Source organism: Bradyrhizobium sp. 33ap4, from assembly GCF_032654765.1.
In the GTDB taxonomy this organism is placed as follows: Bacteria; Pseudomonadota; Alphaproteobacteria; order Rhizobiales; family Xanthobacteraceae; genus Bradyrhizobium; species Bradyrhizobium australafricanum.
Genome location: NZ_JAUMTJ010000006.1, coordinates 165,587 through 211,841, shown reverse-complemented (window position 1 = coordinate 211,841; position 46,255 = coordinate 165,587). Strand labels below are relative to the sequence as shown.

Here is a 46,255-nt window from a genome sequence, read left to right as displayed (position 1 = left end):
GACGGGCTCCCTGGCAATCCGCACAATCTGGTGTCGGGCTGGGTGCCGGGCGATCCGGTTTGGCAGGGCACCATCGACGGCAACTTCGTCGCCGTGCAGGTGCGGGCGATCAACAACGGCTTCCGCCTCGCGCATCAGGGTTTTGAGATCCCGGTCTATGTTTTCACCGAGACCGAGGCGACCTCGGCGCGGTTGATGCCGGTGGTCTCGGCCGCCGACACCGGCAAGAAGTTGCTGTGCCCGATGCCTGGTCTCGTGGTGTCGATCGCGGTGACCGAGGGGCAGGAGATCAAGGCCGGCGAGACCCTGGCGGTGGTCGAAGCCATGAAGATGCAGAACGTGCTGCGCGCCGAGCGTGACGGCACGGTCAAGAAGATCCACGCCGCCGCCGGCGCCACGCTCGCGGTCGACGCGCTGATCCTGGAGTTCGCTTAGCACCGTCATTGCGAGCGCCAGCGAAGCAATCCATCTAGCCTCATATGATGAGAGATGGATTGCTTCGTCGCTTTGCTCCTCGCAATGACGTGGATGGAGACACATCATGGCCTTCCGCAAACGCCGCGAAGCCCTGCGATCGATACTCACCGGATCGATCTGCATCCGCCCGGGCTCGGTCTATGACGCGACCTCGATCCGGATTGCGGAGGATCTCGGCTTCGAGCTCGGCATGTTCGGCGGCTCGGTGGCGTCGCTCGCCGTGCTCGGCGATCCCGATATTGCGCTGATCACGCTGACCGAATTCGCCGAGCAGATACGCCGCATGTCGCGTGCGTCGACGCTGCCGGTGCTGGTCGATGCCGACCACGGTTACGGCAACGCGCTCAATGTCCGCCGCACGGTTCAGGAGGTGGAGGCCGCCGGCGCGGCCGGCCTCACCATCGAGGACACGCTGCTGCCGCAGGTGTTCGGCCAGGCCAAGACCCAGCTGATCTCGCTGGAGGAAGGCGTCGGCAAGATGAAGGCGGCGCTTGACGGCCGCAGCGATCCGTCGCTCGTCATCCTGGGCCGGACCGGTGCCGTTTCGATCACTGGTCTCGACGATGCGATCGCACGCGCCAGGGCCTATGAGGCGGTCGGCGTCGATGGCTTGTTCTTCACCGGCATCAAATCGCGTGGCGAGTTGGAGGCGCTCTCGGCCGCGACGACGCTGCCGATCGTGCTCGGCGGCGCGCCGGAGGAGATGACCGCGCTCGACTATCTGGCAAGCCGGCGCGTCAGGATCGCGCTGCAAGGCCACGCGCCATTCGCGGCCGCAACCCAGGCCGTCTACGAGACGCTGAAGGCGCTGCGCGAAGGCACCTCGCCGAAGAACCTCAAGGGTATCGCCTCGTCCGAACTGACCGGCCGCGTCATGCGCGAGGCGGAGACCAAGGCGCGCAGCGGCGAGTTCCTCGGTCTGAAGAAATGAGCGGCGTGATCCGCCACGTCACCATCAGCGGCCGCGTCCAGGGTGTCGGCTATCGCGGCTGGGTCGACGAGCAGGCAAACGCACGCGGCCTCGAAGGCTGGGTCCGCAACCGCCGCGACGGCAGCGTCGAGGCGGTATTCGCCGGTCCCGACGACGTCGTCACTGAAATGATCACGGCATGTGGCCGCGGTCCGTTCTCGGCGCGCGTCGCTGCCGTGCACGCCGCATCTGGCAATTCCGATCTTTTGAACCAGCGCCGGGCAGGGGAGCGGTTCTCGGTCCTGCCCACGATCTGAAGCGCGTCGTTACGCGGCCGCTGAGATCACCAGCGCCTGAATCCGGCCTTCGATCGCGCCGCTGCCGAAGCGGCGCGCAACGGCCGATGCGGCGTGCTCGGTCGCCGCATCAAGGCCGATACCGCCGCGCGCCTCGATCTCGCCGCGCAACGGTGATCCCTGGCAAAAGCCGATCGCAGGATCATGAGGCGCATTGGCCCGGCTTTGCAGCCGAACGTCGTCGATTTCGATCTTGCCGAAGCCCGCGACTGCAAGATCGGCCCGGATCGGGTCGGCCGCGCAGTGGCCATAAGGCGTGCGCGCCAGGAAGCGCGGCGGATCGGCCGGAAAGACCTCCGCCAATGCCCGGGTCACCACGTCAGCAAACTCGTTGTCTTCGATGCGACCCCACATGCTGAACAGGAAACGGCCGCCCGGCTTCAGCACGCGGCGCGCCTCCGAATAACCCTTGGGCTTATCGGGGAAGAACATCGCGCCGAATTGGCAGGCGACGACGTCGAAGCTCGCATTGTCGAACGGCAGGTTCAGTGCATCGGCCTGCCGCCAGGTGATTGCGGTCCCGCTCGGCATCTGTGACTTCGCTCGTTCGAGCATCGGCTCATTCAGGTCGGTCGCCACGATCCTGGTGTCGCTGCCGAGCGCGGACGACAGCGCGCGGGTGACGGCGCCGGTGCCGGCTGCCGTCTCAAGCAGGTCGCGCGGGCCAAGAGCCTTGGCGCGTTGCGCCAGATCGCGTGCGTAGGGTTCGAAAATCATCGGCACGAGGAGCCGGTCGTAAAGCTCTGGAATGGATCCAACGAACTCCTTGTCGGACGCTGGCATGCGCAATCTCCCTTGCGGCCGCGACGCCGGGCAACCCGGCGCACGGCCCATCATCCACGCGGATCAGCTTGGACGAAGAGCTCGGGGGCCACAAAGGAAAACTCCTCACCTCCGATGCACGGCATTCGCCGAGGCGCCGGATAGGTCAGGAGACCTGCCATGTCTCGTGCGCCGTCGTGGACAGCACGGCCAGCCTTGACTTCTGCTCCGAACCGTCTGATATTTCTGTCATGACAGAAATAACCGCCAAGAAAAAACTTCCCGCCGTCGTCGAGCGCTTCATCCTGCATTGGGGCGACATGGGCGACGAATGGGGCGTCAACCGTTCGGTCAGCCAGATCCACGGGTTGCTCTACCTTGCCGAAGCGCCGATGACGGCGGAAGACATCGCCGACACCCTCGGCATGGCGCGCTCCAACGTTTCCAACTCGATCAAGGAGCTGTTGTCCTGGGGATTGATCCGGCGGGTGCCGATCCTTGGCGACCGCCGCGACCACTTCGAGGCCGAGACCGACATCTGGGAGGTCGCGGCCAGGATCGCGGCGGGGCGCAAGGAGCGCGAGATCGATCCCGCGCTTGTAGCGCTGCGCGCCTGCGTCTCCGACGCGGCCGACGATCCCGCGATCAGCCCGCTCGCCAGCAAGCGGCTGAAGGAGATGCTGACATTCACCGAGCTGGTCGACCGTTGGTACACGCAGATGCTGAACGTGCCGCGGCCGCGCCTGGTCGCGTTGATCAAGCTCGGCGAGAAGATCGTGAGTTTCCTGCCCACGGGCAGGGCCAAATAAAGGCGGCGGCGTAACGGGAGCGTGCGATGGCGTCAGCAAGGATATCCGCCTTAAAGACAGCGCCGGCTTCCGATATAAAGCTGCTCGACGACCACCGCTTCCGCGCATTGCTGTCGGACGAGGATTGGGGCCGCCTGCCGGTTGCGATCTGGCGGCGTTTCTCGAAACGGTTCGAGGACGGCAACACCGTCGTCTATGTCGGCGAGGTCGAGGAAGCCGCGTGCAGCCGCATCGGCTGGTGGCTGGCGCAGGCCGCGCGGCTGATCGGCGGACCGTTCCCGACCGGCACCGAAACGCGCGTGCCGATGATCGTCACCGTCACCGAGGACGCGGCAAGCGGCGGCCAGGTCTGGACCCGCATCTGCGCGCGCCGCGACGGCTTCCCGCAGGTGATTCATTCCGCCAAGCGCTTTGCCGGTTCGACCGGGCTCGAGGAATATGTCGGCTTCGGCGTCAGCATGGCGCTGCGGATCGCGGTCGAGCACGAGGCGCTGGTGTTTCGCAGCGTCGGCTATTCGCTGCAACTCGGCCCGTTTCGCCTGCCGCTGCCCGAATGGCTCACGCCGGGCGATCTCACCGTGACCCATTCCGATCTCGGCTGCGGTGACTTCCGCTTCACGCTGGAGATCATCCACCCGCGTTTCGGCAGGCTGATCCGTCAGTCCGCTGTGTTCAGGGAGGCCACGCCATGACGCCGCTGCTTTGGACACTTGTCGCCATCCAGATTGCGATGGGCGCATTCGATACGTTCTATCACCACGAATTCACCGAGCGGCTGGCCTGGCGTCCCTCGCAGCGCCACGAGCTGCAGCTGCACAGCGTGCGCAACATGCTCTATGCGCTGCTGTTCCTCGTGCTCGGCTGGCTGCAAGTGCACGGCATCCTTGCGATCGCGATCATGGCCGTCCTCGTCGTCGAGGTCGTCATCACCTTGATGGATTTCGTCGAGGAGGATCTGAGCCGAAAGCTGCCGCCGAGCGAGCGGATCAATCACACGCTGCTGGCGATCAATTACGGCGCCATCCTCGTGCTGCTGGTGCCGGTCCTGATCGGCTGGGCGATGCTGCCGACCGCCGTCGCGCCGGCCTATGCGGGTCCGTTAAGTCTGTTCGCGACGGCTGCGGCCTTCGGCGTCGCGCTGTTCGGCGCGCGCGACTTTGCCGCGACGAGGCGCCTCGGACGGTTGGCCAGCGTGCCGGCCGCGACGCTGGTCGAGAAATTGCCGGCGCGGCAGACCGTGCTGGTCACCGGCGCTACCGGCTTCATCGGCAGCCGCCTGGTCGCGAGCCTCACCGCATCCGGCCATCAGGTGATTGCGTTGATCCGAAATCCGGCAAAGGCCGACATGCTGCCGCCGCCGGTGACGCTGGTCACGAGCCTCGACCAATTGCCCGCCGACTACGGGATCGACGCCATCGTCAATCTCGCGGGCGAGCCGATCGGCAACGGCCTCTGGACCGAGGCCAAGCGCCGCAAGATCATCGCCTCACGTATCGACATGACGTCTGACGTGATCAAGCTGATCGCGCGCCTCGAACGCAAGCCGTCGGTACTCGTGAGCGGCTCCGCGATCGGCTGGTACGGGCTCTGGCAGGACCAGGTGCTGACGGAGTCGGCGAAATCCCACGCCTGCTTCAGTCACGAATTGTGCGAGGCCTGGGAGAATGCGGCGAAGCCGGCCGCGGATCACGGCGTGCGCGTGGCATATTTGCGCATCGGTCTCGTGGTCGGCATCGATGGCGGCTTCATCACGCGGATGCTGACGCCGTTCGAGTTCGGCCTCGGCGGCCCGCTCGGCTCGGGCAAGCAGTGGATGTCGTGGATCGAACGCGACGACCTCGTGCGCCTGATCGCGCATGTGATTGCGAGACCTGAACTGTCCGGTCCTGTCAACGCGACCGCGCCGATCCCGGTGACCAACATGAAATTCACCGAGGAGCTCGGACGCCGTCTGCACCGGCCGGCGATCTTCCGCGTGCCGGCGGCGCTGCTCCGCGCCGTTGGCGGCGATTTCGCCGACGAGCTCTTGCTCGGCGGCCAGCGCGTGCTGCCGAACAAGGCGCTGAGCAACGGCTTTGTGTTCCGACACGAAACCTTGCGCAGCGCGTTCGATGCGATCCTGTGAGGAGGCCTCGATGTGCAGCACCTGTTCCCGTGCATTCGGAGGTTGGCTTGCGGGCTGTGGCGCGGCGACTGCGGTGATTTCCGCCGTCGGTCAGACCATTGTGATGATGACGTCGCACGGCGATGTCGCGCGGCTGCTCTACGGCATCGTCGTGATGCTGCTTCCGTCGGCCGCGATCTTCGTCATCACTTGTCTGCTCACAGCAATTCCCACGGCGATCGTCGTCTGGTTCACCGAGGAGTTCCATATCCGAGCCGCGGGATTTTTCGCCTGCGCAGGCGCGGCGATCGGTGCGTTGAGCATCACTGTCCTTCTACGATCCCCGGCTGTCTGGACATCCGGACTGGTTTGCCTGTTCGTCGTGGCCGGGTTTGTCGCCGGCCTGACCTACTGGTTCGTCATGTGCGAACTGGCGGCAGGCGAAGACTCGATGTGAACCGCTACGATGTTCAACCTATGCCGCAGACGCCACGCTCCGAAACGTCGCGGCCAGCGTCCTGAGTGCCGCGAGCTTGGCGGGATCGCTGACTTTCGAATGCAGCATCACCTTCGACGTGCCGAGCCGCGGCAGCTTGTGGGCAGGGCCGATATCGACCAGGCCCGGCGGCGCGATGCGGCGGACGAGGGGCGCGACGGCAAGCCCTGCAAGCGCGGCCGCCACCACCGCGGTGACGCCGCCGCCGACGAAGCTTTCGGTCCAGGCGATGCCGGCCTTGTCAAGCGCGCGCACGGCGAGGGCGCGCACGCCGCAGGGCGGCGCCAGGGTCGCGAGCGGCAGCGCATCGCCGCGCGGCCAGACGAAGCGTTTGGCGGCGAACCAGCCGAATTCGTCCTCGGTCAGCTTCTCGCCGCCGCGCCGGCTGCCTTCCTGGCGCACGATCACGGCGTCGAGCTCGCCGCCATCATAAGCGTCGAGCATTTCGCGCGAGAAGCCGATGGTCACGGAGAGGGCAAGCTGGGAGGCCATCGCGTGCAGCCGCTCCAGCAGCGGTACCAGCTCCGGGCCCGCGGCGTGATCGCTGATCCCGAGCGTGAGTTGCTGCCGCGCCGGTTTCTCGCCGGCCAGCGCGCGATCATGCACCTCGATCAGCGCGCGGGCGTGCTGCAGGAAGGCCGCGCCGTCGGCGGTCAGCCGCACCGCGCGCGGCGAGCGCTCGACCAGCCGCTTGCCCAGCACCGTTTCGAGCCGCTGCAACTTCATGCTGATCGCCGCCTGCGTGGTGCCAAGCGCCTCGGCGGCGCGGGTGAAGCCTTGCAGCTCGGCGACGAGGAGGAAGGCCTGCACGGTGTCGATATCGAGCGTGGCGGTCATGATCAAAGATTGTTATCATTGTTATTAATCTAGATAAGATACCAAGATGATGCGCGAAGGTTTAGCTAGAGGAGGCGCAATTGACCCGCGCCAACCGGATTCAAGGAGACCGATCATGCCGCTCATCACCGTCACCTACGCGACCTCGCGCGAGAGGCCGTCGCTGAAGTCCGACATCGCCGCCGCCGTGTCGGACCTGACCGCACGGATTCTGCACAAGGATCCGAAGGTCACCGCTGTTATCGTGAGGTCGGCTGATGCCGGCGACTGGTTCGCAGGCGGCAAGTCGCTCGCCGAGCAGGGGCTTGCGAGCTACTGGCTCGACATCCACGTCACCGAGGGCACCAACACCAAGGACGAGAAGGCGGCCTATCTCGCGGCGCTGTTCAAGCGGATGGGCGAATTGCTCGGGCCGCTGCATACCGAGAGCTACGCCCATGTCGATGAGGTGAAGGGCGACGCCTACGGCTTCGGCGGCCTTACCCAGGAGCGCCGCTACATCGCCGGGAAGCTCGAGGTCGCGCCGCAGAAGGCGGCGTGAAGCCTATGACGTCGCTTCCGGCAGGCGCGCTGCGGTGTCGCCGAACACCTCGGCAAATGCCTGCCGGAGCGCGATGTCGACATCGGCCATCGTGACCGGCAGTCCGAGATCGAGCAGCGAGGTGACGCCATAGCGCGGATCGACCACGCCGCAGGGCACGATGGCCTGGAAGTGCGCAAGATCAGGCTCGACATTGATCGCGATGCCGTGGAAGGAGACCCAGCGGCGCAGCCGCACGCCGATCGCGGCGATCTTGTCCTCATGGCCCGGTCCCTTGTCCGGGCGCCGCACCCAGACCCCGACGCGGTCCTCGCGGCGCTCGCCGCGGACGTTGAAGGCGGCCAGCGTGCGGATGATCCATTCCTCCAGCGAAGCGACATAGGCGCGCACATCGGGCCGGCGCCGCTTGAGGTCGAGCATCACATAGGCGACGCGCTGGCCCGGGCCGTGATAGGTGACCTGGCCGCCGCGGCCGCTCTGGAAGGTCGGAAAGCGCGGCGCGAGCAAATCGTCGGCCTTGCCGCTGGTGCCGGAGGTATAGAGCGGCGGGTGCTCCAGCAGCCATACCAGTTCGGGGGCCGCGCCCGTCGCGATGTTCACTACCCGCTCGTCCATTGCGGCGAGCGAATCGAGGTAGGGCACCGCGCGGTCGGAAATCCGCCATTCGACCGCTTCGCCGCCCGAAGGGCGCGCAAAGGTCGTCAAATCGAGGCTCTGGCGGTCGTTAACCATTAGCTAACCCTAACGTGGTCAGGTGAACCCACAATCTAGTTCCCGTTCGGCGGTTCAGAAGTGCCCACCCTCGATAAAGTCAGCGTTGATCTCATGGTGGTCCTCGGCACCACCACGATGCCGATTCACCAGGTCATGCGGCTATCCCGCGGTGCCATCATCGAACTGGATGCCACCGAGGCCGACGAGGTCAAGATCCTCGCCAACAACCTGCCGGTGGCCAGCGGGGTGGTCCTAGTCGACCGCAACCGGATTGCGGTCGAGGTCAAGCAAATGCTGCCGAAATCTCCCGGGGTTCGCAGTTAATTCCCGCATTAATCGCCTTGTCCCTGCATCCGTGATTTGTTACATGGCCCCGTCGATCCGGCGGTGCCTTCGGGGTTCCATCCGGTATCCCAAGCGCTCGTGGCGGAATTGGTAGACGCGCTGCCTTGAGGTGGCAGTGGGTAACACCGTGGGGGTTCGAGTCCCTCCGAGCGCACCACACCTCAGCTGATCCTTGAAATCGCTGGACTTTTCGGAGCATGGCCGCTCGCCGGCTATGCCGGCCCGTGCCTCCGGGGGCAGGTCCGACGAGTGCAGGCGGGTGACGTGGAGGTGCAGGTCGATGCGGTCATGTAACACCGGTCAGGTAGATTCGCGGATGCATGGCCTTACCGGTTTGGTGTTGCCGACCGAAGCCGACCGCTTTCCCCCAATCGCGCGGCTGCAAGCTTGCCTTACCGGAGCGCCTGATGATCTTTGCGAGCTACGTCTACCGTGTGGTCTCCAACTTCGTGTTCCTGGGGCTGGTCTATTTCACGCTGAACCTTCTGGAGAAGTACGAGCAGCGCGCGACGGTCGCAATTCTGGTCCTGGTCTATGCGGCGATGCACGCCTTTTCCGGCCTGCGCTCGTTCTATTTCTTCCAGCGCATCGAGCGCCTGGAGGGCGAGACGCGACGGCTCGCCGCGGCGGCCGGCGAGGGGCCAAATGCTGTCGCCTCGCGCAGGCAGATCGTCGCCGATGTCACCGTGCTCAGGCATGCCGGCGAGATCAAATCCTATATCGATATCTTGTTCCTGGCGCTGGTGATCCTGCTCTGCGTCGCCAAGATCGTGGCCAGCTAGATCACGTCAATCAGGCACGCGCTTGCCGGCCGCCGCCGCCTCGGCGCGCGGCGTGCGCTTCTTCACATTATTGGCGACGTGGACTGACGCGTTGTCGGCAGCCGGCGGCACGACATGCAAGGGCGCGCCGTGGCCTCGGCCGTGCGCCGGGCCGGGCGCCTGATGCGCAGCCTGCTTCGGATGCCTGGCCTGGCGCGCGGAGAACGCCTGCGCGCGCGATACGCCAACGCCAATTGTCGCACGCTGCACGAGGCGGCGATTGGCCGCCGATCGGGCTGCGAGCAGGGTCAGGTCGAGCGCTTCGGGAACGCGGAACACGTCGGGCGCCGGGACCGGCAATGTCGGGACGGATGCGAACCGCGCAAGCTGGGGCTGCGGCCACAGCGTGCGGACGGGCATCGCGACCCGGGTGCGCTGTGCGTGGTCGAGGATGTCGGCATCGCGCCAATCCATGTCGGCAAGCACCGGGGCAGGCAGCGTCCGCGTCGCGGTGAAGACGAAGTTCGGAATCCTGGGCCAGCGCGTGGTCGCCACCGTCTCGGTCGGCGGATGCAGGTACCATTGCTGCGGCTGGGTCGGCGTCGCCGGGCGATCGGGCGTTGCGGGCACGACATGAACGATCCGGTAGCCGCGCTCCTTCAGCGTGTTGAGGATGCGCGGCAGCGCCGCAACGGTGCGCGGCTGGATGTCGTGCAGCAGCAAGATGCCCTTGCGCTTGGCTTCGATCCGCTGGATCGCGAGGTCATAGACCCGCTGCGGCGAGATGTGGCGCCAGTCGTCCGCGGGGAAGTCGGCGCTCCAGACCTGGATGCCCTGGGACGCCAGATAGGCCTCCGGGATCTCGGCGCGCATCAGGCCGGGAATCCGGAAGAACGGCGCGAGCTTGCTCTTGTCGCCATTGAGGGCTGCGAGCGTCGAGGCAATGCCGTCGTCGACCTCCTGCCGCACCTTCTCGAGCGACATCTTGTTCATCGTCAGCGGATGGTTCTGGCTGTGCGTGCCGACGGTATGTCCGGCCGCGATCAGCTTGCGCACGCCCTCCGGATTGAACCGGGCCTGGGAGCCGATGGTGAAGAAGGTCGCCTTGACGCATTGGCTGGCGAGAATGGCCAGCACCTGGTTGCTATATTTAGGTAGCGGCCCGTCGTCGAAGGTCAGTACCACTTCGTGATCGGCGAGCGGCAAGGTCTCCGGGTACTGCATGGTGCCGATCCGGGGATGCTCCTTGGGATCGACGACGAGGGTCCGCGAGGTGCCGAGTGCGTTGGGGTTAGGGCAGTCTGCGGCGAGGGCCGCGTACGGCGTCATCAAGCCGCAGCCCAGCAGCGCTGCGCGGACCACGGTCCGCGACCGCTTCCGGATCATCACCAGGACGTTTGCAATCATCGAATCTCGGCCGCATTCCAAACGCACTGACGAATCCTTAGGTGCGGCGCCATGAATGCCGCCTTAACGGTCTGTAATCCACCTAGCGTCCCGGGTTCAATGTGTCCGGTCGGACACGGTTTTCAGCGCCGCCGGGACGATGTGGACGACGTGGTATTTATGCTCCTGCAGGTACCTCAAGAAGGCGGGCAGCATCTCGGCTGTCCGCATTTGCGGGTCATGCAGCAGTATAATTCCCTTGCGGTGGCCTTCGAGCCGCCCGGTGAGCAGCTTGAGTTCCTCCTCGGGGGTCATCTTGTTCCAATCGCTGGCCCAGAAATCGGCTCCGAACACCGCGATACCGCGCTTTTCCAGATGGTCCAGCAGGGCGGGTGTCGATTCGAAATAGGGGAACCGGAAGAATGGCGTGCTCGGGACCGTGCTTGCGGTGCCGCGCAGGGCCTTCTGGACCGCTTCGATCCCCCGGTTGATGTTCGCCTCGGCCTGATCCAGCGGGAGCTTGTTGAGATGCGGATGGTCCCAGCTGTGATAGCCGATGCTGTGGCCGAGGCGCGCGATCTTGCGGACCATATCGGGATGATCGGCCGCGTTGCGGCCGACCATGAAGAAGGTTGCCTGCACGCATTCGGCCGCCAGCGCCGTCAGCACCTTGTCGGTGACCCCCGGCGTCGGTCCGTCGTCGAAGGTCAGCACGACCTCGCCATCCCTGAGCGGCAGGGTCTGCGGAAAGCTCTTCAGCCCGACGCGCGGATAGGTCGCGGGGTCGACCTCGAGTACACGTGAGGTGCCGAGCGCGTCCTTGCGCTGGCATTCGGCGGCGTGCGCCGAGCCGAACAGTGCAACAGGCGCGAGCGCGACCAGCGCCGCGAAAGCCTTCCGGAGCGGTCGCGGTGCGCTCGACATCTTTCTCATTGCACTGGGCCCCACCGATTAGGTAATCCGTTCCGCACTCATCCAACCAGTTTTTCCCCTCCTGTCAAACCGGCGAAACACGGCATGGCCGAGAATTTCGACGTTGCCGAACCCGCCGAGGCCGATCCGCTGGCCCGGATGCCGATGCGGGACGAGGAGGGCGAGCTCCGCGGCGAATTCGTCGCGGCGATCACCCGGGCCATCCACGCCGCCGACCGGCCGTTGCTGTGCGAGGTGGTGGCGGAACTGCACGAGGCCGATCTCGGCGACCTGATCGTGGCGCTGGAGCCGGTCGACCGCGTCACCCTGGTCGAGATCACCGGCACCGATTTCGACTTCTCGGCGCTCAACGAGGTCGACGAGACGGTCCGCGAGGAGATCCTCGAGGAACTCGAGCCGGAGACGGTTGCCGAGGGCGTCCGCGAGCTCGAATCCGACGACGCCGTCGAGCTCCTGGAGAGCCTCGACGAGGAGGACCAGGAAGAGATCCTGGAAAAGCTGCCGGCGGCCGAGCGCGAGGACATCGAGCGGAGCCTGCTGTACCCGGAGAATTCCGCCGGCCGGCGGATGCAGACCGAGTTCATCGCGGTGCCGCCGGATTGGAATGTCGGGCAGGCGATCGACTATATGCGCGACACGCCGGATCTGCCGGATCGCTTCTACGAAATATATGTGGTCGATGCCGACAAGCACCTGCTGGGCGCGGTGCCGCTCGACGTGCTGCTGCGCACGCGCCGCCCGGTTCCGATCAAGGACCTGATCGACGAGGACCGCCGCCGGGTCTCCGCGCTGGAGGACCAGGAAGAGGTCGCGCGGATGTTCGGCAAGTACAACCTGGTCGCAGCTCCCGTGGTCGACACCATCGACCGGCTGGTCGGCGTGATCACCATCGACGACGTCGTCGACGTGATCGAGGAGGAGGCAGACGAAGACTTGAAGGCGCTCGGCGGCGTCACCAGCGACGAAGAGCTGTCCGACACGGTGTGGACCATCGCCCGCGGTCGCTTCAACTGGCTCCTAGTCAATCTCGCCACCGCGTTCCTGGCCTCGTCGGTGCTCGGTCTGTTCGAGGGCCAGCTCGAGAAGATGGTGGCGCTTGCGGTGCTGGCGCCGATCGTGGCGAGCCAGGGCGGCAATGCCGCGACCCAGACCATGACGGTCGCGGTGCGCGCGCTCGCCACCCGTGAGCTCGGCCCGTACAACGCGATGCGGGTGGTGCTGCGCGAGACCATGGTCGGGCTCGTCAACGGCATCGCCTTTGCCGTCATCACCGGCGTCGCCGCGGTGGCCTGGTTCAAGATCCCCGGCCTCGGCATCGTGATCGGGCTTGCGATCATCTGCAATCTGGTGGCCGGCGCGCTCGGCGGCATCCTGATCCCAATGGTGCTGGAACGGGTGCGGGCTGACCCCGCGGTCGCCTCCGGCACCTTCGTCACCACCGTCACCGACGTGGTCGGCTTCTTCTCCTTCCTCGGCATCGCCACGCTGTGGTTCGGCCTCAAGTAACGCGCTCGCGGGCAGGGCGGCGCATGGTCCGGGCGCGAGCCGCGCCGGGCCGCTTATCGTTAATCCGAACTTAACGCGCTTCATCGATGATGCCGCTATCTCCAAGGGGCCATCACGGGGGCCATCATGCAGCGGTTGCGGCTCAAGGCGGACGGACGGATCGTCGAATTGCGCGACGGGCAGGAAATCCCGCTCGTGCCCGCACATCCCGACCAGGCGGCGATGCAGCCTGCGGCAGCGCAGCCGGCCGTACGCGATCTGCGCCGCCGGGCCCAGCTCACCCAGCTCGAATTCGCCGCCAAGCTCGGCGTGCCGGTGGAAACCATCCGCAACTGGGAGCAGGGCAAGCGCGCGCCGCGTGGACCCGCCCGCGCGCTGCTCGCCGTGATCGCCCATTCGCCGGAGACGGTGTTCGCCGCGCTGTCGAGCGAGCCGACGGCGGCTTGAGCGGGTAGGGCGCGCTCTATCATCGCTGCAATCTCGGTGTCGTCCCTGCCTAGTGCGCAATTGCGCACGGGAGCAGGGACCCATACTCCGCGGCCCGTGTTGTGAACGGGACTCGTTCGTTCGACCGTCCCGCAACAATGCCGATCTGTGGTTATGGGTCCCTGCTTTCGCAGGGACGACAGCGAGCGTGTTGCGCGAGCTGTGAATCAAGCTTCCGCGTCCTCGCGACATGATCTGCCCGAGCTTGCTTTTTGTTCCGCCCTCTCTTGAACAGAGGGCGCAGGGAAAGCCGGGTGCCGATCGCACCCATGGGCCCCGAGCAAAAGGTAGAAAGCTCGGGGGTAGGACCACAGGTGTAACCGGAAACAACCCGGCTTTCCCTGCGCGATGGGTTACGGCTTATACGTGCTCTCCCCGGCGAGACTGGGCTTTTTTGTCGCCGCCCTCGCAAACGCTTGCGCACTTTGCGAGAGGACACCTGCCGCTAGGGCGTCAGGCCTGCACGATTTCGCCGTCCGCATCATGCGCACCCGTCAGTTGCGCTTGCCGCGTCCACCGCATCTCACCGCAACACCCGTGACGATGCGCAGCGCCCCTCGATCGGGTGAGACGCGTTATTCATACACTGATTTGCGCTTCGGATAAAGCGAAATATTTTTGCTTCGGAGGCTTGACCTGTCGGGCAACTCAGTGATCGGCAATTTCCGGGCAGTCTTGCCGCGAGCGCCAATCCGCGTGACACGTCTGGCCATATCAGGCGTTCAAGCATCCATCACCCGCAGCACGGCTGTTTGGCTTTCGGTGCGCAGCAGAACTGCTGGTCCTGGAGCCATCGGTCGCGCGGCTTGCAGCTCGACGGACGCGCCGAGAGATAGACGCGGATCGCCGCGTCGCCGGCATCCATGCGTTCGGCGCGATAGATCTGCATCGGCCGAACACCGTCGCTCACCTCGAACGTCAGCCGGGCTTGCGGGTCGAAGCCGACGGCCTCGTCGACCTTGCGGATGATCGCAAGAAATTTTCCGGCCGGCATGTGACCGCGGTTTTCCTCCTCGATGTCCCAGAGCTGAATGAAGGTCTCGCTCCAGCTCTCCGGGTTCGCGCCGCAATCGAGCGCCCTGAACGAACCGGTCTTGACTTCGGTCACGTGGTAGCTGGGGCGGACGTCCCGGCCGTCGTAGCTGAAGATCAGCGGTTTCTCCTTGTGCGCCTCAAGGCCGGAAAGGAGGGCCGCGGATGACAGCTCTTCCACCGGAAGCAGGGCGCCGACGATCGAACGGGTATTGGCAAGCGTGTCCATGGCTGTTATCCTCATTTCAACGATTGTTGAATTGTAGGATTATCGAAAGATGGAGGAGCGTCAAGCCCGAACCGCCTTCGCCGCGTTGTCGCAGGAAACGCGGCTGCGGATCGTGCGGCTGCTGGTCCAGGCGGGTCCCGAGGGGATGGCCGCGGGGGCGATTGCGGAGGCGGTCGAGGTGTCGCCATCCAACGTGTCGTTCCATCTGAAGGACCTCGAGCACGCCGGCATGATCGTGCCGCGCCGCGAGGCGCGCTCGATCATCTACTCGGCGGATTTCACCGGTTTGCGTGACCTCATCGCCTTCCTGATGAAGGATTGCTGCGCGGGCCACCCGGAGATCTGCGCGCCGGCGCTCGCCGCCGCCCAGTGCAAGCCTTCCACCAGCAAGAAGAAGGCGCGTGCGTGATGCGCGATTTCGATCTGCCACGGCGCCTTGTGGCGGAATGTCTCGGCACGTTGCTTCTGGTCGCGACCGTCGTCGGCTCCGGCATCATGGCAGAAACCCTCTCGGCAATACGCTGCCGACCGGTGCCATCCTGGTGGTGCTGATCACGATCCTTGGACCGATATCCGGCGCGCATTTCAATCCGGCGGTGACGCTAGTGTTCACGCTCAAGGGCGAGCTCCGCCCGCCGCACGCCGCGCAGTACGTCGCGGCGCAGGTGCTCGGGGGAGTCCTGGGTGCGATGATCGCGCATGCCATGTTCGGCCTGCCGCTCCTGAAGTTCTCCGCCAAGGCGAGGACCGGGTTCCCGCAGTGGTTTGCGGAATTCGTTGCCGCGTTCGGACTGGTTGCAACGATCATCGGTGGCGTGCGGTTTCGCGAGGCCGCTATCCCATGGCTGGTCGGGCTCTACATCACCGCCGCCTACTGGTTCCCCGCCTCCACGTCTTTCGCCAACCCGGCCGTTGCCATCGCGCGATCATTCACCGATACGTTTTCCGGTATCCGCGCGCAGGACCTGCCGGGATTCATCGTCGCCGAGATTCTGGGGGCGATGGCCGCGCTGGCGCTGATGACGTGGCTCCTGCGGCAGAGCGAAACGAAGATGGAAGCAATCCGATGACGATCACGATTTACCACAATCCCGCTTGCGGGACGTCGCGCAACGCGCTGGCCATGATCCGCCAAAGCGGGGAGGAGCTGGAGATCGTCGAGTATCTCAAGACGCCGCCCGCGCGCGACACGCTGGTCTCCCTGATCAAGGCCATGGGCATGACGCCTCGCGCGCTGCTCCGCGAGAAAGGCACGCCTTATGCAGCGCTCGACCTTGCCAATCCGAAATGGAGCGACGACGAGTTGATCGATTTCATGATCGCGCATCCGATCCTGATCAATCGGCCGATCGTGGTCTCGCCGAACGGCGTGAAACTGTGCCGGCCGTCCGAGGCTGTGCTTGAACTTCTCGCCACTGACATTGGCCAATTCGTCAAGGAGGACGGAGAAGTGGTCCCGCCCAGGACGCCGGGTGCGCGCGCCGGATGAGCCGCCGTGCAGACAACGTCCTGATCGTTGCGCTCGGGACCACGCAAACCCTTGCCTGGGCGTCGAGCTATTATCTGCCCGCCATCCTCGCGGATCCGATCGCGCGGGACCTCGGTATCTCGACGAACTGGCTGTTCGCCGCGTTCTCGATGGCGCTCGTGATCTCCGGGCTGCTCGGCCCGCGCGTCGGCCGCCAGATCGACCGGATGGGCGGACGCGAAGTGCTCTGCGCGTCCAACCTCATCCTGGCGTCGGGGCTGATCCTGCTCGGGCTGTCGCAGGGCGGCGTGCTGATGGCGGTGAGCTGGCTATTGCTCGGCGTCGGCATGGGCCTTGGCCTGTATGATGCCGCCTTCGCGGCGCTCGGGCGCATTTACGGCAACGCCGCCCGTCGCTCCATCACCGGCATTACATTGATCGCGGGCTTTGCCAGCACGATCGGCTGGCCGCTGAGCGCGTGGGGGCTCGCAACCATCGGCTGGCGCTGGACCTGTTTCGGCTGGGCTGCGGCGCACATCCTGATCTGTTTGCCGCTCAACGGCCTCCTGATCCCCAAGCTGAAACGGGAGCATCGGATCGCGGCCGACACGCCGAAGCCGCACATTGCCATCGACCGCGCCATGGTGTTGCTCGCCTTTGCCTTCGCCGCCGCCTGGAGCGTGACGTCGGCGATGGCGGTTCATCTGCCGCGAATTCTGGAGTCGCTCGGTGCGACGCAGGCGCAGGCGATCGCGGCGGGCGCACTGATCGGCCCGGCGCAGGTGGCGGCACGCATTGTCGAAGCGAGCCTGCTGAAGCGCTTCCATCCGCTCTGGTCAGCGCGCCTGGCCTGCATCACACATCCCTTGGGCGCCTGCGTCATCGGCCTGTTCGGCGGTGGCTTCGCGGGGGTGTTCGCGCTGTTGCACGGTGCCGGAAACGGCATCCTGACCATCGCGCGCGGCACGCTGCCGCTGGCGATATTCGGTCCGAAGGATTACGGCTACCGCCTGGGACTGCTCGGCGCGCCGTCGCGACTGTCTCAAGCCCTCGCGCCCCTCATATTCGGATTCCTGATCTCGCCGCTCGGTGGCTACACGCTTGCGGTCACATCGGCTCTGAGCTTGGCCGCGCTGCTGGCGCTGTTCGCACTCAAGGCCGGGCCGAAGACCCCCTCGCGGTAGCATCACGCCCCTTCATCCGCCGGACCGTGTCGATGAACGCCTTGATGATTGGGGAATGGCCGCGTCCGCTGTGATGCGCGATGCTGTACTGGGTCTTGATGGTGCGGTCGCTGATCTCCAGCGCGCGCAGATTGGGATGCGGCACGAATTCGAAGTCGGCGACGACGCTAATGCCCAGGCCGCGCTCGACCGCCTTCCACACACCCTCGCGGCTCTCGATCTCGAACACCGGTTCGATCCTGATGCCCTCGGCCTGCATCGTCGCCTCGAACGCGCGCCGCGTGGTCGAGCCGCGCTCGCGCAGCACGATGGGCTGGTCGGCCAGCTCGCGCAGCCTGACCGACTTGCGCTTGAACCAGGGATGGTCGCGGTTGACGAACACGATCACGCGGTGCGTGCGGTAGGGGATCATGGTGACGCGCGGATCCTCCGGCACCTCCGCCAGGATCGCGACGTCGGCCTCGAAGTCGACGATGTGGCGGAAGGTGCGTTCGGAATTGCCGAGCAGGGTCGAGATCTGCACCTCCGGATGATCGCGCTTGAACGCCGCGATGATCTCGGTGGCATGAAACGGCCCGACGGTCGCGACCCGCAGATGGCCCTTGGTCGCCTTGCCGTGCGCGGCCAGGAGGTCGTGAGCCTCGTCGCAGAACGTCATGATGCCGCGGGTGATCTCGAACAGCGCGGCGCCGGCCTCGGTGAGCTCGGTATGCCGCGGCTTCCGAATCAAAAGCTCGACGCCGTAGCTCTCCTCCAGCTCCTTGACCTGGATGGTCAATGTCGGCTGGCCGACGTTGAGCACGCGCGAGGCCGCGGTGAAGCCGCCATGGGTGGCGACCGCGTGGAAGGCGCGAAGCTGGCTGAACACTATTGACATAATCAATAGAACGCATCCGTAGAATGAATTTGTCAATAGCAGCCGGCGCCGTACCTTCGCGCCAAACGGAGGACGCGCGGATGGACTGGACTTATTCCAACCCGGTGAGGATCGAATTCGGAGCCGACAGCTTCGACAAGCTGCCGGGGCTGATCGGCAAGCGCGCCTACGCGCTCGTGACCTATGGCGAGCCGATCTTCGACGAGCTCGAGCGGCGGCTGCGCGCCGCGGCGGGACCGTCTGTCCTGACCATTCGCGACGTCGCGCCCAATCCGGACTACCGCCTGCTTACCGAGCAGACCGCGCGCTTTGCCGGGCCCGCGAGGCAGCCCGAGGTGATCGTCGCGCTCGGCGGCGGCTCGGTGATCGACTCCGCCAAGGTGTTCGCGGCCGCCGGCGGCGACTTCGCGACCGTCAAAACCTATCTGGAGACGCAGCAGGGTGCCGAGCGCCTCGCGGCGATCCCGATCATCGCGGTGCCGACCACCGCGGGCACCGGCAGCGAGGTGACCTGCTGGGGCACGGTGTGGGACGAGGCCAACGGCAAGAAATACTCGCTGGCGCGTCCGTCGCTCTATCCGACCCATGCCGTGATCGATCCGCGCCTGATGCTCGGCAAGCCGCAGCTTCTGACCGTCAGCACCGGGCTCGACGCGCTGTCGCATGCGCTGGAGAGCATCTGGAACGTCAACAACAATCCGGTGTCGGCCAACCACGCGGTGGCCGCGGCACGCAGCATCCTCGAGGTGCTGCCGAAGCTCGCCAACGACCTCGGCAATCTCGAGCTGCGCAGCCGCATGGCGCTGGCGGCGCTGTTCGCGGGCCTGGCATTCTCCAACACCAAGACCGCGATCGCGCATTCGCTGTCCTATCCGATTACGCTGCGGCACGGCGTCCAGCACGGCATCGCCTGCTCGTTCTCGCTGCCGATGGTGCTGCGCAGCGTCAAAGGGGCGGGCGGGCTCTGCGAGGACAGCTTGAGGCAGATCTTCGGCGCCGACCTGGCCCGCGCGGCCGACGATCTCGAGGACTTCATGGCGCGGCTCGGCATCTCCTGCAATCCGGCCGCCTACAGGATCGAGCGCGCCGAATGGCACGCGCTGATCGCGGACTCGCTGGAGGGCGAGCGCGGCCGCAACTTCTTAGGGTCAAAGGAACGGCTGATCGAGGCAGCGCAGACGCAGCGGATGCCGAGCGCGGCGAACGCGTGACGACGGCGCAGTGACGAGGAGAGGCATCATGCAAGACAATCGTAAAACCATCACCGTGAACGGGCGCGACTACGAGGCGCCGACGCGGCCAACCGTCGTGATTTGCCTCGACGGTTCGGAGCCCGGCTATATCGAGCGGGCGATCGAGGCCGGCGTCGCGCCGACCTTCGCGCGCTTCATGAAGGAGGGCGCGCACGTCCATGCCGCCAGCGTGATCCCGAGCTTCACCAATCCGAACAACCTCTCGATCATCACCGGACGTCCGCCCGCGGTGCACGGCATCGCCGGCAACTACTTCTACGACACGGCGAACAACGCCGAAGTCATGATGAACGATCCGAAGTTCCTGCGCGCACCGACCATCCTCGCCGGTGTCCACGACGCCGGCTACAAGGTAGCCGCCGTCACCGCCAAGGACAAGCTGCGCACCTTGCTTGCGTACGGTCTGGACTATTCCAGCGGCCGCGCCATCGCCTTCTCGTCCGAGAAGGCCGACCAGGCCACCAGGGCGGCGAACGGCATCGATGATGTGCTCGATTTCGTCGGCCTGCCGCTGCCCGAGGTCTACTCGGCCGATCTGTCGCGCTTCGTGTTCGCGGCCGGCGTCAAGCTGGTCGAGCGTTACCGTCCCGATCTGATGTACCTGTCGACCACCGACTACATCCAGCACAAGGTCGGGCTCGGCACCAAGATCGCCAACGACTTCTACGCGATGATCGACGGCTATCTTGCGAAGCTGGATGCGCTCGGCTGCAACATCGTGGCGACCGCCGACCACGGCATGAACGACAAGTTCCTGCCCGACGGCAAGCCCGACGTGATCTACCTCCAGGACGTCATGGACGACTGGACCGGTACGGGCGCCGCACGCGTGATCCTGCCGATCACCGATCCCTATGTCGCGCATCACGGCTCGCTCGGCTCGTTCGCGACGATCTACACGCCGGAGGGCGCCAACGTCGACACGCTGCTGTCGCGGCTGCGTGCGACCGGCGGCATCGAGGTCGCGCTGACGCGCAAGGAGGCCTGCGCCAGGTTCGAGCTGCCGCCGGACCGGATCGGCGACATCGTCGTGATCTCGACCAGGCACAAGGTGCTCGGCACCAGCGAGTCCCGTCACGATCTCTCGGGCCTGACCGAGCCGCTGCGCTCGCATGGCGGGCTCACCGAGGAGCGGGTGCCGCTGATCGCCAACCGCAGGATCGCGCTGCCCGCCGGTCACGCCCTGCGCAATTTCGACGCCTTCGACGTCGCGCTCAACCGCATCCAGTGACGCATTCGGACCCCAAGGACAGTGCCATGAACATCCAGAGCCCGGCCGTTCGCCACGAGCAGATGCGGATCGCAGGCAGCCTCGTCGACACCGACGAGCATGTCGAGGTCTTCAATCCCTATACCAACAAGGTGGTTGGCACCGTGCCGGCGGCGCGGCCGGAGCATGTGCGCAGCGCCTTCGCCAGGGCGGCCGCGTTCAAGCCGAAGCTGACGCGCTACGAGCGCCAGCGCATCCTGCTGCGCACCGCCGAGATCCTGGCCGGGCGCAAGGAGGAATTCGCGCGGCTCATCACCGCCGAGTCCGGCCTGTGCTGGAAGGATTCGCTCTACGAGGCCGGGCGCGCCTATGACGTCTATTCGTTTGCCGGCCAGCTCGCGATCAAGGACGACGGCGAGACGTTCTCCTGCGACATCAGCCCGCAGGGCAAGGCGCGCAAGATCTTCACGACGCGCACCCCGCTGCTCGGCGCGATCTCGGCGATCACGCCGTTCAACCATCCGCTCAACATGGTGAGCCACAAGATCGCCCCCGCAATCGCGACCAACAACCGCGTGGTGCTGAAACCCACCGAGCTTACGCCGTTGACCGCGCTCGCGCTCGCCGACGTGCTGTACGAGGCCGGGCTGCCGCCGGAAATGCTGTCGGTGGTGACCGGCAATCCGCATTCGATGGGCGATGCGATGATCACCGATCCGGACGCCGATCTCGTGACCTTCACCGGCTCGGTCAGGGTCGGCAAGCACATCGCCAATAAAGCGGGCTACAAGCGCCTGGTGCTCGAGCTCGGCGGCAACGATCCGCTGATCGTGATGGAGGACGCCGACCTCGACAAGGCGGCCGAGCTCGCGGTGACCGGCGCCACCAAGAATTCCGGCCAGCGCTGCACGGCCGTGAAACGTATCCTCTGCGTCGAGGCGGTCGCCGACGATTTCGCCGCGTTGGTGCTGACGAAGGCGCGCAAGCTGAAATGCGGCGACCCGATGGACCCGACGGTCGACGTCGGCACCGTGATCCATGAGGGCGCGGCGAAGGAATTCGAGCGCCGCGTCAATGCCGCCGTCGCCGACGGCGCCGAGCTGCTGCACGGCAACGCTCGCGACGGCGCGCTCTATCCGCCAACCGTGGTCGACCGGATTCCCTACACCAGCGAGCTGGTGATGCAGGAGACGTTCGGGCCTGTGATCCCGATCATCCGCGTGCCCAACGACATCGACAGCGTGATCCGGATCTCGAACGCGACCGCGTTCGGCCTGTCATCCGGCGTCTGCACCAACCGGCTCGACTACATCACGCGGTTCGTCAATGAGCTCGACGTCGGCACCGTCAACATCTGGGAAGTGCCGGGCTACCGGATCGAGATGTCGCCGTTCGGCGGGATCAAGGATTCCGGCCTTGGCTACAAGGAAGGCGTGCAGGAGGCGATCAAGAGCTTCACCAACGTCAAGACCTATTCGCTGCCCTGGCCGGTCTAGAGCAGCGCGTTCGACGAGGGCCGCACGCGGACAACAAGAACAACGCGGCGGCCGACTGCGATCAACCAAACAAAGGGGAGGCCTCAATGTCGATCACGTTCAGTCCGTCGGGCGTCGGCTCGGTCGGAGTCCAGAATCCGGAGCTTGCGACATCGTTCCGCCGCGCGCAGTGGCGGATGCTGTTCGCGGCGATGTTCTGCTATCTGTTCTTCTACACCGGGCGGCAAACCTTCGGCTTCGCCATTCCCGGCATCCAGGCCGAGTTCGGCGTCACCAAGGAGGCGCTGGGCTGGGCCAGCGCGGCGCTGCTCTGGTGCTACGCGGTCGGGCAGGCGATCAACGGCAATCTCGGCGACAAGTTCGGCGGCCGGCGCGTGATGAGCGCCGGCGCGATCCTCTCCTTCATCATGAACTGGGCCACCAGCCTCTCGACCGGGATCGTCAGCCTCACCGCGTTCTGGGGCATCAACGGCTATTTCCAGTCGATGGGCTGGGCGCCGGGCAGCCGGCTGCTGTCGAACTGGTGGGGCCGCCACGAGCGCGGCACGGTCTACGGGCTCTATACATTCGCGGCGGGGCTTGCCTCGGTGCTGTCGTTCGTCACCTCGCTGGTCGTGGTCGGCTACTTCCAGCTCGACTGGCGCTGGATCTTCCGCATCCCGGTGGTGCTGCTGCTGCTCGGCGGCATCGCGTTCTATCTGATCGCGCGCGAGAAGCCCGAGGACATGGGCTTTGCCTCGCCGCATGACGAGGCCGACGATGTCGCCTCTGCGGAAACTGCGGTCAGCGCCGATGAGGGCTCGCTGGCGCGCTACAAGGCGGTGCTGTCGAACTGGCGTCTTTTGGTCGCCGGCGTCGCGATCGGCTTCCAGAACGCGGCGCGTTACGGCCTCTTGGTGTGGGTGCCCGTGCACTTCCTCGGCAGCAACTGGGCCAAGGCCGGCGCCGCCTCGGTGATCGATCCGCGCTGGATCAGCATCGCGCTGCCGGTCGGCATGGCGGTCGGCGCGTTCAGCAATGGCTGGGTCTCCGACAAGGTGTTCGGCTCGCGCCGTTACCTCGCCATCGTGCTCTACATGGCGCTCGCCGCGGTCACCTCGCTGTGCATGTACGCGATCCCGACTTCGGACATCGTTCTCGGGATGACGGTGCTGTTCCTGTGCGGCTTCTTCACCTACGGCCCGCAATCCTCGTTCTGGGCGCTGTGCCCGGATCTGGTCGGCCACAAGCGGGCAGGGACCGCGACCGGGGTGATGAATTTCTTCGCCTATCTGTTCGCAGGTCTCGGCGAGCCGATGATCGGCCACTTCATGGACAAGCATAACCAGACGTCGCTGGTGTTCCTGGTGGTCGCTGTCTGCGCGACCTCCAGCGCGGTGGTGGCGGCCTTCATCCGTCGCTAGCTCACTCACTGCGTCCCGGGCAACGGCCCCGGGGGCGCCGCTGTCCGTGCCTACGTAGCCCGAATGAGCGAAGCGATATCCGGGGCTGGTTTTGTCCCCGCATGTCGCTTCGCTCATGCGGGCTACGCTCCTTTTTGCAGTGAGCAGAGCACCGAGGCGGGCGATTGTTGCAGCGGCGACGCCGGGCCAATTCCCTGCAATCGCCTGCCTCGCGCGGCTGACCTGACGCCCAATTCCTGATCATCGGCTGCTCAATTGAAGCGCAAGATTGATAAAATATCGATTTATATCAATGAAATATATTGAATTGCATGCAGAATACAAAATGTGCTTGTCGGTTTGGCCGCCTTGAAGCAGACTTCGCGCAGGGCAGGAGAGGCCAGCGACCGTCAAGGACGAGGGGCGCGGCTGGGCAAAACAATCTGTCGGGAGGAGCGAGCAATGAGCGATCAGGTGTCCACCATCGCAATGGCAGATGCGGCAAAGCCTTCAGGCGTGCGCTGGAAGATTTTCCTGCTGATGCTGTTCCTGATCTCGATCAACTATATCGATCGCGCCTCGCTCTCGGTCGCGATGCCGGTCATCGCCAAGGAGTTCGATATCGATCCGGCGATGCAGGGCCTGATCCTGAGCTCGTTCTTCTGGACCTATGCGCTGATGCAGGTGCCGGGCGGCATGCTCGCCGATCGCTTCAAGCCGCGCATCGTGATCGCGCTCGCGACGCTGTTCTGGGGCTTCTTCCAGGCGCTGGCGGCGCTGTCGACCAGCTGGATGCTGCTGCTGCTGACCCGGCTCGGGCTCGGCGCGTCGGAAGCGCCGATCTATCCGGCCGGCGGCAAGCTCAACGCGATCTGGATGACGCAGACCGAGCGCGGCCGCGGCGCCACCTTGCTGGACGGCGGCGCACCGCTTGGTGCGGCGCTCGGCTCGATCGTGATCGCCTGGTTGATGGCGGCGTTCAGCTCCTGGCGCGTCGCCTTCGTCATCGCCGGCGTCGGCACCATGCTGTGCGGGCTGTGGGCCTGGTACTACATCCGCAACGTGCCGCGCGAGCATCCGTCGGTCAATGAAGCCGAGGCGCGCTATCTCGAGGAGGCGCACGCGATCGAGGATGCGGCGACGCCGCCGTCTTCGGGCGCAAGCTGGATGGCGTATTTCCGGTTTCGCTCGGTGTGGTGCATGTGCCTCGGCTGGATGTTCTTCAACACCACGTTCTACGGGCTGCTGACCTGGATGCCGACCTACCTGTTCAAGGTGCACGGCTTCGACATCAAGGCGCTGGGCGGCGCGTCCTTCATCATCTTCTTCGCAGGCTTCGTCGGCGAACTGGTCGGCGGCTGGATCGGCGATAACTGGCGGGAGCGGGGAGGGTCGCCTAACACCGTGTTCCGCACGCTGTTCGGCATCGCGGCGATCATGGCGACGGTGTCGATCTTCCTCGTCGCCTACGTCACCAACGCGGTTGCGGTCGTGGTGCTGCTGTCGACGACGCTGTTCTTCCTGCGCTGGTGCGGCATGTACTGGGCGATTCCGTCGGCGCTGGCGGGCCGCGGCAAGTCCGGCTTCCTCGGCGGCTGCATGAATCTCGGCGGCAACATCGCCGGCATCACGACGCCGCTGATCGTCGGCTTCATCGTGCAGGCCACCGGCTCCTATTTCCTGGCCCTGATGTATTTCGCCGCCGCGGGCATTGCGCTGTTGATCTGCTCGACCCTGATCGATTACAGCCGCAAGCTCCCGGTCTAAAACGGATGCGGCCGAATCCGCCAAGGATTCGGCCGCTTGATGAGGCTCACCAATGACACGTCCCGTCCGGCTCGGCATGCTGACGCCGTCGTCGAATACCGCGCTTGAGCCGATCACCTGCGCGATGCTATCGGGCGTCGACGACGTCTCGGCGCATTTCTCGCGCTTCAAGGTGACCGAGATCGCGCTGTCGGAGCAGGCGCTGCGCCAGTTCGACGCCAGCGAGATTCTTCGCGCGGCCGAGCTGCTGGCGCATGCCAAGGTCGACGTCATCGCCTGGAATGGCACCTCGGCAAGCTGGCTCGGTTTCGACCGCGACGAGAGCCTGTGCGAAGAGATCACGGCGGCAACGGGTATCAAGGCCTGTACCACGGTGCTGGCCTATCGCGACGTGTTGCGGCGGATCGGCGCCAGCCGCATCGGGCTGGTGACGCCGTATCGCAAGGACGTGCAGGAGCGGATCGTCGCCAACTGGAATTCGCAGGGGCTGCACTGTTTTGCCGAGCGGCATCTGTCGCTGCAGGACAATTTCTCCTTTGCCGAGGTCAGCGAGGCCGAGGTCGCGCGGCTGATCGAGGAGGTGGTGCGCGAGGGCTGCGATGCCGCCGTCGTGCTCTGTACCAACATGCGCGGCGCCGGCGCGGCCGAGCGGCTGGAGCGCGGATTTGGCGTCCCGGTGCTGGATTCGATTGCGGTGACACTGTGGGCATGCCTTGCCGCGGCCGGCTGCGATCCGTCGCGCGTGCAGGGCTGGGGCAGCCTGTTCTCGAACCCCGATCTGCGCGCGGCCGCCGCGATCCACGTGGGAGGGCGCGATCTCCAATCATGACAGTGAAGGCAAGCGGTGACTGAACCCAAGGCGACCAGACGTAACAAGGAACCCAAGCGCGCGATGACCGCGCTGCAACGGCGCCGTCTGCGCGTGCCGCGGGTTGGGCTGCACGAGCAGGCGGCGACGCGGCTGCGCACCATGATCGTGCGCGGCGAGCTGGCGCCGGGGCAATCGCTGGGGGAGGCGGACCTCTCCGACGCGCTCGGCGTCTCGCGCACGCCGCTGCGCGAGGCGCTGAAGCAATTGGCGAGCGAGGGCCTGGTCGAGCTGCGGCTCAACCACAGCGCCGTGGTGGCGCCGTTCCGCCGCGCCGAGCTCGCCGAACTGTTCGAGGCCGTCAGCGGCATCGAACGCTGCGCCGCCGAGCTCGCCGCGCTGCGCATGGAGCCGGACGACTTCGAACGGCTCGCGGCGCTGCAGGACAAGATCGAATGGCATCACGGCCGCGGCGAGCTGCGCGATTATTTTCAAGTTAATCAGCAGATCCATTCGGCGATCGTCGGCTTCGCCCGCAATGCCGTGTTGAAGGCGACGCACGAGGCGCTGCTGGCGCGGGCCGAGCGGGCGCGCTTCTTCGCGCTGTCGGTGCTCGGCCGCTGGGATGAATCGGTGCAAGAGCATCAGGAGATTTTGTCGGCGCTGAAGGCGCGTGATGCGGCCCGGGCCGGGCAGATACTGGCCCACCACGTGCGCCGCACCGGCGAGATCGTCGCCGAGACGCTGGATGCCAAGGCAATGAACGACAAGGCGGACGACGCCGCGGCACCGGAGGCACCGGCAAGGCCACGCGGCCGCAAGACGAGGGACGTTGCGCCATGAAGATCCTGCTGCTCAATCCCAACACGACGGCTGATGTGACGGATCTGCTCCATGCCGCCGGCAGCAAGGCGGCGTCGGCCGGCACCGAGCTCGTGCCGCTCACCGCCGCGCGCGGCGTGCCTTATATCGCCACCCGCGCCGAGGCCCAGATCGGTGGTGCGATCGCGCTGGAGATGCTGGCCGAAGCCGGCCCCGGCGTCGATGCCGCTGTCATCGCGGCGTTCGGCGATCCCGGCCTGTTCGGCGCGCGTGAGCTGTTCGCCTTCCCCGTCGTGGGATTGGCCGAAGCTGCGATGCTCACGGCCTGCATGCTCGGCCGCCGGTTTGGTATCGTCACCTTCGCCGGCGCGCTGGCGCCCTGGTACGAGGAATGCGTCGCCATGCACGGGCTGAGCTCGCGCTGCGCCGGCATTCGCACGCTTGACGGTCATTTCCAGTCGATCTCGGAGGTGCAGGCCGAGAAGGAGGAGCTGCTGGTCGCGCTCGCCAACCGTGCGGTCGATCAGGACAACGCCGACGTCGTCATTCTGTCGGGCGCACCGCTTGCTGGACTCGCGGCAAAAATCCGCGACCGCATTCCGGTGCCGGTGGTCGATCCGGTCGCGGCGGCGGTGCGGCAGGCGGAGACGCTCGCCGTGCTCAAGCCGCGCAAGGCGGTGGCCGGCACCTTCCGCCGTCCCGATCCGAAGCCGACGCGCGGGCTGGCCGAGCCACTCGCCGCAATCATCGAACACCGCTCACCGAAGGAGGGAACAAACTGATGTCCTTCGACACCATTATCCGCGGCGGCACCGTGGTGACCGCGGCCGACACCTTCGCCTGCGACGTCGGTATCCGCGGCGGCAAGATCACGGCGCTCGGCCATGATCTCGGCGATGCAGTCACGATCATCGACGCCACCGACCGCCTGGTGCTGCCCGGCGGCATCGACAGCCATGTCCACTTCGCCCAGCCGTCCGGCGACGGCATCGTAATGGCCGACGGTTTTGCCAGCGGCACGCGATCGGCGGCCTTCGGCGGCAACACCACCGTGCTGCCGTTCTGTCTGCAGGAGAAGGGCCAGACCCTGCGCGAGGCGCTGAAGCATTACCATTCGCTGGCCGAAGGCGAGTGCCATGTCGACGTCGCCTTCCATCTCATCCTCACCGATCCGACCGAGCATGTGCTGGGCCAGGAGCTGCCGGCCCTGGTCGAGGACGGCTACACCTCGCTCAAGGTCTTCATGACCTATGAAGGCCTCGCGCTGTCGGACCGGGAGTTGCTCGAGACCATGTCGGTCGCGCGCGAGACCGGCGCCATGCTGATGGTGCATGCGGAGAATTTCGACGCCATCCGCTTCCTGACCGACCGGCTCGAACGGACCGGTAACACCGCGCCGCGCTTCCATGCGACTTCGCGGCCGATCCCGGTCGAGCGCGAGGCCACCCATCGCGCGATCTCGCTGTCCGAGCTCGTCGACGTGCCGATCATGATCGTGCATGTCTCGAACCGCGAGGCGATGGACGAAATCCGGCGCGCGCAGCAAAGGGGCTTGCGGGTCATGGGCGAGACCTGTCCGCAATACCTCATGCTGACCGAAAAGGATCTCGATCAGCTCAACATGGAAGGCGCAAAATACGTCTGCTCGCCCCCGCCGCGCGACGTCGCCAGCCAGCAGGCCTGCTGGGAAGGTCTGCAGCAGAAGGTGTTTTCGGTGTTTTCGTCGGACCATTGTCCGTTCCGTTACGACGACCCGCAGGGCAAGCTTGCGCCGAAGGGACGTACCAGCTTCCGCTGGGTGCCAAACGGAATCCCGGGCGTGGCGACGCGGCTGCCGATCCTGTTCTCCGAAGGCGTGGTGAAGGGGCGGATCGACCTCAACAGCTTCGTCGCCTTCAGCGCCACCAACCATGCCAAGATCTACGGCCTCTATCCGCGCAAGGGTACGATCGCGGTCGGCTCGGATGCCGACATCGCGCTGTGGGACCCGAAGCGCAAGGTGACGATCCGTCACGAGTTGATCCACGACGGCGCGGACTACACGCCCTATGAGGGGCTCGAGGTCACGGGCTGGCCGGTGCTGACCATGGTGCGCGGCAAGGTCGTCGTCGATAACGGTACGCTCATTGGCGGCAAGGACCACGGCACCTATCTGCCCCGCGCCAAGCCGCCGAAGGCCATTCCGTAACGCGACCAAATCCGTAACAAGCAAAGAGAGAAGGCAGGAGATCAACATGCCCTATGCTGTGACAGACGACGGAGTGCGGCTCTATTTCGAGGAGACCGGATCGGGGCATCCGGTGATCCTGGTTCACGAGTTCGCCGGCGACTTGCGCAGCTACGAGCCGCAGATGCGGCACTTCGGCAAGCGCTTCCGGACCATCGCCTACAATGCGCGCGGCTTTCCGCCGTCGGATGTGCCGGAGCAGGTCTCGTCCTATTCGCAGGCGCGCGCCGCCGACGATATCCTGGCGGTGCTCGATCATATCGGCGCGCCGAAGGCGCATATCGTCGGTCTGTCGATGGGCGGCTTTGCGACGCTGCATTTCGGATTACGTCACCCTGATCGGGCGCTGTCGCTATGCATCGGTGGCTGCGGCTACGGCGCCGAGCTCGATAAGCGCGAGACGTTTCGCGCCGAGGCCGACGTGATCGCGGGCATGATCCGCAAGGAGGGCATGCCGACCTTCGCCGAGCGCTACGCCTACGGGCCGACCCGCGTGCAGTACGAGAACAAGGACCCGCGCGGCCATGCCGAGTTCAAGGCCATGCTGGCCGAGCATTCGGCGGTGGGATCGGCCAACACCCAGCAGGGCATACAGAAGGAGCGCCCTTCGCTCTACACGCTGGTCGACGAGATGAAGCGGATCAAGGTGCCGACGCTGATCATCACCGGCGACGAGGATTGGCCTTGCCTGCTGCCGGGCATCCTGATGAAGCAGAGCATCCCGTCTGCCGCGCTCGCGGTGATGCCGAACTGCGGCCACGCCATCAACATCGAGGAGCCCGACGAATACAACCGGATCGTCGGCGAATTCCTGGCGCAGGTCGAGAGCGGCCGCTGGCCGCAGCGCGATCCGCGCGCGGTCAGTGCTTCGATCACGGGAATGAAGGGGTAGGCTTCACGCCGAGTTGAATCGCGGCCTTCATCCGCCACCAGACCAAGCATCCGCGCTTTTCGGGACACATCCCCGGAAGGCGCGGATTTTTTTCGGGCGTGAGCAAGCCGCGACAGCCGGCGGTGCACAACCTGTTCGCATGATTGCTGGCTGCTGCAGTCATCTCCAACGCGATCCGTTCAATTCCATGTCTTGTGACCGAAACCGCGTCCACAGATAGCCGATCGCGTGAGACGGAAGAGGAGGGCGTCTGTCATGCGCGCAAAGATTGGTCCCCCGATATCTGCAACCGATGCGGACATGAGCGCGCATCATCGTTCGTCGCATTCATTCGACCGACACAGCGCTGTCATCGGTGGTGGATAACTTGTCGCAGGTCGACGTCATAAATCCTTAAAAATAAAAAGGGGCACTACGGTGAAAGCCAAATTTCTTTCGACGGTCGGAGTCTGTCTGGTTGCTGCCGCTGCGGTGATGTGCAGCGCCGCCGCTCAGGACGACAACAAGGGCAATAACGGCCACGATCATCATCCGCACGACATCCACACCCAAACGCCGATCAAGCATCTCGTCGTCATCTTCAACGAGAACCGCTCGTTCGATCACTACTTCGCAACCTACCCGGTTGCGACCAACCCGACCGGCTCGATTCCGTTCACGGCGAAGCCGCATACGCCGAAGGTCAACAATCTCGCCAGCGCCAATCTGTTGACCAATAACCCGAACACCAATCCGGCCAACGGCACCGGCGCAACCAATCCGTTCCGCCTCGACCGCACCCAGGCCAACACCAAGTCGCAGAACCACGCCTACACGCCCGAGCAGCAGGCAGTCGACAACGGCAAGGAAGACCTGTTTCCGAAATTCACCGGTCGCGGCACCGCCGGCGGCGTCGGCGCGTTCGGCACCAACGGGCAGGTGATGGGCTATTTCGACGGCAACACCGTCACCGCGTTCTGGAATTATGCCCAGAACTTCGCGATGAGCGACAACAGCTGGACCGACACCTTTGGTCCGTCGACGCCCGGCGCGCTCGAGGTGATCTCCGGCCAGACCAACGGCGCGCAGAACATCGTCGGCTCGTCATCTTCGATCGCCGACGGCCAGGGCGGCCTGACGCTGATCGGTGATACCGACCCTGCCTACGATGCCTGCTCTAGCACGACCAGCCAGGTCCTGATGACCAGCAAGAACATCGGCGACCTGCTCAATGCCGAGCAGATTAGCTGGGGCAGCTTCATGGGCGGCTTCGACCTGACGCTCAAGAACAGCAACGGCACCACCAACTGCGGCCGCAGCACGTTCTCGAGCAACGTCAACGGCACCGTCGTGGACTACATCCCGCACCACGCCTGGTTCCAGTATTACAAGTCGACCGCCAACCCGAGCCATGCGCGGCCGAGCTCGGTGAATGCGGTCGGACACACCTATGTGCCCGGCAGCAAGACGCTCGATCCGGCCAATCACGCCTACGATCTCGAGGACTTCTATGCTTCGGTGAAGGCCGGCAACTTCCCGGCCGTCTCCTACATCAAGATGCCGGCCTATCAGGACGGTCATCCCGGCAACTCCGATCCGCTCGATGAGCAGGCCGGCAATGTCGAGCTGATCAACTTCCTGCAGAAGCAGAAGGAGTGGGGCGAGACCGCCGTCATCATCACCTATGACGACTCCGACGGCTGGTACGACCACCAGTACCTTGCACCGATCAGCGCCTCGTATGATCCCACCGCCGACCAGGTCAACGGTCCCGGCCAGTGCGGTCGCGGTATCGGCAGGCAGACGCCGCCGAACGGCCTCAACGGCCAGCCGGTAAACGGCCGCTGCGGTCCCGGTACGCGTGTCCCGTTCCTGGTGATCTCGCCCTTCGCCAAGCGGAATTACGTCAGCCACACCCGCATCTCGCAGGCCTCCGTCGTTCGCTTCATCGAGGACAACTGGCTGCACGGCCAGCGTCTCGGCGGCGGCTCGTTCGACGACAACGTCGAATCGATCGCCGACATGTTCGACTTCGAGCGCGGCCACGGCCAGGACCACGAGTACCGGCAGGACACGCTGTTTCTCGATCCGACCGCCGGCACCGTCATCGTCAGCGCGCCGGACGATCACCATCACCACTAACGCCCTTCGGTTCTGATCCAATCAGAACCGAAGCTCTGCCCTGACGCGTTCTGCTCGCGCGAACTGGTCTACAGTTCGCGCGAAAACGCTTAACGACACTGGATCTGATATGAATGGCCGCACCTTGTGGCTTCTCGGCGCCTGCCTGCTGTGCATGGCCGGCGCCGTTGCGGCCGTCGAGACGCAGGGACTTCCGGGGACCAATCCGAACCCGGTGCAGCTCAGGCGTCCGCCTGTTGCTCCGCTGTCCGCCATGGCGCAGCTCGGCCAGAAGATTTTTTTCGACGCGTCGCTGTCCTCGTCGGGCGCATTGTCATGCGCGTCCTGTCACAGTCCGGACCACGCTTACGGGCCACCCAATGATGGGCCGGTGATGCTCGGCGGGCCCGCGCAATCCCGGCAAGGGACACGCGCCGTGCCGGGCCTGACCTATCTCGAGCGGCAGCCGAATTTCAGCATCGGGCCGGAAAAGGACGAAGACGACAATGTCGTCGACTTCGCGCAACTGGCCGCGCTCGGCCAGCAGGCTCCGCGCGCCAAGAAGGTCGCGACCGGGACTGCCGCGTCGGCGGTCAACATCGTGCCGCAGGGCGGACTGTTCTGGGACGGCCGCGCCGATACGCTGCAGGACCAGGCGATCTTCCCGCTGCTTGATCCCAACGAGATGGACGGCGGCAGCACCGAAATCGTGGCGCAGAAGCTGCGCCAGGCGAGCTACGCGCCGCGCTTCGCCGAGCTGTTCGGCGCCGGTGTCTTCGACAATTCGCGGCTGCTGGTCGCGGAGGCGATGTTTGCCGTCGCGCGCTATCAGGTTGAGGAGCCGAGCTTCCATCCCTACACCAGCAAGTTCGACTACTGGCTGGAGGGCAGGGCGCGATTGAACGAGAGCGAATTGCGCGGCCTGCAATTGTTCAACGATCCGGACAAGGCCAATTGCGGCGGCTGCCATACGTCGCAGCCCACCCGGGACGGTCTGCCGCCGCTGTTCACCGATCACCAATATGAGGCGCTCGGTGCGCCGCGCAACGCCGCGCTCGCCGGCAACCGCGATCCCGACCATTTCGATCTCGGGGTCTGCGGTCCCTACCGCACCGACATTGCCGAGCAGACGCAATATTGCGGGATGTTTCTGACGCCGACCTTGCGCAACGCGGCAACGCGTCGCGTGTTCTTTCACAACGGCGTCTTCATCAGCCTCGAGCAGGTGCTCGACTTCTATAACTTCCGCGATACCAATCCGGAGAAGGTCTTTCCGCGCGGCGCCGACGGCACGGTGCGCAAGTACGATGACCTGCCGGAAAAATATCACGGCAATGTCGACGTCAGCGATCCGCCGTTCGAGCGCCATCTCGGCGACACGCCGGCGATGACGGCGCAGGACGAGGCCGACATTATCGCCTTCCTGAAGACGCTAACCGACGGCTACCAGCCGGAGCGGTGAGACGTCGCGACGTTCCATCGCGGAACCGAACCGCGAGTTGGCAGGGCTTCGTCATGCGCGCATAATGGGCGCATGAATGTCGTCGAAGGCAACGGTGCCAGAATCCCGGCAATCGGGCTCGGCACATGGGAGCTGCGCGGGCGGACCTGCGCACGCATCGTCGAGCAGGCGTTGCGGCTCGGCTATCGCCACATCGACACCGCCCAGATCTATGACAATGAGCGCGAAGTCGGCGAGGGGCTGCGTGCCTCCGGCATCAAGCGCGACGACGTGTTCGTCACCACCAAGGTCTGGACCACGCATTTCATGGCCAAGGATCTCGAGCGGTCGGCGAAGGAGAGCCTGGCGCGGCTGCGCCTGACCGAGGTCGATCTGTTGCTGCTGCACTGGCCCAATGCACAGGTGCCGCTTGCCGAGACGCTCGGCGCGCTGGCGCGGGTCAGGCAGGCGGGCCTGGCGCGGCATATCGGCGTCTCCAACTTCAAAGTGGCGCTGATCAAGGAGGCGGTGGCGGCATGTCCCGAACCGCTCGCCTGCGACCAGGTCGAGTACCATCCTTATCTCGACCAGGCCGATGTGATCGAGGCCTGTCGACGCCACGGCATGGCGTTCGTTGCCTACAGCCCGATCGCGAAGGGACGGGTCAAGGGCGACCGCGCGCTCGCGCGGATCGGCGACCGCTATCGCAAGACCGCGGCCCAGGTCAGCCTGCGCTGGCTGGTGCAGCAGAATGTCTCCGCGATCCCGCGCACCTCGAAGCTCGAGCGCCTTCAGGAGAACATCGACATCTTCGATTTCGAGCTGTCGGTTGACGACATGCGCGAGATCTCGGCGATCGGGAGCGCTGACGCGCGATGATGGGCCCGCGACGCATGGGGTCTTTGCCTGAGCATCAAGTCTTGGAAAGCATCAAGTTTTGGAAAAATGGCTGGGTCCTGATCCGGATCATGCTAATGCCCCGCTGGCCGATTGCGGCTTTGGACCGAATGGGGATTGAGGCAGGCGGGTTCCGGCCGGTATTGTAGCCCGGCGGGGAGAGACGTCACTGATGTGATCGAGTGGGATGAAGTTTCGGCCAAACGCGGATCTGATGGCGTCGGTGTTCGTGCACCTGATGCTGCTCGCGCTGATTTTCCTTTATTCGGAGGTCCATCAATTCGATCCCGTCGCCGCTGACACGGTGCCGGTCGAGATCGTGACGCCGCAGGAGGTCGCCAAGTCCGAGGTCGAGACCAAGCCCGAGCCGGCACCGAGCCCTTCGCCGACGCCCGAGTTGCGGTTGCCGTCGCTCGACAAGACGGTGGATTCGGCCAAGCCCGAACCATCGGCGCAGGCGCCCGCGCCGCAGAAGCAGCAGGCCGCGCCGCAGCCGCCGGAGAAGCAGGCGACGCCGCCGGCGCCCAAGCCCAGCCCGGCACCGCAACGTGCCGCGGCCGAGCCGCCGCCCACGCCGGCACAGCAAACGCCACCGATGCCCCAGCCAGCGGCGCAGCAACAGGCGGCAGCGTCGCCGCCTGCCTATGCGCAGCCCGAGCCTGATCTTTCGGTAAAATACAACGTCATGCTCGGCCTGCCGCCCGATATCTCCGTGAAACCGCCAGCCAGCGCGCCGTCCGGCCCCGGACCCGGCAAGGACAATTTCGACGCGGCCGCCACCGAGCAGGCCGATGTCGGCTCGAGCGTGGTTGCCGAATTCCGCCGTCACCTGAAGACCTGCCTGAAGCTCCCGCCGACGCTGAGTGCGGGCGACGACGTGAAGATCAAGCTCAGGGTGTTCATGAAGCCTGACGGCAAGCTCGCCGCGTCACCCTTGCTGATCGAAGCCACCGCCTCGGAAAAGGGGCCGCTGTTGCTGAAGAGCGCGACCGATGCGCTGCAGGCCTGCCAGCCCTATGCGATGCTGCCGCGGGATCGCTATGGCGAATGGAAGGTGCTCGACCTCGATTTCAGCCCGCGCGATTTCGCGTCGTAGACCAGGGACGAGCGGCGCACTCGGCCTCGCCCCGCGTGCGGGGAGAGGCCGGATTGCATCGCCAGATGCAATCCGGGTGAGGGGGAGTCTCCGCGAACGCGTCTCTCTCCGTCGATGCGGAAACAGCCCCTCACCCCAACCCTCTCCCCGTAAGAACGGGGAGAGGGAGCGCAGCACGGCCTCGACCGTCGCGTCAGCTTCCCATCGCCTGCCAGGCATTCGAGGCGAACTGCCGGCGCCAGATCACGATCACGACCGCGGCTGTCGTGACGAACAGCACCCAGGGGCTGACGAACCAGCCGAGATAGCCGAGCGCGAAGAAAAACGCGCGCTGGCCGCGGTTAAAGTGCCGGCCTGCGGTCTCGAACAGCCGCGTGGTGCGGATCACATGGGCCTCGGCCTCCGGCGTGTCGCGCTGGTCGGCCGGCGGCATCGCGCCGAACAGGATCGCCACATAGTTGAACAGGCGATAGGCCCAGGCGAATTTGAAGAAGGTGTAGATGAAGATCAGGATCAGCCCGATGCACTTGACCTCCCACAAAGCGGGCGAGGGCGTGAGGTTGACTGGCAGCGCGCCGAGCACGGCGAGCGCGTCATTGGTGGCGCGCAACAGCGCCAGCCCGCCGCCGATCGCGATCAGACTGGTGGAGGCAAAGAACGCGGTGCCGTTCTGCAAGCTGGCCATGATCTGCATGTCGACCATCCGTGCGTCGCGGTTGAGCAGATTCCGCACCCAGATCTCGCGATAGACATGCATCCGCGCCGATAGGCTGTCGCGCCCATACGCGGTGTGCTCCAGCGTGATGGTATAGACCAGCCATTCCAGCGCAAAGAAGCCGACGGCCAGGATGTCGGTCCAATAGCCGGTCATGTTGCCTTCCTTCGTGAGCGCGCGGCTGACTGTCCGCGCCGGGCCGCATCCGCGTCATGTACAGGTTGAACGCGCGCAATGCACTATGGCAAACTACCGAGGCAACAGGATTCCCGGACATGCTCAAGCTCGTCATCGGCAACAAGAACTATTCGTCATGGTCGATGCGGCCCTGGCTGGCGTTGCGCGCCAACAACATCCCGTTCGAAGAGGTCTTCATTCCGCTCTACACGGACCAGGCCGACAAGGACCGCATCCTCTCTTTCAGCAAGGCCGGCAAGGTGCCGACGCTGATCGATGGCGACGTCACGGTGTGGGACTCGCTGGCGATCATCGAATATCTCGCCGAGAGATTTCCCGAGGCGAAGCTCTGGCCTGCGGATCGTGCCGCGCGCGCGCATGCCCGCGCGATCTCAGCGGAGATGCATTCCGGCTTCATGCCGCTGCGCAACGAATGCGGCATGAACCTGCACCGGCCGATCCGCGCCGTCGCGCTGTCGGATGATGCGCGCGCCAACGTGGCGCGGATCCAGGATATCTGGGCCGAGTGCCATGCGCGCTACGGCAAGCAGGGTCCGTTCCTGTTCGGCGCATTCTCCGCCGCCGATGCGATGTACGCGCCCGTGGTGCATCGCTTCCGCACCTACGCGATCCCGGTGAAGGCCGAGGCGCAGCACTATGTCGATGCCATGATGCAGCTTCCGGCATTCCAGGAATGGACCCGCGACGGCGTTGCCGAGACGCTGCGGATCGCCCGATTCGAGGATGTCTGACGGTTGCTGCGCTTCCGAATTGTGACAGCGGTCGCAAAGATCGCGGCTTGACGCCGCGGGGCCGAAGGCGTCGAATCCGGGAAGGCTGGTTTTGCAAGTCGTGAAAGGACTTAGACCATGGGCATTCTCGATTCCCTGGAGAATTCGCCGGAGCTGAAAGGCATGCTTGGCCAGCTTGGCGCGGCGGTGATCCCCGTCGTGCTCGGCGAGGTCCTGGGCAATGGCGGGCAGGGCGGCTTGTCCGCGATCGTCGCCAAGCTCGAGCAGGCCGGGCTCGGCGAGCAGGTCAAATCCTGGATCGGTACCGGTCAGAACCTGCCGATCACCGCTGAGCAGCTCCAGCAGGTGCTCGGCAGCGACACGGTCAAGCAGCTCGCCGCCAGGTTCAACATTCCGGTGGACCAGCTGTCCAAGGTGCTCGCCCAGCAACTTCCGGCTGCGGTCGACGGCGCGAGCCCGGGCGGCAAGCTGCCGCAGACCGCTTGAGCCGGTGGAATCAGGGTTCCAACCGGGCTCGGCGGGCAATTTCCGGCTGGCACGCAAATTGCTGCCTATCGCCCTGAAAAACCTGCAAAAATCGCACCTTCGCTATGCCCCAATCTTGCTGGATTTGGGGAGGTGCGATGTGCTAGCTTGCCGCAGGGTTCTCAAAATGCCGGCCTGAGCTATCGGGACTGTCAGCTCAGCCAGCAATCTCTAAGAAAATGGAGAGGGCGTTGAAGCATAAGTACTCGATTGGCGAGACCGTCTATTTCACGGCCAGCAACGTGGCGCGCCCCGCCGCGAGCGGCACCTATCAAGTGATCCGTCTGCTGCCGACCGACGGTGACGATTGCCAATATCGCATCAAGAGCTCGACCGAAGCCTTCGAACGGGTGGCCAAGGAGAGTCAGCTCGCGCTGTCCTGAAGGAGTTGCGCGCAAGCCGGCGGCTGGAGCGGGTTCCGCGCCGCCGCCGTCAAAAGGCCCTGTTCGCAGACCCATTGTGCTGAAGGTTGGACGTCGGGGTGGCGGCGTTCGCCGTCGCCGATTGTGCTTACGCTGCGTTGAGGGACATCGCGCATGAACTGGGCTTCCTCGCTGGATCAGATCTGGCGCTCACCGACCTTCCCGATGTGGCTGACGCTGGCCGCCGCGGGGTTCTTTGGGATCGTCGTTCTGGTCACGCTGCTGCGTGCGGAAAAATCCGTCGCCAACGGCGCGCTGACCGTGATCACGCTGCTGTCGATCGCGGTTGCGGTCGCCGCGACGATCCGTGGCTTCGGCCCGGGCGGGCAGGCGGCGCCGGCCGAGACACGGACGGCGCAACTGGCCAGCCAGACGGTGCCGGCGCTGGCCTGCGTCGACGACCTCGCCGGAGACGCCGTTCTCAACGCCTGCGAGAAGGTGCTGTTCGGTTCATCGGATACGGCGGCAGCGGCGGTCAGCTACGCGGCGGCGCAGGTCTCGCGCCTGACTGCGCTCGGCGACCTCGCGACTGCCGAGCGCAATTCGACCACCGAGTTGCAGGCGCTGCGCCGCGCCATCGAGCATGACCGCTATGGCCTGGTCGCCTATGCGCTGATGGCGCGCGACCACTGCACGCCGACCGCGTGCCCCGCGTTCCGCTCGCTCGGCGACAACCATCAGATCATCGCCAACATGAACGAGCGGACCTACGAGAACCTGATCACGCGCTACGCAGGGTCGTGGAACGCGCCGGCCGGCGCCCAGGCATCGGCTGCCTCCGGCTTGGTCGCGGCGCTGCCGCAGTCGTTGCCCACCGGCAAGCCGACCAATGCGGAGTTTCCGAGTTCGGCGAACACGCCGCCGGTCAGCATCATGACGCCCGAGCCGGCAAAGCCGGCCGCCGCCGCACCAGCGCCGGCCGCGCGCGCCGCCGCGCCGCCCGCCGCAGCCCCGAAGCGTCCGCCGGCGGCGAAGCGCCCGGTCCAGATCGCGCCGGCCCCGGCCGCGCCGGCGTCGCCTCCTGCCGCCGCCAGCGCACCGGCGGCTGCGAACGAGCAATGAGCGTGATGACGGCGGCTTGAGCCGCCGTCGTTGCGCCGTTCCGGCTTCGTTTGGCTCGAAAGGCGCTCTAGTCCCGATATCCACCGCCGCGGAGAGCGCTCCCTTTTCAAAGCGCTCGCCGGCCGCTACATCCGGCGCATGCCGCTTCATCTCATCAAGCTCGCCGTCGGTTGCGACTCCGTCAAGGAACTCAAGGGCTGGGTTGCCGAACGGATGGCGACCGCGAAGAAAAAGGGCCTGCCGCTCCGTCACGTCCACATCACGCGGATGACGCCGAAGCGCGAGGAGGAGATCCTTGCCGGCGGCTCGCTCTATTGGGTGATCCGCGGCGAGATCGCCGCGCGCGAGAAGATCATCGCCATCGAGCCGTTCCGCGACAAGGACGGCATCGGACGCTGCCGGCTGGTGATGCAGCCCAAGGTGATCGCGGTCTCGCCGCGGCCGATGCGGCCGTTCCAGGGCTGGCGCTACCTGACCGCAGACTCCGCGCCGGCCGATCTCACCAAGTCGAGCGCCGCCAGCGTGGCATCGATGCCCGAGCCGATGCGCCGCGAGTTGCGCGACCTCGGCTTGCTGTAAGCAATCGGGCTGCTCTGAGCAATCGAACGGCAGTGATCCGGGATCACTGGGTCACGAGATGCAGCCGAGCCCATTCTGAGGCCGGGACCTCGACATAACGGCCACCCGCCCTGTCGGCGGTGACGTCGAACAGTTCATGGCCGATCCCCATCTCGCTGAGATATCTCCGGAACTGATCGGTGAAGATTGTGGTAAGGCTTTCGCGGTGCTCGGCAGAGACGTTGGGTGCGAGCCGGTCGTAGATCTGCATCCTTGCGGTCAGGATGACGCGGTTGCCGGGCGGCAGGTTACGATGCACGCCGCCCGCAAGCATCAATACACATGCAAGCTCGCAGGGCACACCGGAGAGCTTTTCCTTCGCATCCAGCGGGCCGCCAGGCCGCTTCAGTGCAAAGCATTCCTCCTCGGGTTTTCCGTTGCATGCCTCGACCTCGGTTGCCGCCACCGCCGCATCGACCGAGGCTGGCAGCGACGGTGAGGTCGGAGCCCGGTTTGACATTGATCACCACCGGCAGCTTGCGTCCGTTCTGCCGGTCGAGGATCGCTAGCAGGCGCTTGTAGGTGTCCCATTGCACCGCGCCTTCGGCCGCGATCCAGTTCGAGCAGCCGGGGCCGCAGGCATCAGGCGCACCATGCGCGACGTAGAAGATCATGGCGCCGGGCGCCGAATTGACGCCGCCGACCGGCGGCCGGGTCTGTGCCTGCGTCCCAGCCGCGGCCAGCAGCGCGATGCCAAGAACAATGCCTTGCCTGAAGTAATGGTTCATTCCGATCGCCCTTGAAAGGCGCGATCATCCATGCGTCGCGAGCGTGGCGCAAGCACCCGGCCGCACAGATGAGGCCGAGCCCTCATTACAGGCTCGCATCCTCTCTGCGCATGAACCGTTTCACACTTTTCCGGTCCGGTCTCAGACCGCGATATTGTCGATCAGGCGCGTGCTGCCGAGCTTTGCCGCCACCAGCATCCGCATCGGGCCGTCCTTCGGCGAGCCGATCGGCGCCAGGGAGGCGGCGTGGCGCACTTCGAGATAATCGAGCACGAAGCCGGCCCTGGTGATCGCCGCGGCGCCGTCAGCCATTGCGGTCGCGGTATCCTCGCCGGCGCGCAGGCGGCCGGCCGTTTGCTTCATCACCCGGTGAAGCTCAGGGGCGGCGCGCCGTTCCTCCGGCGAGAGGTAGACGTTGCGTGACGACATCGCGAGACCGTCGCGCTCGCGCACCGTTTTGGATCCGATCACCTTGACCCCGAGGTCGAGGTCCGCGGCCATCTGGGTGACGACCCGGAGCTGCTGAAAGTCCTTCTCGCCAAAGATCGCGACGTCGGGCCGGACCTGGGTGAACAGCTTGCCGACCACGGTGGCGACGCCGCCGAAGAAATGCGGCCGGAAGCGATCCTCGAGCCCGGCGGTGGCCGGCCCCTCCGGCACGATCCTGGTGGCGAAGCCGTCCGGGTACATCGCCTTCACCTCGGGATGCCAGATCAGGTCGACGCCCTCGGCGGCGAGCTTGGCGACGTCGGCTTTCCAGGTGCGCGGATAGGAGCCGAAATCTTCGGTCGGCGCGAACTGGGTCGGGTTGACGAAGATCGAGACGACGACCCGCTTGGCGCGGCGCTTGGCGAGCCGCACCAGCGACACATGGCCGTCATGGAGCGCTCCCATGGTTGGGACCAGCGCGACGGTTGCCTTCTTGACGCGCAGCGTGTCGACGGCGCGACGAAGGGCGGGGACGGTACGGACGACGGTGGGATTTCTCGGCATCTGGTCTCGGCTCGTGGGGCAATCCGGGTGGGAACGAATCTGGGCGGGGCGGGTTGGCGTTCGGCAGGTCACGCAGCTTACCAAGTCCGAACCACGATCGGCAAACCGGCCGATAAGCCTTACACGATCTCGAACGTGCGCGGATCAAAGCCGCCGATCGACGCAGCAGTCTTGCTTGATCGATTCATCAGCACCGCCGCAATCGATTTCCTGTCGCAGCGATGCATTTCACTTGACCGCAGCGGCGCTCGCTTTGAAGATCATTGCGGGGATTTGAATCATGTTGGTGCAGGCTCGTCAGGGTCAATCCGGCTCCGCACATGTCATCGTGCTGGGCAACGAGAAGGGTGGATCGGGAAAGTCGACCACCGCCCTGCATATCGCCGTCGCGCTGCTGAAGGCCGGGCAACGCGTCGCCAGCATCGATCTCGACTGCCGCCAGCAGAGCTTCACCCGCTACATCAGCAATCGCCAGGCCTGGGCGCGACGCACCGGGCTCGACCTCGAGCTCCCGGCACACCACTGCATCAAGTACGGCGAGACGATGCAGATCGAGGAGAACGAGAACGCGGAATTCCAGCAGTTCATGGCCGCTGTGAGCGCGGTGGAACGCGCCTGTGATTTCATCGTCATCGATACCCCGGGCGCGGACAGCTACCTGATGCGGCTCGCGCATTCGATGGCCGACACTTTGGTAACCCCGATCAACGACAGCTTCCTCGATTTCGACGTGCTCGGCACCGTCGATCCCGCGACCTATGCGGTGACCGGCGAGAGCCATTATGCGGAGATGGTGCGCGACACCAGACGCAAGCGCCGCCAGCTCGATGGCGCCTCGACCGACTGGATCGTGGTGCGCAACCGGCTCTCGATGCTCGGCTCGCGCAACAAGCAGCTGGTGGCCGACGGCTTGAAACAGCTCTCGCTGCGGCTCGGGTTCCGTGCGGTCGACGGCTTTGCCGAGCGGGTGGTCTATCGCGAATTCTTCCCGCGCGGGCTGACGGCGCTCGACGACATCGACGAGGCGACGCTCGGCACCCGCCCGAGCCTCGGTCACGTCACCGCCCGCGAGGAGGTAATGAGCCTGCTGCGCCAGCTCAAGCTGCCGCTCGACGAGCGCGGCCGCCGCAGGGCCGCCAACCGGGCCGAATGGTTCAGCCAGGTCGACAAGCCGCTGGAAGTCGACGACATCATCGGCGGCTAGACCGCCGGGCACTCCTTCTGGCAGGTTCCAGGGCGTCGGGCGTCCAGGAAGTGACTATCGTCACTTCCTGGCCCGTCCAGAAGAACGGTAGTCTTGCGGGGTTTTCGGCCACTCCGTCGCCAATATGCCGGAACAAAGCTGGCCAGATCCGGTTTTCCCAAGCCAGCCGCGTTTCCGCTCCCCGTCGGTTGGTCTTGAGGTATTATCGTGCCGCAGAACCATGGCGCCAGAAGCGAATGCACAAAGGTTGTGTGCACCGCACAATGAACGTGCTGCGAAGTCCCAACTTTTAGACTTCCTGTCACAGCGCTGTGACATATATTCTCAAAAGGAGGCCGAAGAGTCTCCGGCCAAGAATAGCCCTAAAAAGGCGGGCACCTCGAGGACGTCATGAAGCGTGGAATTCTCGTTCTGCTTTCTCTCTCCGTGGTGATCACGGCGGCCTATTTTACCGCGAGCAAGTGGGCGATCCGTCATGAAACTCTCATGTTCAAGGACCCGACGCGCGATGAGCGGCCGGTCGCGGTCGACGTTGCCGTGCGCTTCGACAAGGAGATGCAGGCCGACGCTGGCATGATCACGCTGCCGGTTGCGATCCTCAATCATGGCAATACCGTCAAATTCACCGAATATTCCTTCCTCGCGAACGTGTTCGCGGCGCGCGGCTATCTGACCATCAGCATTCAGAACGACCTGCCGTCGGACGGACCGATGGTGACCAAGGTCGGTGAGCTCTATGTCGGCCGCCTGCCGCAGTACCAGCGCGGCATCACCAACATCAAGTTCGCGATCGAGGAGATGAAGAAGCGCAAGCCGAACGCGGACTACAGCAAGCTGACGATGGTCGGCCATTCCAATGGCGGCGATATCGCGATGTATTTCGCCAAGCAATATCCGGACGAGATCAAGAAGGTGGTGACGCTGGACAATCTGCGCGTGCCGTTCATGACCGACGGCAAGTTCAAGATCCTGTCGTTCCGTTCGCATGACTCGCAGTTCAAGCCGGATCCGGGCGTCGTTCCCGATGCCGACGAATGCGAGAAGGCCGGCATCACCGTGGTGAACACCAACTTCCAGCACAACGACATGCGTGACACCGGGCCCGAGAAGGCCAAGGACTCGATCCAGGCCATGCTCGATAAATTCCTCGCCGATACCGACAGCGCTGTCGCGCCGGTCGACACCAGGAATGCGCCGCCGAAGATTCTGGAGCCCGGTCCCGTCTCGCTTTACGTGCCGGTCGAGAAACCTCAGACCTTGACCGATAAGCTCAAGAAGTCGCTCTCGCTGACCAAGACCGAGACGAAGAAGGATCCGTCGGTCACGAATTGACCGGGCGGCTCGCGGTCCAGGCTGGCCTCTCACGTTGACCAATCCACTGCCGCGGCCCACATAGTGTTTGCTGTACGAGGCAAGCGCTGATGGCCGGCAAGACGATCAAACCGACATCCGGAAGCGATGTACGCCCGGCCCATGCGCCTGGCGTGCCGGCATCCAGCGCGAACGACATCGCGGCATTCGTCGCCAAGGCGCGGGCGATGTCGCCGCATCGCGCCGGCGCCCACGGCAGGCTGGTGTTCGCGCTCGACGCCACGATGAGCCGGCAGCCGACATGGGACATGGCGTGCACGCTGCAGGCGGACATGTTCCGCGAGGCCGGCGCGCTCGGCAGTCTCGATATCCGCCTCGTCTATTATCGCGGCTTCAATGAATGCCGTGCGTCGGGCTGGATCTCCGACAGCGCGCAGCTCGCGCGGCTGATGAGCAAGATCGATTGCCAGGGCGGCAACACCCAGATCGGCAAGGTGCTGTCCGAGACGCGTCGCGAAGCGGTCGAGGCAGGGGTGCGCGCCTTGGTGTTCGTCGGCGACGCGATGGAGGAGAGCGCCGACGATCTCTGCGCCAAAGCCGGTGAGCTCGGCCTGCTCAAGGTGCCGGTCTTCATGTTCCAGGAGGGCAGGGATGCGACCGCCGAGCAAACGTTTCGCGAGATCGCGCGACTGACCGGCGGCGCCTGGTGCAGGTTCGATCCCGGCGCGGCCGCCCAGCTCCGCGAATTGCTGCGTGCCGCCGCAGCCTATGCCGCCGGCGGCCGCGAGGCGCTGCTGCAACTGGCGAAGACGACGAGCGGCGCGGCGAAGCTGATCGGCCAGATGAAATAGCGCCGCGTCGCGTCAGGCTCCGCCTGATGCCGGGGAGACGAAGCTTCGCATGCTTTTTGCCGCCGGGCCGCCTATATTCCCGACATGCCAACGCTGATCGCCGGCGTCATCGCCGTTGTCGTCCTTTATTCCGCGCTGCAGATGTTCCGTGCGGCCAATCCCGCCGTGCTTGCGCGCGCGATCAAGATCGGCGGCGGGGTGCTCGCGCTGGCGGTCGCGGCCTTTACCGGCGTGCGGGGCGAACTGGCGGTGGCAATTCCGCTCGGCATTTTCGGCGCCGGACTGCTCGGCTGGTCGCCGTTCGGAAGCACCGGATTTCCCAATCTCGGCGGTATGTTCGGCGGTTCGCGCAGCCAGGGACAAAGCTCGCGGGTGCGCTCGCAATATCTCGATATGACCCTCGATCACGGCAGCGGCGTGCTCAGGGGCCAGATCGTGGCCGGACCGCAGGCCGGCCGCATGCTCGATGAGTTCGACCTGTCGCAGCTATTGGCGATGGTCCCGAGCTTCGACGCCGAGAGCGTCGCGCTACTTGAAAGCTATCTGGACCGCCGCTTTCCCGCCTGGCGTCAGGACGCACAGGGCGACCGGGCACGGGGGCAGGGCCGTGCGGCGTCGGGCGGCAAAATGACGAACGAGGAGGCCTATCAGATCCTTGGCCTGCAGCCGGGAGCGTCGCGCGACGACATCAGCCGGGCTCACCGAACCCTGATGAAGAAACTCCATCCCGACCAGGGGGGCTCGACGTACCTCGCGGCCCGTGTGAACGAGGCCAAGGACACTCTGCTTCGCACGCATCTCTAACTCCGGCTACGCTACCAACGCCACAGCCGAGAGCTGCCTTCCGTTTCTGATTGATGCCCCGTCTGGCCCGCCGCTTCCGGCGTGGCCGATCGCTCTTTCGGGAAAACTTAACCGTAAAATCTTGACGAGAAGTTTCATGGTTGCGCCGCTCGCGGACGGCCGGCTGTTTTCGCGGCGGCAAAAGCAAAACGGCCGGCGCTTGCGGCGCCGGCCGTTCGAAATCAGCAGATGCTGACGATCAGTTGCGAACGGTGATGCAGGAGATCTCAGCGCGCTTCAGCGTCTTGCAAGCCGCCTCGGCCTGATCGCGCTCGAGGCCGGCAAAACGGGCGCGATAGAGCTTGCGATTATCCTTGGCGACCACCTCGGTAAACGGGTCCGCCTTGCTGAGCAGGCCGCGGGCCGAGCTGCGCGCCAGGTCGATGCGCTTGTTGGCTTCGCCCTCGGACTCCAGCGCGCCAACCTGGATGATCCAGCCGGTATGCGCGG

General features: G+C 65.4%; 50 protein-coding genes, 1 tRNA gene and 1 pseudogene (1 of these 52 only partly in view). 40 read left to right on the top strand and 12 right to left on the bottom strand.

The annotated features are described in order from the left end of the window. The 3 genes from Q2M23_RS07205 to Q2M23_RS07195 all read left to right on the top strand — a co-directional run. A partial coding sequence (locus Q2M23_RS07205) for a biotin/lipoyl-containing protein (protein WP_316395097.1) occupies positions 1–435 on the top strand: 435 nt, incomplete at its 5' end. 106 nt (positions 436–541) lie between these two features. After that, positions 542–1,408, top strand: coding sequence for an oxaloacetate decarboxylase (locus Q2M23_RS07200; protein ID WP_253623764.1), 867 nt, complete (start codon positions 542–544; stop codon positions 1,406–1,408). Then, positions 1,405–1,704: an acylphosphatase gene (locus Q2M23_RS07195; protein ID WP_057020862.1), complete on the top strand. Its 300-nt coding sequence runs from the start codon at positions 1,405–1,407 to the stop codon at positions 1,702–1,704. Before Q2M23_RS07200 ends, Q2M23_RS07195 begins: the two co-directional genes overlap by 4 nt. 9 nt (positions 1,705–1,713) lie before the next feature. Here Q2M23_RS07195 and Q2M23_RS07190 read toward each other — a convergent pair whose 3' ends face one another. Continuing rightward, positions 1,714–2,526, bottom strand: coding sequence for a class I SAM-dependent methyltransferase (locus Q2M23_RS07190; RefSeq protein ID WP_076831230.1), 813 nt, complete (start codon positions 2,524–2,526; stop codon positions 1,714–1,716). A 230-nt stretch (positions 2,527–2,756) separates the two neighbouring features. On the opposite strand from Q2M23_RS07190, the gene Q2M23_RS07185 reads away from it, so the two are divergent. The 4 genes from Q2M23_RS07185 to Q2M23_RS07170 all read left to right on the top strand — a co-directional run bounded on the left by Q2M23_RS07185 (position 2,757) and on the right by Q2M23_RS07170 (position 5,875). Next, positions 2,757–3,314 carry a GbsR/MarR family transcriptional regulator gene (locus tag Q2M23_RS07185; RefSeq protein WP_057020860.1) on the top strand — a complete coding sequence of 186 codons (558 nt, stop codon included), beginning with the start codon at positions 2,757–2,759 and terminating at the stop codon, positions 3,312–3,314. A 26-nt stretch (positions 3,315–3,340) separates the two neighbouring features. Beyond that, positions 3,341–4,006, top strand: a complete 666-nt coding sequence (locus Q2M23_RS07180) for a DUF4166 domain-containing protein (protein WP_076831227.1) — start codon at positions 3,341–3,343, stop codon at positions 4,004–4,006. Next, complete coding sequence (locus tag Q2M23_RS07175; protein WP_076831225.1) at positions 4,003–5,439, top strand: TIGR01777 family oxidoreductase; 1,437 nt, start codon at positions 4,003–4,005, stop codon at positions 5,437–5,439. The genes Q2M23_RS07180 and Q2M23_RS07175 overlap by 4 nt, the downstream gene beginning before the upstream one ends. Positions 5,440–5,512: 73 nt before the next feature. Beyond that, complete coding sequence (locus Q2M23_RS07170) at positions 5,513–5,875, top strand: hypothetical protein (protein WP_143271108.1); 363 nt, start codon at positions 5,513–5,515, stop codon at positions 5,873–5,875. An 18-nt stretch (positions 5,876–5,893) separates the two neighbouring features. On the opposite strand, the gene Q2M23_RS07165 is transcribed toward Q2M23_RS07170, so the two are convergent. Further along, positions 5,894–6,751 carry a LysR family transcriptional regulator gene (locus tag Q2M23_RS07165; protein ID WP_057020856.1) on the bottom strand — a complete coding sequence of 286 codons (858 nt, stop codon included), beginning with the start codon at positions 6,749–6,751 and terminating at the stop codon, positions 5,894–5,896. Positions 6,752–6,866: 115 nt separating this feature from the next. Here Q2M23_RS07165 and Q2M23_RS07160 point away from each other — a divergent pair, with 115 nt between their 5' ends. Next, entirely contained in the window at positions 6,867–7,292 is a 426-nt protein-coding gene (locus Q2M23_RS07160) for a tautomerase family protein (RefSeq protein WP_057020855.1), read from the top strand. Positions 7,293–7,295: 3 nt separating this feature from the next. On the opposite strand, the gene lipB is transcribed toward Q2M23_RS07160, so the two are convergent. After that, a complete protein-coding gene (gene lipB / locus Q2M23_RS07155) occupies positions 7,296–8,024 on the bottom strand; it encodes a lipoyl(octanoyl) transferase LipB (RefSeq protein ID WP_057020854.1) in 729 nt (242 codons plus the stop codon). Positions 8,025–8,084: 60 nt separating this feature from the next. On the opposite strand from lipB, the gene Q2M23_RS07150 reads away from it, so the two are divergent. The 3 genes from Q2M23_RS07150 (at position 8,085) to Q2M23_RS07140 (ending at position 9,133) form a co-directional block, all read left to right on the top strand. After that, positions 8,085–8,330, top strand: coding sequence for a FliM/FliN family flagellar motor switch protein (locus Q2M23_RS07150; protein ID WP_021080574.1), 246 nt, complete (start codon positions 8,085–8,087; stop codon positions 8,328–8,330). Between the two features lie 93 nt (positions 8,331–8,423). Continuing rightward, positions 8,424–8,508, top strand: a tRNA-Leu gene (locus tag Q2M23_RS07145). A gap of 250 nt (positions 8,509–8,758) precedes the next feature. Beyond that, positions 8,759–9,133, top strand: a complete 375-nt coding sequence (locus Q2M23_RS07140) for a hypothetical protein (RefSeq protein ID WP_316395086.1) — start codon at positions 8,759–8,761, stop codon at positions 9,131–9,133. A 6-nt stretch (positions 9,134–9,139) separates the two neighbouring features. On the opposite strand, the gene Q2M23_RS07135 is transcribed toward Q2M23_RS07140, so the two are convergent. Then, positions 9,140–10,519 (bottom strand): polysaccharide deacetylase family protein, encoded by a 1,380-nt coding sequence (locus Q2M23_RS07135; protein WP_141342694.1) that lies wholly within the window; start codon positions 10,517–10,519, stop codon positions 9,140–9,142. A gap of 96 nt (positions 10,520–10,615) precedes the next feature. Then, the gene (locus tag Q2M23_RS07130; RefSeq protein WP_057020842.1) at positions 10,616–11,431 is read right to left on the bottom strand and encodes a polysaccharide deacetylase family protein; all 816 of its coding nucleotides are present in this window, start codon (positions 11,429–11,431) and stop codon (positions 10,616–10,618) included. An 84-nt stretch (positions 11,432–11,515) separates the two neighbouring features. On the opposite strand from Q2M23_RS07130, the gene mgtE reads away from it, so the two are divergent. Both mgtE and Q2M23_RS07120 read left to right on the top strand, forming a co-directional pair. Then, entirely contained in the window at positions 11,516–12,937 is a 1,422-nt protein-coding gene (gene mgtE / locus Q2M23_RS07125) for a magnesium transporter (RefSeq protein WP_076831207.1), read from the top strand. 126 nt (positions 12,938–13,063) lie between these two features. Next, positions 13,064–13,384, top strand: a complete 321-nt coding sequence (locus Q2M23_RS07120) for a helix-turn-helix domain-containing protein (protein ID WP_028343385.1) — start codon at positions 13,064–13,066, stop codon at positions 13,382–13,384. A 772-nt stretch (positions 13,385–14,156) separates the two neighbouring features. Here the strand turns inward: Q2M23_RS07120 and Q2M23_RS07115 are convergent. Continuing rightward, complete coding sequence (locus Q2M23_RS07115) at positions 14,157–14,684, bottom strand: DUF6428 family protein (RefSeq protein WP_076831204.1); 528 nt, start codon at positions 14,682–14,684, stop codon at positions 14,157–14,159. 49 nt (positions 14,685–14,733) lie between these two features. On the opposite strand from Q2M23_RS07115, the gene Q2M23_RS07110 reads away from it, so the two are divergent. From Q2M23_RS07110 to Q2M23_RS07095, 4 genes and pseudogenes are all read left to right on the top strand, one after another. Continuing rightward, on the top strand, positions 14,734–15,093 hold the full coding sequence (locus tag Q2M23_RS07110; protein WP_057020839.1) for an ArsR/SmtB family transcription factor: 360 nt from the start codon (positions 14,734–14,736) through the stop codon (positions 15,091–15,093). After that, a pseudogene (locus Q2M23_RS07105) lies at positions 15,093–15,754 on the top strand (aquaporin). The gene Q2M23_RS07110 and the pseudogene Q2M23_RS07105 overlap by 1 nt, the downstream one beginning before the upstream one ends. After that, positions 15,751–16,173, top strand: a complete 423-nt coding sequence (arsC, locus tag Q2M23_RS07100) for an arsenate reductase (glutaredoxin) (protein WP_316395082.1) — start codon at positions 15,751–15,753, stop codon at positions 16,171–16,173. The pseudogene Q2M23_RS07105 and the gene arsC overlap by 4 nt, the downstream one beginning before the upstream one ends. Then, a complete protein-coding gene (locus Q2M23_RS07095; RefSeq protein WP_316395081.1) occupies positions 16,170–17,336 on the top strand; it encodes an MFS transporter in 1,167 nt (388 codons plus the stop codon). The genes arsC and Q2M23_RS07095 overlap by 4 nt, the downstream gene beginning before the upstream one ends. Here Q2M23_RS07095 and Q2M23_RS07090 read toward each other — a convergent pair. Continuing rightward, positions 17,305–18,213, bottom strand: coding sequence for a LysR substrate-binding domain-containing protein (locus Q2M23_RS07090; RefSeq protein ID WP_057020835.1), 909 nt, complete (start codon positions 18,211–18,213; stop codon positions 17,305–17,307). The genes Q2M23_RS07095 and Q2M23_RS07090 overlap by 32 nt on opposite strands. An 80-nt stretch (positions 18,214–18,293) precedes the next feature. Between Q2M23_RS07090 and psrA the strand changes: the two genes are divergently transcribed. The 14 genes from psrA (at position 18,294) to Q2M23_RS07020 (ending at position 35,604) form a co-directional block, all read left to right on the top strand. Continuing rightward, positions 18,294–19,424 carry an iron-containing alcohol dehydrogenase PsrA gene (gene psrA / locus Q2M23_RS07085; RefSeq protein ID WP_316395079.1) on the top strand — a complete coding sequence of 377 codons (1,131 nt, stop codon included), beginning with the start codon at positions 18,294–18,296 and terminating at the stop codon, positions 19,422–19,424. Positions 19,425–19,449: 25 nt separating this feature from the next. After that, positions 19,450–20,697 carry a phosphonoacetate hydrolase gene (phnA, locus tag Q2M23_RS07080; protein WP_371852169.1) on the top strand — a complete coding sequence of 416 codons (1,248 nt, stop codon included), beginning with the start codon at positions 19,450–19,452 and terminating at the stop codon, positions 20,695–20,697. Positions 20,698–20,723: 26 nt separating this feature from the next. Continuing rightward, a complete protein-coding gene (gene phnY, locus Q2M23_RS07075) occupies positions 20,724–22,172 on the top strand; it encodes a phosphonoacetaldehyde dehydrogenase (RefSeq protein WP_316395077.1) in 1,449 nt (482 codons plus the stop codon). An 86-nt stretch (positions 22,173–22,258) separates the two neighbouring features. Further along, entirely contained in the window at positions 22,259–23,575 is a 1,317-nt protein-coding gene (locus tag Q2M23_RS07070; RefSeq protein ID WP_141342698.1) for an MFS transporter, read from the top strand. Between the two features lie 441 nt (positions 23,576–24,016). Further along, complete coding sequence (locus Q2M23_RS07065; RefSeq protein WP_057020831.1) at positions 24,017–25,321, top strand: MFS transporter; 1,305 nt, start codon at positions 24,017–24,019, stop codon at positions 25,319–25,321. 52 nt (positions 25,322–25,373) lie between these two features. After that, positions 25,374–26,150 carry an aspartate/glutamate racemase family protein gene (locus Q2M23_RS07060; protein ID WP_076834556.1) on the top strand — a complete coding sequence of 259 codons (777 nt, stop codon included), beginning with the start codon at positions 25,374–25,376 and terminating at the stop codon, positions 26,148–26,150. A 15-nt stretch (positions 26,151–26,165) separates the two neighbouring features. Continuing rightward, the gene (locus Q2M23_RS07055; protein WP_316395074.1) at positions 26,166–26,972 is read left to right on the top strand and encodes a GntR family transcriptional regulator; all 807 of its coding nucleotides are present in this window, start codon (positions 26,166–26,168) and stop codon (positions 26,970–26,972) included. Further along, positions 26,969–27,733, top strand: coding sequence for an aspartate/glutamate racemase family protein (locus Q2M23_RS07050; protein ID WP_316395072.1), 765 nt, complete (start codon positions 26,969–26,971; stop codon positions 27,731–27,733). Before Q2M23_RS07055 ends, Q2M23_RS07050 begins: the two co-directional genes overlap by 4 nt. Beyond that, positions 27,733–29,139 (top strand): dihydropyrimidinase, encoded by a 1,407-nt coding sequence (hydA, locus tag Q2M23_RS07045; protein ID WP_316395070.1) that lies wholly within the window; start codon positions 27,733–27,735, stop codon positions 29,137–29,139. Before Q2M23_RS07050 ends, hydA begins: the two co-directional genes overlap by 1 nt. Before the next feature lie 46 nt (positions 29,140–29,185). Then, positions 29,186–30,070: an alpha/beta fold hydrolase gene (locus tag Q2M23_RS07040; RefSeq protein WP_076834551.1), complete on the top strand. Its 885-nt coding sequence runs from the start codon at positions 29,186–29,188 to the stop codon at positions 30,068–30,070. 474 nt (positions 30,071–30,544) lie between these two features. Then, positions 30,545–32,191 (top strand): phospholipase C, encoded by a 1,647-nt coding sequence (locus Q2M23_RS07035; RefSeq protein WP_256521415.1) that lies wholly within the window; start codon positions 30,545–30,547, stop codon positions 32,189–32,191. A 109-nt stretch (positions 32,192–32,300) separates the two neighbouring features. After that, positions 32,301–33,632, top strand: a complete 1,332-nt coding sequence (locus Q2M23_RS07030) for a cytochrome-c peroxidase (RefSeq protein WP_316395069.1) — start codon at positions 32,301–32,303, stop codon at positions 33,630–33,632. A gap of 72 nt (positions 33,633–33,704) precedes the next feature. Continuing rightward, positions 33,705–34,490: an aldo/keto reductase gene (locus Q2M23_RS07025; protein ID WP_316395068.1), complete on the top strand. Its 786-nt coding sequence runs from the start codon at positions 33,705–33,707 to the stop codon at positions 34,488–34,490. A 205-nt stretch (positions 34,491–34,695) separates the two neighbouring features. Next, positions 34,696–35,604 (top strand): hypothetical protein, encoded by a 909-nt coding sequence (locus Q2M23_RS07020; RefSeq protein ID WP_316395066.1) that lies wholly within the window; start codon positions 34,696–34,698, stop codon positions 35,602–35,604. A gap of 193 nt (positions 35,605–35,797) precedes the next feature. Here Q2M23_RS07020 and Q2M23_RS07015 read toward each other — a convergent pair whose 3' ends face one another. Further along, entirely contained in the window at positions 35,798–36,475 is a 678-nt protein-coding gene (locus Q2M23_RS07015) for a DUF599 domain-containing protein (protein WP_028336422.1), read from the bottom strand. A 119-nt stretch (positions 36,476–36,594) separates the two neighbouring features. Between Q2M23_RS07015 and Q2M23_RS07010 the strand changes: the two genes are divergently transcribed. The 5 genes from Q2M23_RS07010 (at position 36,595) to Q2M23_RS06990 (ending at position 39,836) form a co-directional block, all read left to right on the top strand. Further along, positions 36,595–37,248, top strand: coding sequence for a glutathione S-transferase family protein (locus Q2M23_RS07010; protein ID WP_076834539.1), 654 nt, complete (start codon positions 36,595–36,597; stop codon positions 37,246–37,248). A 117-nt stretch (positions 37,249–37,365) separates the two neighbouring features. Next, entirely contained in the window at positions 37,366–37,734 is a 369-nt protein-coding gene (locus Q2M23_RS07005) for a YidB family protein (RefSeq protein ID WP_092078272.1), read from the top strand. A 218-nt stretch (positions 37,735–37,952) separates the two neighbouring features. Beyond that, positions 37,953–38,156, top strand: coding sequence for a hypothetical protein (locus Q2M23_RS07000; RefSeq protein ID WP_018272021.1), 204 nt, complete (start codon positions 37,953–37,955; stop codon positions 38,154–38,156). 153 nt (positions 38,157–38,309) lie between these two features. Beyond that, positions 38,310–39,257, top strand: coding sequence for a hypothetical protein (locus Q2M23_RS06995; RefSeq protein WP_253608330.1), 948 nt, complete (start codon positions 38,310–38,312; stop codon positions 39,255–39,257). Positions 39,258–39,395: 138 nt separating this feature from the next. Next, positions 39,396–39,836, top strand: coding sequence for a DUF1489 family protein (locus tag Q2M23_RS06990; RefSeq protein ID WP_028336418.1), 441 nt, complete (start codon positions 39,396–39,398; stop codon positions 39,834–39,836). Positions 39,837–39,879: 43 nt separating this feature from the next. Here the strand turns inward: Q2M23_RS06990 and Q2M23_RS06985 are convergent, their stop codons facing one another. The 3 genes from Q2M23_RS06985 to panC all read right to left on the bottom strand — a co-directional run bounded on the left by Q2M23_RS06985 (position 39,880) and on the right by panC (position 41,596). Further along, the gene (locus Q2M23_RS06985) at positions 39,880–40,134 is read right to left on the bottom strand and encodes a hypothetical protein (protein ID WP_316395062.1); all 255 of its coding nucleotides are present in this window, start codon (positions 40,132–40,134) and stop codon (positions 39,880–39,882) included. Then, the gene (locus Q2M23_RS06980; RefSeq protein ID WP_316395060.1) at positions 40,124–40,603 is read right to left on the bottom strand and encodes a hypothetical protein; all 480 of its coding nucleotides are present in this window, start codon (positions 40,601–40,603) and stop codon (positions 40,124–40,126) included. Before Q2M23_RS06980 ends, Q2M23_RS06985 begins: the two co-directional genes overlap by 11 nt. A 141-nt stretch (positions 40,604–40,744) precedes the next feature. Next, positions 40,745–41,596, bottom strand: coding sequence for a pantoate--beta-alanine ligase (panC, locus tag Q2M23_RS06975; protein WP_076834533.1), 852 nt, complete (start codon positions 41,594–41,596; stop codon positions 40,745–40,747). Positions 41,597–41,876: 280 nt separating this feature from the next. Here panC and Q2M23_RS06970 point away from each other — a divergent pair, with 280 nt between their 5' ends. The 4 genes from Q2M23_RS06970 to Q2M23_RS06955 all read left to right on the top strand — a co-directional run bounded on the left by Q2M23_RS06970 (position 41,877) and on the right by Q2M23_RS06955 (position 45,766). Continuing rightward, positions 41,877–42,800, top strand: a complete 924-nt coding sequence (locus tag Q2M23_RS06970; RefSeq protein ID WP_076834531.1) for a division plane positioning ATPase MipZ — start codon at positions 41,877–41,879, stop codon at positions 42,798–42,800. A gap of 390 nt (positions 42,801–43,190) precedes the next feature. After that, on the top strand, positions 43,191–44,132 hold the full coding sequence (locus Q2M23_RS06965; protein WP_057020818.1) for an alpha/beta hydrolase: 942 nt from the start codon (positions 43,191–43,193) through the stop codon (positions 44,130–44,132). A gap of 89 nt (positions 44,133–44,221) precedes the next feature. Next, the gene (locus Q2M23_RS06960) at positions 44,222–44,962 is read left to right on the top strand and encodes a VWA domain-containing protein (protein WP_168857453.1); all 741 of its coding nucleotides are present in this window, start codon (positions 44,222–44,224) and stop codon (positions 44,960–44,962) included. Between the two features lie 84 nt (positions 44,963–45,046). After that, entirely contained in the window at positions 45,047–45,766 is a 720-nt protein-coding gene (locus tag Q2M23_RS06955; RefSeq protein WP_168857452.1) for a DnaJ domain-containing protein, read from the top strand. A gap of 238 nt (positions 45,767–46,004) precedes the next feature. Here the strand turns inward: Q2M23_RS06955 and Q2M23_RS06950 are convergent, their stop codons facing one another. Then, positions 46,005–46,255: the final stretch of a serine hydrolase gene (locus Q2M23_RS06950; protein ID WP_316395056.1), read on the bottom strand. The gene runs 1,543 nt beyond the window's last position; only the last 251 of its 1,794 coding nucleotides appear in the window; the start codon falls outside the window, past its right edge; the stop codon is at positions 46,005–46,007.

Coding starts and splice junctions, on each gene's coding strand:
- Q2M23_RS07010 (WP_076834539.1), top strand. CDS start 36,595: ATGCTCAAGCTCGTCATCGGCAACAAGAACTATTCGTCATGGTCGATG.
- phnY (WP_316395077.1), top strand. CDS start 20,724: ATGAACATCCAGAGCCCGGCCGTTCGCCACGAGCAGATGCGGATCGCA.
- Q2M23_RS07005 (WP_092078272.1), top strand. CDS start 37,366: ATGGGCATTCTCGATTCCCTGGAGAATTCGCCGGAGCTGAAAGGCATG.
- Q2M23_RS07190 (WP_076831230.1), bottom strand. CDS start 2,526: ATGCCAGCGTCCGACAAGGAGTTCGTTGGATCCATTCCAGAGCTTTAC.
- Q2M23_RS07030 (WP_316395069.1), top strand. CDS start 32,301: ATGAATGGCCGCACCTTGTGGCTTCTCGGCGCCTGCCTGCTGTGCATG.
- Q2M23_RS06965 (WP_057020818.1), top strand. CDS start 43,191: ATGAAGCGTGGAATTCTCGTTCTGCTTTCTCTCTCCGTGGTGATCACG.
- Q2M23_RS07015 (WP_028336422.1), bottom strand. CDS start 36,475: ATGACCGGCTATTGGACCGACATCCTGGCCGTCGGCTTCTTTGCGCTG.
- Q2M23_RS07000 (WP_018272021.1), top strand. CDS start 37,953: ATGGAGAGGGCGTTGAAGCATAAGTACTCGATTGGCGAGACCGTCTAT.
- Q2M23_RS07140 (WP_316395086.1), top strand. CDS start 8,759: ATGATCTTTGCGAGCTACGTCTACCGTGTGGTCTCCAACTTCGTGTTC.
- hydA (WP_316395070.1), top strand. CDS start 27,733: ATGTCCTTCGACACCATTATCCGCGGCGGCACCGTGGTGACCGCGGCC.
- Q2M23_RS07175 (WP_076831225.1), top strand. CDS start 4,003: ATGACGCCGCTGCTTTGGACACTTGTCGCCATCCAGATTGCGATGGGC.
- Q2M23_RS06980 (WP_316395060.1), bottom strand. CDS start 40,603: ATGAACCATTACTTCAGGCAAGGCATTGTTCTTGGCATCGCGCTGCTG.
- Q2M23_RS06970 (WP_076834531.1), top strand. CDS start 41,877: ATGTTGGTGCAGGCTCGTCAGGGTCAATCCGGCTCCGCACATGTCATC.
- arsC (WP_316395082.1), top strand. CDS start 15,751: ATGACGATCACGATTTACCACAATCCCGCTTGCGGGACGTCGCGCAAC.
- Q2M23_RS07065 (WP_057020831.1), top strand. CDS start 24,017: ATGAGCGATCAGGTGTCCACCATCGCAATGGCAGATGCGGCAAAGCCT.
- Q2M23_RS07135 (WP_141342694.1), bottom strand. CDS start 10,519: ATGATTGCAAACGTCCTGGTGATGATCCGGAAGCGGTCGCGGACCGTG.
- Q2M23_RS06990 (WP_028336418.1), top strand. CDS start 39,396: ATGCCGCTTCATCTCATCAAGCTCGCCGTCGGTTGCGACTCCGTCAAG.
- Q2M23_RS07110 (WP_057020839.1), top strand. CDS start 14,734: ATGGAGGAGCGTCAAGCCCGAACCGCCTTCGCCGCGTTGTCGCAGGAA.
- mgtE (WP_076831207.1), top strand. CDS start 11,516: ATGGCCGAGAATTTCGACGTTGCCGAACCCGCCGAGGCCGATCCGCTG.
- Q2M23_RS07035 (WP_256521415.1), top strand. CDS start 30,545: ATGTGCAGCGCCGCCGCTCAGGACGACAACAAGGGCAATAACGGCCAC.
- Q2M23_RS07185 (WP_057020860.1), top strand. CDS start 2,757: ATGACAGAAATAACCGCCAAGAAAAAACTTCCCGCCGTCGTCGAGCGC.
- Q2M23_RS06960 (WP_168857453.1), top strand. CDS start 44,222: ATGGCCGGCAAGACGATCAAACCGACATCCGGAAGCGATGTACGCCCG.
- Q2M23_RS07195 (WP_057020862.1), top strand. CDS start 1,405: ATGAGCGGCGTGATCCGCCACGTCACCATCAGCGGCCGCGTCCAGGGT.
- Q2M23_RS07025 (WP_316395068.1), top strand. CDS start 33,705: ATGAATGTCGTCGAAGGCAACGGTGCCAGAATCCCGGCAATCGGGCTC.
- Q2M23_RS07020 (WP_316395066.1), top strand. CDS start 34,696: ATGAAGTTTCGGCCAAACGCGGATCTGATGGCGTCGGTGTTCGTGCAC.
- Q2M23_RS07160 (WP_057020855.1), top strand. CDS start 6,867: ATGCCGCTCATCACCGTCACCTACGCGACCTCGCGCGAGAGGCCGTCG.
- Q2M23_RS07095 (WP_316395081.1), top strand. CDS start 16,170: ATGAGCCGCCGTGCAGACAACGTCCTGATCGTTGCGCTCGGGACCACG.
- Q2M23_RS06995 (WP_253608330.1), top strand. CDS start 38,310: ATGAACTGGGCTTCCTCGCTGGATCAGATCTGGCGCTCACCGACCTTC.
- Q2M23_RS07120 (WP_028343385.1), top strand. CDS start 13,064: ATGCAGCGGTTGCGGCTCAAGGCGGACGGACGGATCGTCGAATTGCGC.
- Q2M23_RS07165 (WP_057020856.1), bottom strand. CDS start 6,751: ATGACCGCCACGCTCGATATCGACACCGTGCAGGCCTTCCTCCTCGTC.
- Q2M23_RS06955 (WP_168857452.1), top strand. CDS start 45,047: ATGCCAACGCTGATCGCCGGCGTCATCGCCGTTGTCGTCCTTTATTCC.
- Q2M23_RS07070 (WP_141342698.1), top strand. CDS start 22,259: ATGTCGATCACGTTCAGTCCGTCGGGCGTCGGCTCGGTCGGAGTCCAG.
- lipB (WP_057020854.1), bottom strand. CDS start 8,024: ATGGTTAACGACCGCCAGAGCCTCGATTTGACGACCTTTGCGCGCCCT.
- Q2M23_RS07050 (WP_316395072.1), top strand. CDS start 26,969: ATGAAGATCCTGCTGCTCAATCCCAACACGACGGCTGATGTGACGGAT.
- panC (WP_076834533.1), bottom strand. CDS start 41,596: ATGCCGAGAAATCCCACCGTCGTCCGTACCGTCCCCGCCCTTCGTCGC.
- Q2M23_RS07180 (WP_076831227.1), top strand. CDS start 3,341: ATGGCGTCAGCAAGGATATCCGCCTTAAAGACAGCGCCGGCTTCCGAT.
- Q2M23_RS07130 (WP_057020842.1), bottom strand. CDS start 11,431: ATGAGAAAGATGTCGAGCGCACCGCGACCGCTCCGGAAGGCTTTCGCG.
- Q2M23_RS07115 (WP_076831204.1), bottom strand. CDS start 14,684: ATGGACACGCTTGCCAATACCCGTTCGATCGTCGGCGCCCTGCTTCCG.
- Q2M23_RS07040 (WP_076834551.1), top strand. CDS start 29,186: ATGCCCTATGCTGTGACAGACGACGGAGTGCGGCTCTATTTCGAGGAG.
- Q2M23_RS07200 (WP_253623764.1), top strand. CDS start 542: ATGGCCTTCCGCAAACGCCGCGAAGCCCTGCGATCGATACTCACCGGA.
- psrA (WP_316395079.1), top strand. CDS start 18,294: ATGGACTGGACTTATTCCAACCCGGTGAGGATCGAATTCGGAGCCGAC.
- Q2M23_RS07090 (WP_057020835.1), bottom strand. CDS start 18,213: ATGTCAATAGTGTTCAGCCAGCTTCGCGCCTTCCACGCGGTCGCCACC.
- Q2M23_RS07060 (WP_076834556.1), top strand. CDS start 25,374: ATGACACGTCCCGTCCGGCTCGGCATGCTGACGCCGTCGTCGAATACC.